Annotated in this window: 42 protein-coding genes and 1 riboswitch (1 of these 43 only partly in view); of the genes, 25 read left to right on the top strand and 17 right to left on the bottom strand. The window is 46.8% G+C overall.

Going from position 1 to position 57671, the window contains the following annotated elements; translation table 11 throughout:
• Positions 1-284 precede the first annotated feature (284 nt).
• The 3 genes from LTAR_RS14970 to trmFO form a co-directional block, all read right to left on the bottom strand.
• Entirely contained in the window at positions 285-494 is a 210-nt protein-coding gene (locus LTAR_RS14970) for a cold-shock protein (RefSeq protein ID WP_062423085.1), read from the bottom strand.
• A 207-nt stretch (positions 495-701) separates the two neighbouring features.
• Positions 702-1589, bottom strand: coding sequence for a M28 family peptidase (locus tag LTAR_RS14965; protein WP_062423084.1), 888 nt, complete (start codon positions 1587-1589; stop codon positions 702-704).
• 3 nt (positions 1590-1592) lie between these two features.
• Entirely contained in the window at positions 1593-2948 is a 1356-nt protein-coding gene (trmFO, locus tag LTAR_RS14960) for a methylenetetrahydrofolate--tRNA-(uracil(54)-C(5))-methyltransferase (FADH(2)-oxidizing) TrmFO (protein WP_062423083.1), read from the bottom strand.
• Between the two features lie 106 nt (positions 2949-3054).
• Between trmFO and LTAR_RS14955 the strand changes: the two genes are divergently transcribed.
• The 7 genes from LTAR_RS14955 (at position 3055) to alaS (ending at position 19084) form a co-directional block, all read left to right on the top strand.
• Complete coding sequence (locus LTAR_RS14955; protein ID WP_062423082.1) at positions 3055-4461, top strand: RNA polymerase factor sigma-54; 1407 nt, start codon at positions 3055-3057, stop codon at positions 4459-4461.
• Complete coding sequence (locus LTAR_RS14950; protein ID WP_062423081.1) at positions 4461-6407, top strand: ATP-binding protein; 1947 nt, start codon at positions 4461-4463, stop codon at positions 6405-6407. Before LTAR_RS14955 ends, LTAR_RS14950 begins: the two co-directional genes overlap by 1 nt.
• Before the next feature lies 1 nt (position 6408).
• Positions 6409-7578 (top strand): sigma-54-dependent transcriptional regulator, encoded by a 1170-nt coding sequence (locus LTAR_RS14945; protein WP_062423080.1) that lies wholly within the window; start codon positions 6409-6411, stop codon positions 7576-7578.
• A gap of 58 nt (positions 7579-7636) precedes the next feature.
• The gene (locus LTAR_RS14940; RefSeq protein WP_062423079.1) at positions 7637-7960 is read left to right on the top strand and encodes a hypothetical protein; all 324 of its coding nucleotides are present in this window, start codon (positions 7637-7639) and stop codon (positions 7958-7960) included.
• A gap of 20 nt (positions 7961-7980) precedes the next feature.
• The gene (locus LTAR_RS14935) at positions 7981-13404 is read left to right on the top strand and encodes a tetratricopeptide repeat protein (RefSeq protein ID WP_062423078.1); all 5424 of its coding nucleotides are present in this window, start codon (positions 7981-7983) and stop codon (positions 13402-13404) included.
• Positions 13401-16241, top strand: a complete 2841-nt coding sequence (locus LTAR_RS14930) for a C25 family cysteine peptidase (protein ID WP_062423077.1) — start codon at positions 13401-13403, stop codon at positions 16239-16241. Before LTAR_RS14935 ends, LTAR_RS14930 begins: the two co-directional genes overlap by 4 nt.
• 107 nt (positions 16242-16348) lie before the next feature.
• The gene (gene alaS, locus LTAR_RS14925; RefSeq protein WP_062423076.1) at positions 16349-19084 is read left to right on the top strand and encodes an alanine--tRNA ligase; all 2736 of its coding nucleotides are present in this window, start codon (positions 16349-16351) and stop codon (positions 19082-19084) included.
• 66 nt (positions 19085-19150) lie between these two features.
• Here the strand turns inward: alaS and LTAR_RS14920 are convergent, their stop codons facing one another.
• The 7 genes from LTAR_RS14920 to LTAR_RS14890 all read right to left on the bottom strand — a co-directional run bounded on the left by LTAR_RS14920 (position 19151) and on the right by LTAR_RS14890 (position 27059).
• On the bottom strand, positions 19151-20590 hold the full coding sequence (locus tag LTAR_RS14920; protein ID WP_062423075.1) for a leucyl aminopeptidase family protein: 1440 nt from the start codon (positions 20588-20590) through the stop codon (positions 19151-19153).
• Complete coding sequence (locus LTAR_RS14915) at positions 20587-21741, bottom strand: metallophosphoesterase (RefSeq protein WP_062423074.1); 1155 nt, start codon at positions 21739-21741, stop codon at positions 20587-20589. Before LTAR_RS14915 ends, LTAR_RS14920 begins: the two co-directional genes overlap by 4 nt.
• 6 nt (positions 21742-21747) lie before the next feature.
• The gene (locus LTAR_RS14910; protein WP_062423073.1) at positions 21748-22290 is read right to left on the bottom strand and encodes a type 1 glutamine amidotransferase domain-containing protein; all 543 of its coding nucleotides are present in this window, start codon (positions 22288-22290) and stop codon (positions 21748-21750) included.
• 54 nt (positions 22291-22344) lie between these two features.
• Positions 22345-23811 carry an aminomethyl-transferring glycine dehydrogenase subunit GcvPB gene (gene gcvPB, locus LTAR_RS14905; protein ID WP_062423072.1) on the bottom strand — a complete coding sequence of 489 codons (1467 nt, stop codon included), beginning with the start codon at positions 23809-23811 and terminating at the stop codon, positions 22345-22347.
• Complete coding sequence (gene gcvPA, locus LTAR_RS14900) at positions 23804-25153, bottom strand: aminomethyl-transferring glycine dehydrogenase subunit GcvPA (RefSeq protein ID WP_062423071.1); 1350 nt, start codon at positions 25151-25153, stop codon at positions 23804-23806. Before gcvPA ends, gcvPB begins: the two co-directional genes overlap by 8 nt.
• Positions 25153-25545 (bottom strand): glycine cleavage system protein GcvH, encoded by a 393-nt coding sequence (gene gcvH, locus LTAR_RS14895; protein ID WP_062423070.1) that lies wholly within the window; start codon positions 25543-25545, stop codon positions 25153-25155. The genes gcvPA and gcvH overlap by 1 nt, the downstream gene beginning before the upstream one ends.
• A 132-nt stretch (positions 25546-25677) precedes the next feature.
• Positions 25678-25781, bottom strand: a riboswitch (glycine riboswitch).
• A 138-nt stretch (positions 25782-25919) separates the two neighbouring features.
• A complete protein-coding gene (locus LTAR_RS14890; RefSeq protein ID WP_081419793.1) occupies positions 25920-27059 on the bottom strand; it encodes an integrase catalytic domain-containing protein in 1140 nt (379 codons plus the stop codon).
• A gap of 109 nt (positions 27060-27168) precedes the next feature.
• Between LTAR_RS14890 and LTAR_RS14885 the strand changes: the two genes are divergently transcribed.
• The 6 genes from LTAR_RS14885 to LTAR_RS14860 all read left to right on the top strand — a co-directional run bounded on the left by LTAR_RS14885 (position 27169) and on the right by LTAR_RS14860 (position 38176).
• Positions 27169-29412: an SGNH/GDSL hydrolase family protein gene (locus LTAR_RS14885; protein WP_139044590.1), complete on the top strand. Its 2244-nt coding sequence runs from the start codon at positions 27169-27171 to the stop codon at positions 29410-29412.
• Positions 29413-29457: 45 nt separating this feature from the next.
• Positions 29458-29703 (top strand): acyl carrier protein, encoded by a 246-nt coding sequence (locus tag LTAR_RS14880; protein ID WP_062423068.1) that lies wholly within the window; start codon positions 29458-29460, stop codon positions 29701-29703.
• A gap of 182 nt (positions 29704-29885) precedes the next feature.
• On the top strand, positions 29886-30824 hold the full coding sequence (locus LTAR_RS14875) for a lysylphosphatidylglycerol synthase transmembrane domain-containing protein (RefSeq protein ID WP_062423067.1): 939 nt from the start codon (positions 29886-29888) through the stop codon (positions 30822-30824).
• A 5-nt stretch (positions 30825-30829) separates the two neighbouring features.
• Positions 30830-32797, top strand: coding sequence for a hypothetical protein (locus tag LTAR_RS14870; protein ID WP_139044588.1), 1968 nt, complete (start codon positions 30830-30832; stop codon positions 32795-32797).
• A 35-nt stretch (positions 32798-32832) separates the two neighbouring features.
• Positions 32833-34512: an AMP-binding protein gene (locus LTAR_RS14865; protein ID WP_158423454.1), complete on the top strand. Its 1680-nt coding sequence runs from the start codon at positions 32833-32835 to the stop codon at positions 34510-34512.
• A gap of 226 nt (positions 34513-34738) precedes the next feature.
• A complete protein-coding gene (locus LTAR_RS14860) occupies positions 34739-38176 on the top strand; it encodes an ABC transporter substrate-binding protein (RefSeq protein ID WP_062423064.1) in 3438 nt (1145 codons plus the stop codon).
• Between the two features lie 44 nt (positions 38177-38220).
• Here the strand turns inward: LTAR_RS14860 and LTAR_RS14855 are convergent, their stop codons facing one another.
• The gene (locus LTAR_RS14855) at positions 38221-38883 is read right to left on the bottom strand and encodes an LON peptidase substrate-binding domain-containing protein (protein ID WP_062423063.1); all 663 of its coding nucleotides are present in this window, start codon (positions 38881-38883) and stop codon (positions 38221-38223) included.
• A 73-nt stretch (positions 38884-38956) separates the two neighbouring features.
• Positions 38957-39490, bottom strand: coding sequence for a P-loop nucleotide/nucleoside kinase family protein (locus LTAR_RS14850; RefSeq protein WP_081420016.1), 534 nt, complete (start codon positions 39488-39490; stop codon positions 38957-38959).
• A gap of 155 nt (positions 39491-39645) precedes the next feature.
• On the opposite strand from LTAR_RS14850, the gene LTAR_RS14845 reads away from it, so the two are divergent.
• From LTAR_RS14845 to LTAR_RS14805, 9 genes are all read left to right on the top strand, one after another.
• Positions 39646-40932, top strand: a complete 1287-nt coding sequence (locus LTAR_RS14845; protein WP_062423061.1) for a UTRA domain-containing protein — start codon at positions 39646-39648, stop codon at positions 40930-40932.
• Positions 40933-40951: 19 nt separating this feature from the next.
• Positions 40952-41410 carry a PTS sugar transporter subunit IIA gene (locus tag LTAR_RS14840; RefSeq protein WP_062423060.1) on the top strand — a complete coding sequence of 153 codons (459 nt, stop codon included), beginning with the start codon at positions 40952-40954 and terminating at the stop codon, positions 41408-41410.
• A gap of 95 nt (positions 41411-41505) precedes the next feature.
• Positions 41506-42099, top strand: coding sequence for a D-sedoheptulose-7-phosphate isomerase (locus LTAR_RS14835; RefSeq protein WP_062423059.1), 594 nt, complete (start codon positions 41506-41508; stop codon positions 42097-42099).
• Between the two features lie 58 nt (positions 42100-42157).
• Positions 42158-42751 carry a D-sedoheptulose-7-phosphate isomerase gene (locus tag LTAR_RS14830; RefSeq protein WP_062423058.1) on the top strand — a complete coding sequence of 198 codons (594 nt, stop codon included), beginning with the start codon at positions 42158-42160 and terminating at the stop codon, positions 42749-42751.
• A 160-nt stretch (positions 42752-42911) separates the two neighbouring features.
• Positions 42912-43217 (top strand): PTS sugar transporter subunit IIB, encoded by a 306-nt coding sequence (locus LTAR_RS14825; protein WP_062423057.1) that lies wholly within the window; start codon positions 42912-42914, stop codon positions 43215-43217.
• A gap of 15 nt (positions 43218-43232) precedes the next feature.
• Complete coding sequence (ulaA, locus tag LTAR_RS14820; protein WP_062423056.1) at positions 43233-44558, top strand: PTS ascorbate transporter subunit IIC; 1326 nt, start codon at positions 43233-43235, stop codon at positions 44556-44558.
• Positions 44559-44751: 193 nt separating this feature from the next.
• On the top strand, positions 44752-45048 hold the full coding sequence (locus tag LTAR_RS14815; protein WP_062423055.1) for a type II toxin-antitoxin system Phd/YefM family antitoxin: 297 nt from the start codon (positions 44752-44754) through the stop codon (positions 45046-45048).
• Entirely contained in the window at positions 45023-45478 is a 456-nt protein-coding gene (locus LTAR_RS14810) for a type II toxin-antitoxin system VapC family toxin (RefSeq protein ID WP_062423054.1), read from the top strand. The genes LTAR_RS14815 and LTAR_RS14810 overlap by 26 nt, the downstream gene beginning before the upstream one ends.
• Positions 45479-45667: 189 nt before the next feature.
• A complete protein-coding gene (locus LTAR_RS14805; RefSeq protein ID WP_062423053.1) occupies positions 45668-46447 on the top strand; it encodes a response regulator transcription factor in 780 nt (259 codons plus the stop codon).
• 126 nt (positions 46448-46573) lie between these two features.
• On the opposite strand, the gene LTAR_RS14800 is transcribed toward LTAR_RS14805, so the two are convergent.
• From LTAR_RS14800 to LTAR_RS14780, 5 genes are all read right to left on the bottom strand, one after another.
• Complete coding sequence (locus LTAR_RS14800; RefSeq protein ID WP_062423052.1) at positions 46574-47194, bottom strand: zinc ribbon domain-containing protein; 621 nt, start codon at positions 47192-47194, stop codon at positions 46574-46576.
• Between the two features lie 199 nt (positions 47195-47393).
• Positions 47394-49787 (bottom strand): glycoside hydrolase family 94 protein, encoded by a 2394-nt coding sequence (locus LTAR_RS14795; RefSeq protein ID WP_062423051.1) that lies wholly within the window; start codon positions 49785-49787, stop codon positions 47394-47396.
• Positions 49788-50769: 982 nt separating this feature from the next.
• Positions 50770-52503, bottom strand: a complete 1734-nt coding sequence (gene ptsP / locus LTAR_RS14790; protein WP_062423050.1) for a phosphoenolpyruvate--protein phosphotransferase — start codon at positions 52501-52503, stop codon at positions 50770-50772.
• Positions 52500-52769, bottom strand: a complete 270-nt coding sequence (locus LTAR_RS14785) for a hypothetical protein (RefSeq protein WP_062423049.1) — start codon at positions 52767-52769, stop codon at positions 52500-52502. Before LTAR_RS14785 ends, ptsP begins: the two co-directional genes overlap by 4 nt.
• 53 nt (positions 52770-52822) lie before the next feature.
• On the bottom strand, positions 52823-53983 hold the full coding sequence (locus tag LTAR_RS14780; RefSeq protein ID WP_062423048.1) for a 6-phosphofructokinase: 1161 nt from the start codon (positions 53981-53983) through the stop codon (positions 52823-52825).
• Between the two features lie 387 nt (positions 53984-54370).
• Here LTAR_RS14780 and LTAR_RS14775 point away from each other — a divergent pair, with 387 nt between their 5' ends.
• From LTAR_RS14775 to LTAR_RS14765, 3 genes are all read left to right on the top strand, one after another.
• Positions 54371-55636, top strand: a complete 1266-nt coding sequence (locus LTAR_RS14775; RefSeq protein ID WP_062423047.1) for a malic enzyme-like NAD(P)-binding protein — start codon at positions 54371-54373, stop codon at positions 55634-55636.
• A gap of 29 nt (positions 55637-55665) precedes the next feature.
• Positions 55666-57450: a hypothetical protein gene (locus tag LTAR_RS14770; protein WP_062423046.1), complete on the top strand. Its 1785-nt coding sequence runs from the start codon at positions 55666-55668 to the stop codon at positions 57448-57450.
• A gap of 146 nt (positions 57451-57596) precedes the next feature.
• A protein-coding gene (locus LTAR_RS14765) for an SH3 domain-containing protein (RefSeq protein ID WP_062423045.1) crosses the window boundary here: on the top strand, positions 57597-57671 show its beginning. It continues 771 nt past the right edge of the window; only the first 75 of its 846 coding nucleotides appear in the window; its start codon is at positions 57597-57599; its stop codon lies beyond the right edge, outside the window.

Below are 57671 nucleotides of genomic sequence, written 5' to 3'. Positions count from 1 at the left end.
GTTCTGGTATCGACATGCCTTGGGGCAGTTTTCCATCTATGGAAAGGTGGTAGTTTCACTACTCTTTTACTTGATCTGTTGGTGAGCTGGTTGGGTTTCTGGTTGGGGCATTTTGCCGGTGTATCCGCTGGATTAGCTATTGGGACTGTTGGGCCATTGCGCTTAGGATCAGCTATCGTGGGAGGGATAATATTTCTTTCCCTCGGTTATTGGCTTTTTCAAGAGGAACCTGCCAAAAAATAAAAAAACCTCCCTGAAAGGGAGGTTTCGCCAATTTCATTTGATTAAATCAGTTTGACGTGTACAGCCTGCAAACCTTTCGGGCTTTTCTCGATGGAGAATTCCACTTTCTGGCCTTCTTCAAGGTTCTTGAATCCCTCGGCGTCGATCGCCGAGTAGTGGACAAACACATCGGGAGCTCCGTTACGCTGAATAAAGCCGTAACCTTTGCTCGTGTTGAACCACTTTACTGTGCCGGTTTCGCTATCGCTCATTGGAATACACTCCTGATACTAAAAACGGATGATGGATTGGCCTCTGTGCTTGAGAAAAGTCAAGGATGCCGGCAGGCTTAAAACAAAAACCCCGGCCTGCGGTTCGGTTTAACAGACCGGTCCCCTTTTCTTTGATCCAAATACACAATCGCCATACTTCAAATATTCTATAAAATTGAATCCAATCTGTCAATAGCCACTTTCTTATTATTGACAGAGCAGCCAATCATAGAGAGTATCACCTATCCTCTGAAGGCTGATCAGGTTTACATTTTCTAGATCGTCATGAGCGGTATGCCAGCCTGGATCAATAATATCAATTAAATCAACTGATGGTATACCTGCATCTAAAAATGGGACATGATCATCAAGGATGCCACCTGTTCCCTGTGTCAGAAAGAAATTCTCGTAGCCGAGATTTTTGGCAGAGTTGAATATAGATTCGTATATTTCCTCATCAGAATTTGACGGTGGTTGAATAGTTTGGTTGTAACCTCCCACCATATCCAATAAAATCATCTTTTCAGGTCTGAATCTATTGTTCTTAATAAATTCACGGCTTCCAAGAATCCATTCATAACCATTCAAATCGCCCTGATCTTCCAGATCAAAGAAAACAAATCCAATATTCTTCGTTGATTTTTCAGGAAGAATTCGGGAAAGCTCCAGTAAAACAGCCGTACTTGATCCTCCATCGTTTGAACCTGGAACCGGGAAGTCCTGAAAATCTTCGTCTTTGTCATGATCTGCTTTCATGCGCGAATCATAGTGAGAACCCAGGAGAATGGAAATTTGTTTTTTCCCTTTCCATGCCAGTATGTTGTGATACGGTAAACCAGACATCTGACCAGACTGAAGTTCCACTGTCCAACCGTTTTGTCGAAGGGTATTTATTATGTAATTCTGTGCATTTTCATGGGCGGTTGAACCAGGAATACGCGGACCAAAGCCTTGCATTTTGGTGAGATAAGAAAATGCCTGGAAAGATTGGAATGAAGTTCTCCCAAACGGATTAAAAATAATGGCTACGAAAACAAGTAAACATGTGGAAAGAAGGAGAACCGATTTTAATACTGTATGAATTGATTTTTCCATAATCTATCGTAATTGATCTCCAACTTCTTGAAGATAAGTATCCATCGCTAATGAAGCATTTTCAACATACTGGGTGGTTCTTTCAAGGCGGCCAACATATCTGTTTTTTATTTCTGGAAGAAGGCCGAAATTTGCTTTTATCGGTTGAAAATGATCTGGTGAACTTTCTGTAATATATCGGCAAAGTGCACCTATCATGGTAGTTGGAGGAAATACAAGCAGATCAGAATTCCTTAAAAAATTGACGGCATTGATTCCTGCCAGCAATCCGGAGGAAATATTGCCCAGATAACCTTCAATACCAGTTATTTGCCCGGCAAAAAAAACATCAGGGCGTATTTTGGATTGCATGGTTGGGAATAAAACTGTAGGTGATGCAATGAATGTATTCCGATGCATTTGCCCCAATCGAATAAATTCTGCATGTTTTAATCCGGGAATCATGCGAAAAACACGTTTTTGTTCTGGATAGGTAAGATTGGTTTGAAACCCTACCATGTTGTATAGCGATCCAGATAAATCATCCTGGCGTAACTGCGCCACAGCGTAAGGTCTCTGGTTTGTACGTGGGTCCATCAATCCAATAGGGCGCATTGGTCCAAAGGTCAGGGCTTTTTGGCCCCGTTCAGCCATTATTTCAATAGGAAGGCAGCCTTCAAAAAACTTGCTTTTCCCGGCATTCACTCCGTCAACTATATTTTTCTCATCGATTTTTAGAGGTATCCGATCTGCGGTCACCAGGGCTGAAACAAATGCATCAAATTCGTCTCTGGACATAGGACAATTGATATAGTCTGCCGTCTGACCTTTTTCAGCTGCAAATCGTGATGCTGAAAAGGCGATGGAAAAATCTATGGAATCTCGAAAAATGATGGGCGCAACTGCATCATAAAAAAACAGGTTATTTTGACCGGTAAATTTTGCGACAGCTTCTGCCAATGAAGGAGAAGTAAGGGGACCAGAAGCAAGAATTGTCGGACTATCAGGCAGGGTTTTTATCTCATACCGGATAAGGTGAAAGTTTGGAAATTTACCAAGCTCTTGTTCCACCTTGTGTGAAAAAGTATTCCGGTCTACTGATAATGAACTTCCAGACGGAACCGCTGTAGCTCTGGAAATTCGAAGTAATAGTGAGTCCAATTTTTCCAATTCATGCATCAATAATCCTGACGCACGGTCTGGAAGCAGGGAACCCAGGGAATTTGAGCATACCAGTTCTGCAAGATTCCCTGTTATGTGGGCTGACGTGGATGTCAAAGGCCGCATTTCGTATAGTTTGACAGAGACTCCTCGTTTTAAGGCCTGATATGCCGCTTCGCAACCAGCCAAACCACCGCCAACAATGATCAGTTCATTCATTGATATATATTCAATCCTATATTTATGATTGTACCTGAAAGTTACTGGCACAAAACTTGCATATATAACAATATAAGGATATACTGATCGGAAGGTTAGGGATGCTATGTTTCAAACTCACCAACAATCTCTTCGACCATTAACGACCGCTCATCTGGCTCAAACAATGACATTATTGAGCCTGACGGCAGATGAACTTCGCGAACAAATTGAATCTGAACTTGCTTCAAATCCTGCGCTTGAATTAATTGAAGAACGCCGGTGCCCTACATGTCATAGACTTTTGCCGCCTCAGGGAGCATGCCCGACTTGCAGCTCTCCGAAATCAGATGCGGTAGAAGAACCCATTGTATTCGTTTCTCCCAGAGAAGATTTTAATTTTAGCTCGGGAACCAGCACTGAAGATATGCCGGAAGACAATTATTCATCCACAGTAGAAGATCTTCCTACGTTTGTTCTCCGTCAAATTGCTTCAGAATTGGATCCGTCTGAACGGGCAATAGCGGCTTATTTCTTAACCCATCTGGATGATGATGGACTTATATCAATAGAACTACTTGAAATTGCTCGATACTTTCATGTTCCCCTGGCGAAGGTGGAAGCCATTCAAAAGAAAATTCAACACGCAGAACCTTATGGAGTTGGTTCGCGTTCACCACAAGAAGCGCTTCTGGTTCAGCTGGATATGTTGGGTGAGGCCCATGATATTCCTGCGCTTGCCCGGCCAATGATTGAAAAAGAAATGAATCTCCTATCACGGCATCAATATGCCGAATTGGCGAGAGCGTTCAAGGTAAGTTTGCGGACAGTACATCAGACGGTGGCATTCATAAGTGAAAATCTGAATCCGTATCCAGCACGCTCTCACTGGGGTGATGTTCGGCAATCAACAGAAACACCTCCACAGGTTTATCATCGGCCAGATATATTAATCTCATACTTGAATGATGACCCGGCCAAACCGCTTGTTATCGAAATTATTATGCCGCTGAATGGAACGTTGCGTGTAAATCCGATGTTTCGTTCTGCCATTCATGAAGCCAATCAAGATAAAAAAGATGATTGGAAAAATGATCTGGAACGTGCCTCGTTATTTGTGAAATGCTTGCAGCAGAGAAACCATACCATAACACGATTGATGCAGCGAGTTGCTTCTCTACAGCGAACATTTATTTGCCGGGGAGAGAAATATTTGAAACCTGTTACACGGGCTCAACTATCTGTGGAATTAGGTGTGCATGAATCAACTATCTCTCGGGCTGTGGCAAATAAAGCTGTCCAATTACCGAACGGACGGATTGTTCCCCTGGCCATGTTCTTTGACCGATCGCTGAATGTCCGCAAAGTGCTTAAAGAGATCATTGAGAAAGAGGGACGGTCATTGAGCGATACCGAAATCGCCGGTTTGTTATCTGAACAGGGTTATCAAGTGGCTCGTCGTACAGTAGCCAAATATCGTGCCATGGAAGGGATTTTACCTGCGCATTTAAGGAGACCAACGCCCGGAGTTTGATGAGCGAAACCAGCACGAATAACCTTTCAACCCCACCAATAAATCGACCGAAAATTCCAGGTGTTCAAGAATTTTCATTCTTATTGAATGCTTTTACGGATGCGGCCGTAGTTTTGGATTTAAGAACCCTTTTTATCTATCAATCAAACCCGGCTTTCATTCAATTAACGGCTTATTCTCAAATCGAGTTGGCCGGATTATCTATTGTAGATGTACTGCCTGATTTTTCGCAGGAATTTTTCATTTCTGGGGAACCCTTAATCGCCAACCTGTCACGTCGAAAGCGTAATTCCATCCCAGTTATAGTCCAAGGTACCCTTTTGAATTCTGAACATACCTGGGGATTATTAACAATGGTACCTGAGGCCAAGCATGCAGAATCTCAAGGTGTTTGGCAAACAGATCTTTACACAGGATTGATGGATCTGGCAACGATTAGAGAGGAACCGAATCTCGAAAAATCCTTAATTAAAGGTTTTGAGATTGCCCGATTAATGACACGGGCAAAAAACATCTGTATTTATAAGGCAGACAGCCAACAACCGCGTTTAATCCGAATTTCTTTTAATAAACAATCAGAAGTTTTTCCAGAAATACTGCCGTCAAGCGATTTGGTGCAATTGGCATCACCAACAATGTGGATACCTGGCAAGAAAGTGATTGCTGAAGTACAGCGGGCTGCCCTGGTTGCCAACCTTAATTTTGTCTCTACCATTCCACTAGGTCAAAGAAATGCCATGTTTGGATTGTTAGTAGTTGGTGACCAGGATGGACAACCGGCAGAGCGATTGGAAAACATAATGCAGGTTCTTTCCGCCCATTTGACGGCAGCATTACAACATTTCATTTTGATTGATAACCTGAGAAAAGAAGTGCAAATACAGAAATTGACGTCAGATATTCGGGGAACTGTATTTGAGCATACTCAGGAAGGTATTTTATTCATATCACCTGATTTACATATTGTTGAAATTAATCCAGCAGCAGAATGGATGCTTCAGTATGCTGCATGGGAAGTAAAAAACCAACCTGTTTCCAATGTTGTAATTGGACCTGACAGAATGATGACGGTATTGGAATCTTGCTGTCAGGGTATTCCCACACATAATATGGGAAATGTGTACGTTCATCGCCGTAATGGACAGTCTTTCCCAGCGCACATCCAGGTTGTTCCGGTTATGAAGGAAAAAGAGCTGTTGGGAATCGTTATGTTTATTCGGGATATCAGTGAACATGAACAGATTAGATTGCGGAGTCAACAATTGGAGCAGAGGGCATTGTTGGGAGAATTTACCGCCATTTTTGCCCACGAGGTTCGAAATCCAATTAATAATATCTCCACAGGTCTGCAATTGATTTCCGCCCGTTTGCCGAAAGAGGATGTCAATGTGGATGTGTTGGATCGGATGATGGGTGATTGCACACGTCTTGATCATCTAATGGAATCCATCCTGGCATTTTCCAAACCGCAAGAATTACGTCTTGAGAAAATTGATATCATCATGTTTCTTCAACGTATTCTTGATAGATGGCGTCCAAGATTGGCCCGTGTCAATGTACAACCGTTTTTTTCTGTGTCTCAATCTGTGCCACAGATAAATGGTGATCCAAGAGCTCTTGAACAGGTATTTACTAACCTGATTTCCAATGCTATTGATGCTATGAGTCAAAACGGTGGTACATTGGCTATTCATGTCAATCCAGACCACAGTCTGCCCAACCGACCGCAGGTGGAGATTACTGTTTCTGATAACGGACCTGGAATTCCTGATGAAATTCGTGAACGGATTTTTGAACCATTTGTGACTACAAAATCTCATGGTACAGGTTTAGGATTGGCGATAACAAAACGAATTGTCACTGCCCATCAGGGCAATATCACGGTAAAATCGTTCCCGGGGGGAACCATCTTCCACGTTTATTTACCAGCGTGCAGCGGAGACTGATATGGGTACAAATGTTTTGATCGTTGATGATGAAGAAAACGCGAGAAGGAATATTGGCGAATATCTTTCAGCCAAAGGTTATGAGGTCACCGGTGCTGGAACTTTGAAGGAAGCTCGCGAATTGATCATGAATGGTGTGGGTGATGTCATCCTTCTTGATGTTCAATTGCCCGATGGTTATGGCCCAAATCTTTTATATGAAGTGGATTCATTGCCAGCCAGACCACCTATCATAGTAATAACAGGCTATGGAGACATTGAAACGGCTGTAGATGCCATGAAAAATGGCGCACATGATTTTCTTACAAAACCTGTGAAAATGCAGCAATTAGAGCAATCGATTGAACGGGCGCAGGAAATCGTTTCCATGCGCCGTGAGCTGGCATATTTGCGGCAGAAACAAAAAAATATTGACTTTATTGTTGGAAAAAGTGAAAAAATGAAGACTGTCATTGAGCATGCTCAAAGGGCAGCTCAGGCATCAGTATCCGTGCTCATCACAGGCGAAACAGGAACAGGAAAAGAAGTTCTTGCTCAGTTTATTCATAAATCCGGACCACGGGCAAATAAGCAATTTGTTGCCATTAATTGTGCGGCCATCCAACCAACTGTTCTGGAATCTGAACTATTTGGTTATGAAAAAGGTGCTTTTACAGGCGCAGATACACGCAAACATGGTCTGATGGAAATAGCCGATGGGGGTGTTCTATTTCTGGATGAGATATCCAAGATGCCGCTGGAAATCCAATCAAAACTGTTGCGCGCCGTGGAAGAAAAAGCGATCCGCCGGGTAGGTGGAACTACCACTAACAAAGTGGATATCCAGGTAATATCTGCATCCAACCGCGATCTGGTCAAAATGATGAAAGACGGAGAGTTCCGCGAAGACTTGTATTACCGCCTGAAAGTGGTTGATCTTGACCTTCCACCTTTAAGAGAACGCAAGGAAGATATACCAGAATTGGTGGGATTTTTTATGCGTGAGCAGAATGCCCGTCAGGGATTAAATATCACCGATATTACTCCAAAAGCAATGCAGGCATTGATTGCTTACGATTGGCCGGGGAATATTCGTGAGTTGAATCATGATATTGAACGTGCCATGCTGTTCTGTGATGATCCGGTTTTGGATATCAATCACCTTCCTATGGATATACGGAAAAGCTTATAGAAAGCTGTGGCACAATAATTGCATCATCCTCCTGAGAAAGCAATTCAGGAGGTTTTTTATGTCAATCTTCTCTGTCGCAGACATTTTTATGGGAATGGCGGTTTTTCTTTTCATAATTGGAATCTTCGCCATTGCATCTGGTATTTTTGTATTAGTTGCCAAAGTGGCTGGCGGAGATTTGCGAACAATTGCCCGGCAGACAACAGCACTGGCTCAGAAAGGTCTGACAGAGGAGATCAGTGGTCTGGTCGGTAATGCAACGGCTTTGATTGGTGCTGTGAACGATCTTGTGAAAACTACCTCTGGGATTGGCATTTTTCTCATTATTGTAGGGATAGTTGCCATCGGATGTGCCATGGGTATCTTGACCCTGGTTGATTAATTATTTCCGCGGAGAAAAATATGCAACCTGCTGATATGGTTTCCACAATCAACCGGTTATTTGGCGAAAAAGATGCTGCCGTGGTTACAGCCGCTCTCCGGCAGGATGAATTGGTTTGGAATGCAGTTCAGGAAGCCAGCCTGGCTGTTAAATTAAAAGCATCGGAAAAGCAAAATCTTTCTGATTGGACTCCGGCCTCCATTTTTTGCATATCTGAGGCTTTACCAAGACCAGAAGATCTGAAAAACCTGAGCGTTGGACTTGATGGAAATACTCGCCAAACATCTATCCAGACATACGAAATTGTGTGCCGGGCTGGGAAAAAACCTGCGACATTGCAACAGGCAGGGTATTGTGCCCTGGCTTTAAGAGAACGCCGGAAATTGATTAAAAGCTGGGATAATCTCTCAAATGAAATCATGCAAAATCCATCGCAATCAGATGTTGATTTACTTTCACAATGGCAGACAATTATAGCTATCCTCGCCGGTCTGATCCCTGATGAAGAATCGTTATACGACGAATTGTTGAATCTACGGGGAAAACTTGGAAGAGATCTGGTAAGTCATTCCATATTATCTACACCTTCAACGTTGAAAGAAAAAATAAACCTTTTGTCAAGTTTGATGATCAGTCTTGATCTTTCAAACCAGATTGATTGGCTGCAATCGTTTGCCCTTCGTGGTGATATAAAACTAAGTGAACAGCTTGCGCGATTGATTATTGCCAATACTACATCAGGTTTTTTGAATGGCTTCGCGGCAACAGAGCTTTCAGAACTTGACCTTCCTCAAGTTGCCGCCAAAGTAGTAAGGCTTCAACAGGCGGCGACGCTCTATCAACTTGCAGGCAAACATATTGAAGCCAACAGATATTTGAATTCTGCGGCGGACACTCTTTCATATTTGAATACGGGCATACGCCTGCAACAGGCTGGTATTGAGTCAGTAATTCCAGAAAAAAATACCAGTCCCATTCCAGAAGAAACGAATTTGGACGATATAAGTCATTCTTCCGGAATACAGGGTGAATTATTATTGGCTGCAGCAGCCGGGATGAATAAATCAGGGGCAAAAGGATTTCCGGGCAAGTTCGGACAATCTTTTCAAACATTACGTGAGGCTGCACGAATGGCAGCTGTAGGTGAAATTGATCATGCCAGAGAATTGGCTGCCCCAGCTATTCAAGCTTTTATGCAATTTATCAGTAATTCCAAAGCTGACTACAGCCCGAAATTTCTTGTCAACTGGCAGCCGGAAGAATTTATTGATCTATTAATTACATTGAATTATCTAAAAGAAGCTGGTATGGCAGCTGAATGGTTCCTTCGGTTTCAGCCTACAAATGCTCGTCTGTTGGGTCTGATAGGTGATTTATTCAAACGAAATGATAAACCGGAACAGGCGGCTAAATCTCTTGCTCTTGCTGTATCGCTGAATCCAAATGATGTGACAAATCGGCGGTTATTGGCTCGACTGCATGAAACCAACGGGCAATATGAAAATGCGATGGGGGAATGGCAGAAAGTTCTCGCGTTATCGGAAGAACCTCAAACCGATGATCAAATTCATCTGGCAAAAGCTGCATTTCAAGCCGGTAAATACGCTGAATCATTGGAAATGTGCAAGACTGTGGTAGATAAAGATCCGTTCAATGGAATCGCCTGTTGCTATTTAGGTCAATCAGCGGCGGAATTGGGCGACAAAGAAACTGCATTTGAAAATTTGCAGAAATCTGTTCTTTTGAATCCTGATTTTAACGAGGGTTGGCTGGCTTTATCACGGTTCCAAAAGGCTAACGGTGATTTACAAAAGGCGTATGAAACACTAAGATCGGCATCATTTTCATTGCCTGATTCTTCTGAAATAAACCTTGAATTAGCCCTGTTGAGTATGGAAACCGGCCGACCTTCAGAAGCACTTCCTCATCTGCGCCTGGCGGCAAGTTTACAACCGGAAAACCTTGAAGTTGCCACGATGTTGGTCAATGCGTTATTAACACTCGGACATAAAGATGAGGCACTCGAATTACTTGGAAATATTCGAAAACGCTGGCCGGAAGAAACTTATCTCGCGCGAATACACGGTATTCTACTTAATGAAACCGGGGATTATCAAAAATCCATCGATGCGCTGAAAGTCGTAGTACGAAAAGATGCTTCTGATGAAGAAGCCGCAGTTAATCTTTGCCTTGCTCAAATGGAATCAAAACTGGATTCCCTGGTTGTTGAAGGAAAATCTCGTCCAAACATAAATCTTGCTGAGACGGCACAGATCATTTCTTCTTTATTGACTAAAAAACCAGATTCTGTACGCGGACACCTAATCCTTGGTGCTCTGCAATATGCTATGGGGAACCTGGATGATGCCTTCAATGAGTTCAAGACAGCTGTAGATATTTCTTCTTCAAAACAAGATGAAAACAAATGGATTGCACAAGGCGGGCTTGGTCGTACAGCGCTCGCGTTGAACAGACCGGAAGTAGCTCTGGCAGTTCTGGATGAAGCTTCGATGTCAAATCCGAAGAATCTAACATTACAGCATCTACTTGTTCCCGCTTATATGAAAGCCAATCTGCCTCAAGAAGCCTTAATAACAGCACAACACGCAGTGGAAATGGCTCCGGATGATGTGGATAATCTGGTGTGGTATGCCCAGGTCATGCTGGAGACAGGGAACAAAGAAGACGCCATTAAGACAATCCGGAGAGCATCAGATGGCTTAAGCGGAAATGCACTGAGCATTATCAGTCTGGCATCGCTGGCAATGGAAGTCGGTGAACCACCTGTTGTTCGAAAAGCATTACTTGAATTAAATTCGCTCCCGAATGTAAGTTCAATGGATTTATCACAAGCGGCGAATATCCAGATAAACCTCGGTGATTATTCTGCTGCTAGTGAAAATCTTATCCGTGCGATTCAACAATCTGATGTGATAAATCCCAAATGGCTATTTGAATTAGCCTGCCTGCAAAAGGCAATGGGTGATTCTGTTTCTGCTCAGGAATCCATCAAAAAAGCGATTAATTCAGACCCACTTTCTGTAGAAAATTGGCTTTTGCAGGCAGATCTGTTTGAAGAACAGGGACGTCATCAATCATCTTTAGAAAGCCTTGAAAAAGCCATCGCGTTGTCAAATGAAAACGGCCTAAATGGCACAGATGAAACGAATACTGTTAATCAAATCTACAAAAAATACCGTGGAATTTCTGTGGCAGACATCCATGCCCGATTCTCGCATCTTATGTATCAAATTGGGAATTTAACTGGTGCACTTGTTCATGCTGAACAGGCATTAGAAATCGATCCTCAAAATCTTGATTTCCGTTTGCAGGCGGCACGATTGGCGGAAGCTTTGTTATTGTCTGATCGGGCAGAGACTCTGTCCGAAATTCCTGGCGAGCAACAACAGCTTCTTGATGCGGAGGAAGTTGATACTCAGGATCAAGAAAATGCGGCTGAACTTCTATCAATAAAGGCTGGAAAGCTGATATCGGAAAAAAAGATCGAAGAGGCCGAAGCAATATACCAACAAATAAAAAGATTATCTCCATTAGGATTTGTAAGTGAAAACCTTGAAATCCAACTGTCTGCTGCTCATGGATCACAAAGTGACATGGCAGACAAGATTGATAGTCATGTAGTCCAGCATCTATTGAATAATAAAAAAAGCAAACCAAACTTATCTTTAAGTGGCATATCAATTATGGCTTTAGAGGCTGCTCTTTCTGTAGAGAGATGGGATCTGGCACTCAAGCTTGCTTCACAGATAGTAGCCAGTCATCCATTAGAACCGGCTTCCCATCTGGCTTATGCCAGAACTTTAGTGCGTTGTGGTGAAGAACTTCTACTACGGAAAGAACTTGGATTACAAAAACATCTTCCATCTAGCGATGTTCTGGAAACAGTATCTCAGGAGAAATTCGAAACAGAAATTTCTGCAGCCGCCAAACAATCTACGGCTTCTGATATCAGTCGGTGGCAAAAGCGTGGATTGTTGCTCTATGGTGGAAAAGCTGGCCTGGAAAAGGTAAACATGGCAGATCTGAAAGATAGTGATGACCATGCTGCCTACCTGCAGGCTTTACGCTACGCAGGCCGCGGTGAGGATGCAATTGCTTTCGGAGAAAAGGTATCAGAAACACCGAATATCATGCTGCAAATGGCTTTGGCTTATGCCAATATAAATCCTCGGCTCGGATTGGACATTTGTCAGCATATGATTGAAACCACCCAACCTTCGCCAATTTATTATGTAGTATCGGCAAGACTGGCCGAGCTTAGTGCAGAATTGGGTTTGGCAGTAGATTATCTAAATGAAGCTATGCAATTTTATGGAGACGAACCTGCCTGGAGAGCCTGGTTGTCTAATTTATTAGCAGCCCAAAAAGATTATGACAATGCTGCCTACCAAATGGAAGAAGCGCTTACTCTTGCTCCCGAATCATCTAAAAATTGGGAAGCATTAGGAAAACTTTACATTCACACAAAACAGAACCATCAAGCTATACATGCTTTCTCTAAAGCTGTTGAGTTAGATCCGTTAAATCCCGATTCATTACTCTCTCTGGCGTCTTCTTACCGGGCAGCCGGAGAAATTCAGGATGCGCTTGATTGCATTGAAAAAGCTATTGAATTAAATGTGAAGCCAGAAAAAGCACTGTTACTTCGTGGTGAAATTTCTCGTGATCTTGGAAACTTGAATGATTCCATAGATTACTCAAAACGTGCTCTGAAGGCTAATCCTCAGAGTCTTGATGCTTATCTGTTCCTTGCGCAGACACAAAGAATTGCCGGGAAAGCCAATGAGGCGATCGCAACAATTGAACAGGCGATCTCATCCATCGGCGCCAATGTTGATTTACTCGTAGAAAAGGCCAAGATTGTACATTCCTTCAGAGGTGCACGAGAGGTATTGCCCCTTTTACAAGGGTTGGCTTCTCAATATCCACGCAATGGTGAAATTTTAGGAATGTTGGCTAAAGTCCAGGCAGAATTGGGTGACCTGCAAAATGCCGAACATACGGCCCTCGAAAGCTTAAAAATTCTGCCACACCAACCTGACCTTAATCTCTTTGTCGGAAAAATATTACGCAAATCTGGTCAATTGGATAAGGCAGCCCATCATTTCAGTCAGGCTGTGGAACAATCTCATATGGATATCGAAGCCGTAATTGAATTGGCTCAAACCCATCAAGACCAGCGTGAATATGAAAAAGCCCTCGAAGCATTCCAGATGGCCATACAAGTCTCTCCTCGTGATATTCGTGCCTATACAGGGGCAGCGGCAATCTATAGGGAAGTAAAAGATTACACAAGAGCAGAAGATATGCTGCGTAGAGCTGTAGAAATTGATCCTTCAAACCTCGCAATCCGCCGTCAGTTAGGTGCTGTAGTGGCACTAAATTTGGTTCATACCTCTCAGGAGGCTAAGACTATCGCATGAATCCCAAATCGGAATTGTCATCAGCAACAAAAACTCTATCAAGAGAACAATTTTGCCAATTACTGGATAAAGCAATAAAGATACCGCAGCCGCGTTTTGTCCGGCAGGCAGCTGCGGCCTGGTTGGGGTTATATCCAGGAGATTTGCAGATCCAAGGATACATGGCTGCTGCACAGGTTTATGAAGGAAAGAAGGATCAGGCAGCAGAGATCATTCAAAAAGTGATCAAGATAGATCCCGAGTATCGTGAGGGATATGAAATTCTTTTAAAGTGTCTTCCAGAAGGTTCTCCAGAAAGAGAACCTTTGCTCACAAATATCTACCTTCTTGGTGGAAAGATTCCTTTGGCAGCTCAGCAACCAGAATGGGTTCAAAACTTACGTGCAGCTAGACTTTCATTCATTAATCAACAGGTTAGCACGGCTGAAAAATACCTTCAAAAAGTGCTGGGAATAGCCAGTGATAATGTTCTATGCGCCATTCTTCACCTTGAAATAACCAGAGCTACGTCAGATACACAGGCTGTTCACAATCTCTCCAGTCTTTATTCACAGCGTTGGCCTGATTGTGTTTTATTTTCTTTATATCTGGCGGAAGCACAGATGGAACTGGGAAGTGAAGTATTAGCAGTCAATCTATTGCACGATTGCGCTGCTAAAGATGCCGGTGGCATGGTACCGACTCGTATCTGGGGGAAACAGTCACCGTATAAATCTCTTTGGCCAGAGATTTCTGATTTTGAATTCAATCTTCCAATACCTTCCTCTGTTGCTGCGGCTATGGGATGGAATCAACTTGGTACAGGGGAAACGACTCAGGCACCGCGGCCCGTCGCAGATATAAGACGGCCTGCCAGGCCAGTTCCTCCTCCAACAGAATATCCAGCCAATAATGTCAATGCACAAAAACAAGCTGGTCCATCAATAAAACCTCAAAGCAAACCAACACCACAAAAACTGCATTCTCAACTATATGAAAATGCATTGAAAAATGGTATTCCTGCGGTAGAAAAACCGGAAAAGAAACCAGAAGATCAAATTTTTAAACCGGTAAAAATAAACCTTAATACCTCGGTTGTGCTGGATGCTGCCCAGAAGGCAGTCTCGACTGTATCTTCATTAATCAAAAGAGAAAAAACTTCAGAATCTGTTGAAGACGTTCCCATTTCAAAAGTCAAGGAAGAGCTGGCCCAGGTTGCCATAAACCTGGATCAAGCCAGAAAGTATTCATCCGATGATCGTTTTCCAGTAATGGTGATTTTATCCATACGTGCAGGATTGGAAAAACAATTCGGAAAACAGACGATGGCAGTCATTGATACGGAGTTAAAGAGTCTTTCAGTTTCCATAGGACGATTACCTGAATGGAGTGCCCGTGTATTTTATGTAGATGATGCTGAAAGTACTGGTAAAGCCGGGTTGGCTCCAATAGGATCTGCCGATCCATGGAAAATCAAACTTTTTCTAACCGACCTTGATAAAGTATTTGCCAAAAAAGGCGAAATGATCGGATCATTGCTCATTGTAGGTGGACCTGAAGTGGTTCCATTCCATAGACTTCCAAATCCGACAGACGATCTGGATGATGAAGTCCTATCTGATAGTCCATATTCCACACGAGATTCTAATTATTTTGTTCCTGAATGGCCGGTATCACGTATACCTGGAGGAAAAGGTCCCGATGCTGGATTGTTGCTGGAGCAGATTCGTCGGATTGCCCAGTCAATTGTCAATCGAAAAACAAAATGGAACCTGAATATGTGGCTTCCACAAATCCCATTTCTCAATGGTTTCCGCAGCCTGTTAGGACAATATCAGGTATTTGGCAATGGACGCATGTTTGGATATACGGCTGAAATTTGGAAACGATCATCGCAAGAAGTTTTTGTGCAAATAAATAAATCTACATCCATTCTTTCATCCCCTCCATTAGATGCTGATACCGTTCCGGCTATGCAGGCTGTTATGGCACCTGTAAGTTATTTCAATCTGCATGGACTTGTTGATTCAGGAGAATGGTATGGACAGCGTGATATGGCCATTACCACAACAGGGCCTGATTATCCTGTTGCGCTAAAACCTGAAGATCTGGCTCGGTCTACCCAGGAAAATGGGATTGTTTACAGTGAGGCCTGTTACGGCGGTCATATTTCTGGAAAAGGGGAGGAAAATTCCATAGCATTAAAATTCCTGGCTACCGGGTCCGCCTGTGTGATTGCCTCCACGTGCACATCGTATGGATCAGTTACCACCCCATTAATTGGCGCAGATCTTCTGGGTTATTATTTCTTGAAACACCTTGATGCTGGAATGGCTGCCGCTGAAGCTCTCTATCAAGCACGCCTTGATTTTATTCAGGAGATGCAAAGACGTCAGGGTTACCTGGATGGGGAAGATCAAAAAACCCTGATTTCATTTGTAATGTACGGAAATCCATTTGCCATTGTACGCAACGTTTCCAGTAGAATAAAAACAATCCATCGTTCAATACTCACTTCAGAAGTTTGCCCTGTTTGTACGAAAGATTTTGAAGATGAATTACCAAAACGTATGGGTGATGAGACAATGGCAAAGATAAAACAAGTTGTGGAGCCTTACCTTCCAGGTTTGAACAGCGCTCAAATGCACTACAGTCGTATTCATACCGAATGTAACGGGAAGAACCATTCCTGCCCGACCTCTGAAATTCATCTAAAAGGAAAACCTCAGGCACGTTCAGGAAAGATGGTTGTGTCTATCAGTAAAGCCATAAATAGTGATAATCGAATACATCCACATTTTGCCCGAGTCACTTTGGATGGAAAAGGAAAAATGGTAAAACTGGCAGTTTCTCGATAAATTTCGATAGAGATATCCGACGCCCCCGATTGATAATTGAAACCGGGGGCGTCATCGCGTATAATCACTGCACGGAAAAACCAATTTGAAAATAGAGGTAAATATACATGGCAAAAAAGATGACCGGCGCGGAAATTCGCCAATCTTTTATAGAATTTTTTGAAGAAAAAGGCCATACCTTTGTTCCCTCCGCGTCTCTTGTTCCCGGTGGAGACCAAACACTTCTTTTTACTAATGCCGGTATGGTGCAATTTAAAGATGTTTTTCTTGGAACTGACAAACGACCTTACACCCGGGCCACAAATTCACAAAAATGCATGCGCGTGGCTGGAAAACACAATGACCTGGATGATGTGGGTCGTGATGATTCCCATCATACATTTTTTGAAATGCTCGGTAACTGGTCATTTGGTGATTATTACAAAGCTGAAGCAATCAGTTGGGCCTGGGAACTTTTAACGGAAAAGTGGGGACTCGATAAATCTGTACTTTGGACAACGTACTTTAAAGATGAAAAAGGTGAAGTAGCCACCGATGAAGAAGCTGCGGAAAACTGGCGAAAACAGCCAGGGATCAACCCGAATCACATTCTGCCATTCGGACGAAAAGAAAATTTTTGGGAAATGGCTGAGACTGGTCCCTGCGGACCTTGTAGCGAAATTCACATTGATCTTGGACCAAAGTTTTGTGATAAGAAAGATGTTCCAGGTCATGTTTGTAGAGTTAACGGTGATTGTAAACGTTTCATGGAGTTATGGAATCTGGTTTTTATTCAATACAACCGGATAAATGCCAGACAACTTGATTCTCTTCCGGCAAAACATGTAGATACTGGAATGGGATTCGAAAGAATTGTCTCTGTGATTCAAGGTGTGGATTCCAACTATAAAACAGACCTGCTTTCTCCTATGATGGATGAAGTGTTACGGCTTTCAGGCGAAACAGAAGAACAACGTGCTGCCAATATGACGCCATACCGCGTTGTTGCAGATCATGCGAGAGCTGCCACATTCTTAATTTCTGATGGAGTGGTTCCAGGAAACACAGGCAGAAACTATGTATGCCGTATGATCATTCGCCGGGCAGCGCGATTCGGCAGTAAGATTGGTCTCAATGAACCATTTCTGGCAAAAGTCGCGGAAAAAGTTATTGATAATTACGAATCAGCCTACCCGGATCTGGCCAAGAATCGGCAAACAATACTGACTAATATCACAAGAGAAGAAGAGCGTTTTCAAAAAACCGTAGAATCCGGATTAAGTGTTCTGGAAGAGCAGATAACCAATCTTCAGGCGGCCGGTGGCAAAGACTTGGACGGTGCTTTTGCATTCGATCTCTATGCTACTCACGGTGTCCCATTGGAAATTACACGCGATATTGTTCGTGAACAGGGATTTGGTGTAGATGAAGATGGTTTTCGAAAGGCGATGGAAGAGCATAGACTGGCTTCAGGTGCCGGAAAAGCTTTTGGAAAAATGGGCGGCGAAGACGTGGACGTGTATCGCGAAATCCTGGAATCGTTGCAAGCCGACAAACAACTTGGCCCTCAGGGAGTTGCCTATGACCCATATTCAACATTTGATGTTGAAGGCAAGATATTGGCTATCATTCACAATGGAGAATCTGTCACGTCAGCTGTTGTAGGTGATGATGTTGAAGTTATCCTTCCTAGAACCTGTTTCTATGTTGAATCTGGTGGACAGGTTTCTGATACAGGAGTTATTCGGTCAACAAGCGATACCTCATGGGAAATTGAAATCACAGATACTCGAAAACCGGCTGCCGGAGTCATTGTTCATATTGGCAAGGTTAAGAGTGGAAAACCCCAGGTGGGGGATGCCATTGTAGCCGAAGTGGATATCGAACGCCGATGGGATATCATGCGCAACCATACGGCAACACATCTGTTGCATTCGAAATTACACAAGGTTCTGGGTGATCATGCCCGTCAGGCAGGTTCGTTAGTAGCACCTGACAGGTTGCGGTTTGACTTCACACATCCAGAAGCACTAACACCTACCCAATTGGAAACCATTGAACGGCTGGTTAATGATGAAATCCTGGAAAATTACCGGCTGAAAATTACCACAAAAACTCTGAATGAAGCGATATCTGAAGGGGCTACGGCTCTATTTGGCGAGAAATATGGTGAAATAGTTCGGACCATAGCCATTGGATATGATAAACCATTTTCATATGAGCTTTGTGGTGGTACACATGTGACAGAAACTGGAGACCTGGGTACCTTTCTGATTGTAAGTGAAGGAAGTGCGGCAGCTGGAATTCGTAGAATTGAAGCTGTTACTGGCCGAAAAGCCTACGATCTGATCCAGAAAAGATTTCGAGATATTAAGAATTCTGCTGCTATCCTTAATACAAATGTAGAAGAACTTCCAGCCCGTATCAAATCATTGATCGAGGAATTGGAAGAAAGCAAGAAGGAAATCGCCGGTATCCGGCAGGAAATGGTTGCTGGTGCTTTTTCCAGTCAGATTGATGCGGCCGAAAAAATCGGTTCCACTGCCGTATTAGCGGTTGAATTGCCATCGGCTGATGCCGATACACTTCGATCAATGACAGACCAGTTTAGACAAAAACATGGAAGCGGAGTGATTGTTGTTGGCAGTGTATTCGATGGCCGTCCGTTGATTATTGCATCAGTCACCGATGATCTTGTAAAAAAAGGTATTAATGCCGGAGAAATTGTCCGCACTATAAGCATAGAAATTGATGGAAGTGGTGGCGGTCGCCCTAATTTAGCACAGGCAGGTGGTAAAAATCCAGCAGGTATGAAAAAAGCGCTGGATATGGTAATGCCTTTAATCAAAGGTAAATTGGAATAGTAATAAACTCATAGAATAAGAAAAGAGGCTGTCAATCAGATTTTGATTGGCAGCCTCTTTCTTATATCAAGATAATTTTTCCAAAGCTTCAAACATCAACCGTACACCAAAACCGGTTGGTCCTTTCCCACACCAGGGTTTTTCTGAATCAACATCTCCCGTCGCAGCAATATCTACATGCGCCCAGGGGATATCATCAGAAACAGCCTGCTTGAGGAAAATACCTCCAATAATGGTTGAAGCCTCACGAGGTCCAGAGTTTTTCATATCCGCATCATCGCTTTTTAGAAGTTCAAAGTATTCTTCATCCATCGGTAGCCGCCAGAGTTTTTCTCCGGTAGTCTCACCGGCTTTGAACACTAAATCTGCCATGTTATCCGAATTGGACAATAATCCGGCACGAAAAGTACCCAGAGCAACTTTTACACCGCCAGTTAAAGTTGCGATATCAATGATAGCTTTGGGATGATATTCACGTTGGGTATATGTTAATGCATCAGCAAGAATAAGTCTTCCTTCAGCATCAGTCGATACAATTTCAACGGTAAGTCCGGATAGAAGTTTTAGAATATCATCAGGCCGGTATGCTTCAGCCGAAATCATATTTTCTGCTGCAGGAATCACGGCAACAACATTGGTTTTTAATTTCAAACGAGCGGCTGCTATTACAGTTGCCAAAACTGAAACGCCGCCGGCTTTGTCATATTTCATACCCTGAATAAAATCGCTTGGTTTAAGGCTGTAACCGCCTGTATCAAACGTAATGGCTTTGCCAACAAGCACAACTGGTGATGCATTGCCATTGCCTTTATATCCAATTGAAATCAGGCGGGGTTTGGTTTGACTGCCACGGCCAACTGCGGTCAGTCCACCAGCACCCATGGATACCAATTCATCAAATTGCACTACTTTATATTCAAGGCCGAATTGTTTTGCGATAATTTCACAACGTTCTGCAAGAGTTTGAGGATTGATATTATTGGCTGGTTCGTGTATCCAATCGCGAGCCATATCAACCGATTCACCTAAAATAGATGCTCGTAGTACTTCCTGTTCCAGGTGGAGTTCCTTCTTGCCATAAGCCAGAATGGATGTTTGAGTTCTTTTTGTTATATCGCGGGTTTTATATCGATTAAATTCAAAACCGCCAATAGCCAGACCTTCCAGAATTGCTCGTGTGGTAGATAAATCGGAGTCCACAGATGGTTGATCTGGATCAAAACTAACTTCTTCCACTGAATGGGAGTTGCACCAACGTGAGAAAGCTGCTGCTGCAAGACGAAACTTATTGATGTCAACTTTCTTTTTCTCTCCCAGTGATACGATGAATGTTGCCTTCTTCGTATCAGCAGGGATTACTGTAACCGCTCCCAATTTCTTACCGGTAGGGTAGGCAACTTTTAAATTATCACTAAACTCAAAAACCAATTCTGATAGATCATCTGTGGATTTTTCCACCGCTTTAAGTTTGATATTTGGAACAGGAAAGATTTCGTCAAATTTCATAGCATTGCCTCTTCGTTTTTTCCTAGGATTTCCCACATCACAATTTCTGGTGGGCAAAGAAAACGCACCCGCGGGGCTGATAGTCCTTCTAATCCAAGTCCGCGTGTGATATACAAGATTGTATTATTTAGTACATATTTGCCAGATTTGAAAACCAATCCATATAGTGATCCTGTGAAAATCGGACCAATAAAAGGCAGACAAACTTGTCCACCATGCGTATGACCGGCCAGATGTAGATCAATACCATCATTTTGGATTTGAGGAGCCAGGTCAGGTGAATGATGGATTAATATCTTATATCCATTCGGAAGTTCTCTCAAAATTTTCCTTAAACGAGGAGCATCTTCATGGGGTTTATGAGTACATTCCAATCCAATTATTTGAATAGAGGCACTTCCTTTTTGAAGAATGGCAGTCTCATCTACCAGTAATGTGACTGGCGTACCTTCCAATAATTCTGGAAAATTTTCGGGCAGATCCACAGCCGGACTACCCGTAACACCAAAAGTTCCTAATGGGACTTCCCATTCATTAAGGACCTTCTTCAGATCTGACCAGGCATTTCGATCTCGAATGGAAGAAAGGCACAGATAATCGCCAGAAAAGAAAATTGCGTCAGGAGATAATTCTCGAATGAGTTGATTTAATCGTTCTTCACGAACAGAAGATCGTTCTAGATGCAGATCACCAATATGTAAAATTCGAAATTTTTCTCCTGCCGGGATTTTTCCTGTCTCTACCGTTTGATGGCTGACTTTTATATGAAATGGCTCTATCCAGAATGCATAGACTTGTAAAATGCAACCCAAAATTTGAAGCGGAAACCAGATCATAATGGGTGTGAAAAACACAGGAAGCAAGCGGGAAAATGCCAATATCATCACTTGCGGTTTGATTGGCCCAAAAGACCTTCGATATCGAGGAAGTAAACTTATTGATATCCAATCAAAGATAAAAAAAGCTACCATGACCAGGCTTAGTAATTCATTACGCCAGAACCCAAGGAATGAAAGAACAATGAGAAGGAGGAAGAAGATTCCATCTGGGATCTTTTCAACATTCATGGCTTTATGAAGTGCAATATCAAAAAAGTTCCCGGTTAAACCGGGAAACCTCTCTCGATTTGAAAAATCTCTGGCTTCGATCACAAGTGTTCACTTTCCCTGGTTTTGTTTGAATTCATACAGTGCTGAAACGAGTTCGCGGCAAAAATCAGGAATATCCGCCACAACACGTCCCCATACAATATTCCGACAACGGAAGGCAGGAAGGTTTTTCCAAATGGCACCGGCATTTTCCATATCATCCTTGATTCCTTCGCTGCCAGTTGCTTGTAATCCGCTGATAATTCCGGCACTGATGCCAACAAGCCCGGCATGACAGATCATTCCAATGATTTTATCCTGATGATAAAAATCAGCCACAAAACGTTTCACCGATGCATATCGCCTGATTTTATCGGGCGCCCAACCACCGGGAATAACCAGACCGTCATATTCAGATGAATCTACGTCGTCAAAGCCGATATCTGCAGTGGCGGATAAGTTATTTTTACCACGGTAAGTTTCTCCACCAACAATTCCGGCAACAACTACATCAGCCCCGGCTTCTTGTAGACGCATGAGCGGAACCCAAAATTCCAGATCTTCAAATCCGGGACCAACAAGAAAAAGGATATGCAAACCGTCCAGTTCCATGATGTTCTCCTGATCAAAGAGTAAAGGGAGGCTTTTGAAAGCCTCCCTTTGATTTTACTCTGAATTTTCAGGCAACCAGCAGCATAAAACCAGATCTTTTGCTGCTTTAACCTCATCCAATCTTCGTACAGGGGTTTTATGTGGCGCTTCGTGCAGCAATTCTGGCGATTCATGCGCTTCTCGGGCGATATTCAACATTGCCTCAGCAAATGAATCGATAACCTGTTTATTTTCTGTCTCTGTCGGTTCTATCATGAGAGCTTCATGAACGATCAATGGAAAATAATTCGTTGGCGGGTGGAAATCATAATCCATCAGACGTTTGGCAATATCGAGTGCATGCACATCTGGAACGTCGTCAAACATACCTTCGAGAACAAACTCATGCATGCATACTCTGTCATAAGGTAATTTGTAAGCTCCACGGACTTTAGAAAGCAAATAATTGGCATTCAAGACTGCCAATTCAGCTACCTGCCGCAACCCTTCGGCACCATGCATGGAGATGTAGGTATAGGCTCGTACATGCATTCCAAAATGCCCATTAAATGATTTGACACGTCCGATGGAATTTTTGGGTTGGTAGTATCCAAAGAGTGGTGGCATTTCATCGTCACCTTCTTCGATAATGCTGATAATTGGACCCGGCAAAAATTCCTTCAATTTGTCGCTTACACCAACCGGACCTGAACCAGGGCCACCGCCGCCATGCGGGGTAGAAAAAGTTTTATGTAAGTTGAAATGCATCACATCAATACCCAGATCGCCTGGTCGAACAATGCCAAGCAGGGCATTTAAGTTGGCTCCGTCTCCATAGACCAATCCACCGGCTTTATGCACAATATCAATCACTTCAAGGATGTTTTCATCAAACAGGCCCAGTGTATTCGGATTGGTGATCATGATGCCGGCAACTGTTTCATCGCAGGCAGCCCGTAAAGCTGCCAGATCTACATTGCCCCGTGCATCTGTTGCAATGGGAGCTACTTCAAAACCGGTCATAGCTGAGCTTGCCGGATTGGTTCCGTGAGCTGAGTCAGGGATGAGCATTTTGGTGCGCTTGGTTTCACCCTTTGACTGATGATATGCTCGCATGATCATGACGCCGGTAAACTCACCGTGAGCACCTGCCGCCGGCTGAAGGGAGACTTCAGCAAAGCCGGCAATTTCTTTTAACATTTCTTGAAGGTTATACATTAATGCCAGACTGCCCTGAATAGATTCAACTGGCTGTAAAGGATGGCAGTAGGCAAACCCCGGAAGCCGTGCCATGGCTTCATTAACCCGAGGATTGTATTTCATGGTGCACGATCCAAGCGGATAAAAACCTTCATCGACACAGTAATTCAAATGGGAAAGGTGTGTGTAATGACGGATGACATCCACTTCAGCCAATTCAGGCAGTGGTAGGTCTTCGCGAAGGAATTCTGCCGGAAGGTCGGTGGTTGGAACGTCAACCGCAGGGAACTCTACACCTTTACGACCAGGAGATGACAGTTCAAAAATCGTCTTCTCAGTCATGTGACATCTCCTTCAGAACTTCAACAAAGATATCAATGTCATCTTTGGTATTCATTTCAGTTACAGCTATAAGACAACTTTTCTTTAATGAAGGAAATACAGTTCCGAGTTCGAAACCACCCAAAATTCCGTGCTCTAAAAGATGAGCATTCAATTCTGCTACCGGAACAGGGCAATCAACAATAAACTCATGGAAGAATGGAGTCTTCGTCCGAACCGAGAAACCAGGGACAGTAGAAATTTGTCCGGCTGCATAATGGGCTTTCTGGTAGCATAATTCCGCAACCTGACGCAAGCCCTGTTTACCCAGAAGAGAAAGATAAACAGAGGAAGCCAATGCCATCAAACCCTGGTTAGAACAAATATTTGACGTAGCTTTTTCACGACGAATGTGCTGTTCACGAGCAGTCAGGGTTAATACATACCCTCGTTTGCCATCCTGATCGACAGTCTCTCCGACAAGACGTCCGGAAATCTTGCGAACCAGTTCCTTTTTAGTGGCAAATAGTCCGAGATAGGGGCCTCCCAAAGATAGAGGAATACCGAGCGGTTGACCCTCTCCCACCACAATATCAGCGCCAAATTCTGACGGTGGTTTTAACAAACCAAGAGCAATTGGATTGATAGACACGGCGAAAAGTGCTCCATTTTGGTGGGCAACTTCTGCAACCTTCGCGTAGTCATATATCCGCCCGAAGAAATCAGGATATTGAACCACCACAAGAGCAGTTTGCATGTCAATCAGTTTAATCAATGAATCAGGAGATTCCAGAGGATCTTTTACAAGATCACCCGTGATTTCAATATCAGCAAACCCCTGTGTGTATGTGCGCACAGTCTCGCGATATTGGGGATTGAGAGAAGGGGAAAGGATCATTTTAGGGCGTTTGCCCCGATAATGAGCATGTGCTAGAATAACAGCTTCTGCTACGGCAGTTGCACCGTCATAATGAGATGCATTGCAGGCGTCCATCCCTGTTAGATTGGCGATAAGTGATTGATATTCAAAAATCGCCTGTAGAGTACCCTGAGAGATTTCCGGTTGGTAGGGAGTGTAGGCTGTGAAAAATTCACCGCGGCTGATAATGGAATCAACAGCCGCAGGGATAAAGTGATGGTATGCCCCGGCACCAAGGAAACACATCAAGTCCTTTACCGACCCGTTTCCATTGGAAAGGTCAGAGAGTTCATTCGTGATTTCCAGTTCGGATTTCTTCGGAGGTAAATCGAGAGAAGGGAACCGGTATTTCTTGGGAACTGCTTTGAACAGATCTTCAATTGATGAAACACCAACTGCCCGAAGCATTTCCTCGCGTTCGGCATTGGTATGAGGTGTGAACATCAATGACTCCGATCCTGAAGGAATTTTTCGTAGTCTGCCGATGACATGAGTCCATTGATCTCGGAAGGATCAGAGATCTCAACTTTAAGCATCCAGGCTTTGCCATAAGGGTCTGTATTTACCAACTCAGGTGTCTTTGACAGGTCTTCATTAACCTGAATAACTTTCCCTGAAACAGGCAGGTTAACATCAGCAGCTGCTTTTACAGACTCAATCGTAGCGCAGGTAGTACCTTTTTTTGCTGAGTCTCCTTCACCAAGTACTACTTCCACAAACACGACATCCGAAAGTTGTTCCTGGGCATAATCTGAAACACCAATTGTGGCAATCTTTCCATCCAGTTTGACCCATTCGTCAGAGGCAGTGTATTTGTAATCAGCAGGGACGTTCATGGTAATTCTCCTTTAAGTAGTTAGGTTTAAAACACAAACTCAGGTAAGCCAGTCAACTCTGTCTTAAACCTGAGAGATTCATTGATTAAATCTACAATTTGCCCCTTCGGTGGGAAAACCCTTTCCAGAGGAGATCGCAGCAGGGTCCTTTTTACCTGAGAGATTCGCAAACGTTTCTGAAGCGTTTGTTTGCCCCTTCGGTGCCGTTTTCAAACAGTCTCTTCCCCGTTGCATCCATTATTCAATTGTCATCCCCCTCTACCGATTTTTCATTACATTCATTATAACAAAGTTGATTATGTGAACCAGAATTGATTACGTAATGCCTCACGGGAAAATGTAACCAAAGGGTAATCGTTGCCTCATAATAGATGTTACCGAGATAAAGTACATAATTGGTGAACCTTCTGATCTATGGACTTACGAAGAGTAACTGGATTCAGCTGAACATACAAATTGGTGAGGTTGGCTTTGATCTGGAAGGGGATCAGATCAGAACCGAGAACTCGTTGGTAGGGAGTAGCCGCTTTGTCATAGAGTTTGATAATTCGACCATCAACATACTCCTTGGAGATAAGCTTAAGCACTGGTTGAAAGAAATTGAAATAGAGACTGAGATCAGAGTAAATACTCTGCAGAAGATTATATCCAGAGAGAGTATCAAAGCGGTCATAACCGACCAGATGACGTACCACAGACCAATTCTTCTGTTCGACATGAGCCTGATCATTCTTGCGATAAGGGCGAGAGCGTGTAAAAGTGATCTTTTCAAATTGGCAGTATTGGAACAACATCTCATTGATGAATTCGCTGCCATTATCTGAATCAAGCCCCAATAGATCAAACGGGAGGCGTTCTTGCATGGCCACAATAGCCTCCAGAACCGTCTGTCGGCTACGCGGGAAGACTGCCTGGCACTCGGTCCACCCCGTGCAAATATCCACGCAGGTCAATGTATTTACGAATTGACCTGCGGCTGTATCTCCACAGTGAGCTACAAGGTCAATTTCCATGAACCCCGGTCTTTCCTCATTCCAGGGGGTATAGGTACGTACCGGAATTGATTTTTTAAGGAGTGTACCTGGTTTTGTGGTGCTTAGCCCATGAGGACGCACGTCATATCTTGAACTCAAACACCGGTCTATGCTGGACCGGCTCATTTGCAGCAGTAACTTTTTTGTCTCTGGCGATATGTGGATTTCGTTATTCCGTTCAAGTACCTTTACGATTTCTGGCAAAAATGGCTTTAGACGCTTCGAACAAATCTGACCACATATTTCCCAGATATACTCCAGGGCCGTGACCACCTCGCCTTGATAGATTCTCCGTGGCCCCGGTTTCTTTTTGGCTCTTGGTTTTCCCGTCCTACCCAATACTCGTATCGCATACTTACGATGATATCCCGTGATGGCGACTAATTCATCCAGTATTCTTGCTTTTTCTGTTTTGTTCCCTTTTTGATAGCGGGGTCGGATGGTTTCTACTAATTCTCGCTTGCTTTGTTGACTCATCATAGCTCCCTCGGCAGCTCTCTATTCTCTGCCCAAGGTAACATCTATTGTGAGGCAACGTTTCTCCTAAAGTTACTTTTAATTTGAGGCAATGCGGTTGGCATCTTCTTTGATGATTACTGCCCTTTTCATTTATAATCGCTGCCATATGGCATGTTATTGGAAAAATTATCAACACAATACAATCACACTGGTTGCAGGCCTGACTATGTTACTGGCTGCCTGCAGTCCGGCAGCACCAACCGTATCTGCGCAGACAGAACCCACAGGTCAACCGACTTTCACTCAGGCGGTTGCCACCCAAACTCTGACGGCAGTGGAGATTACCTCCACCGGTCAGCCAGTTCCGACGATTGGTTCACAGACAACACCGACAATTGTTCCCCCGGCAGCCGATCGTCAACCTCCGGAAGACTGGCAGAACTGGCCAGTCATCCCGGTGGTCTCTGCCCGGTCACGCCAGATTTACGAAGCAGGGCTGGCAGCCGGCACGGATCCCACCCGATTCTCCAAAGTGGGGGACTGCCAGGCGATTAAGAATGTACTTCTGGGGATGTATGACAAACCTTCCGGGTATACCCTGCGGGAAAATGCCGATGCGTTGAATGAAACGATCCGGCAATTTGCCGGTTCTTTTGATCGTGATGGCGAAGCTGTGCAGGGCGGTTTCAATGCCGCCTCAGAGCTCACTCCCCTGATGTCTAACCCGGAAGTTTGTGAACCGGGTGAGACACCACTGGAATGCGAAATCCGCGTTCACAATCCGTCCATCCTGATCGTCAGCCTTGAAGTATGGTGGAACGGCCGTAGCCCGGATGTGTATGAAAAGAATATGCGGCAGATTATCGAATATGCCATTTCCAAAGGGATTCTGCCGATTCTCTCGACCAAAGCCGATAACGTGGAAGGTGACAACAGCATCAACCTGGTGACGGCAAAACTGGCCTATGAGTATGACATTCCATTGTGGAACTGGTGGAAAGCCGCACAGGCTTTACCCAACCATGGGCTGGATCCCAATCGGCCGGATGGTTTTCACATCAGCCAGGAGTTTGCCTGGCCGGAACGCAGTTTTACGGCCCTGCAAGCCCTGGATGCCGTTTGGCGGGGCGTACGTGGAGAAGCCACGGCGGCCGCCAAGCCCACTGAAACACCGGAGACACCAAAGGAGTTCAATCCACTCCAATCAACAGCTGCCTCCACGGAAATCACACCGGTTGAGACCACACCCGCTTGTTCAGACCAACCTGCCGGTGACGGTGTCTGCCCCATGCCATCGGAAAAATCCACACAATCTTCCACCGGAATTCTGACAATTAAACCGGTTGAGGCGCAAATTCTATCTGATCCATCCGGTTTTGTGCTGCTTTCAACCGCCCGCCGGGGAAGTAAAGGCATTACCCCTCTGGGTGTTTACCTGATAAATCCGGTCAACGGAACATCTTTTCAGATTCTGCCGGAAGGAGTTTCCCTTCAGGCGGTATCACCAGATGCCCGGCAAATCCTCTTTAGCCGGGGGCAAAACCTTTTTACAGCTTCACTGGATGGTTCAGACCAGCCTGTTTTGATATCCAACCGTTTCTCTGATCGCGGAGGAACATCGGCTGCCTGGATGGCGGATGGAAAATCCGTCACCTTCCTGGCGGAACAGGACGGCGATCGTCTGCTTGTGCTGTATGCTATGGATGGCAGCGCCGCCTGGAAGCGGCTCTCGCCAATCGGGGTCACCCCGGTGGCGATCTACCCCTTCCGTGAAACCGGCCGGATATACTGGTCAGCTGGAACCTGCCCGGCATCTGGTTCGTGTACCTCCACAAATGTAATGGTTTCAGGTCTGGATGGATCAAGCGCGGAATACCTGCCGAAAGCGGTCAAAGCCGGCTTCTCTTCGGATGGCCGTTGGATGGCGTATGAAGACCAGGCTGGCAGTGAAAAGAGTCAGCTTACTCTGGCCACAGTGGATCTGTCTGCAAAGCGGCCTCAGGAAAACATCGGTGACCAGATACTGGATTTTTCCTGGTCGCCGGATGGCACCAGGCTTTCGCTGCTCTCCCTGCAGCGCAGCGACTATTCCGGCCAGTGGCTGGACATCCGTAATTTGGTTATTTCCACACAGGATATGGGAACCAAGATTCTTCCCACTACATCAGGCATGAATCCTCGTGCCATCTGGTCGGCGGATGGACGCAGCTTGCTGCTGACCGGCACGCAGCAATCTGACACCGGTTTTTCCATTCACCTGAATGTGATGGATACGACCTCAGGAACTGTGCGCGACCTGACGCCAGCCGCCGCCCTGGCGGATAAAGAATTTATCTACACCACCCGTATTGACTGGGTGAAACCCGCTCCATAAAATCAAACCACCTCTGCGCAGGCAGAGAACAGCAGGAGAAAAACCATGAGTGATTCCATCGCCGATGTCTTATCAACCAAAATTGCCGAACGCATTCTCAAACAACCCAATCGGGTGATCAAACCGGAAGAACCGCTGATCAGCAGCGGATTGATTGACTCCTTCAGCCTGGTCGATCTGGCGCTGATTGTGGAAGATGAATTTGGTGTGCGCATTGATGACTCTGAATTGAATGCCGACACGTTTGATACCCTGGATGCGCTGGTCAAATTGATCGAATCACGGAAATAATTGACCAGATTTCTTTTTATTTACGTAGATCTTTGTTGAAACTCATGTAGACCATGGGAATATTTTCAATAAATTGGTCATAAAATTGGTCTTGGTATAATCAGACGGAAATAAACATGTATCTTTCGTTAATTTCTCGAATTTTGCTGTCCAATAGACCCTGAACAGGCACACTCTATAAAATGAATTTTTTTGATAAACCTATTGTAAAAAAGACCATATTCTTTCTACGTCTTACTGTTCCTATTGTATTGGTAGGTGTGTTATTTGCTCAAATAGATTATCAGACTTTCTTTGGCCATCTGAGAACTTACCCTATCGGATCTCTTCTTCTGGCTGTTCTTTTAATATTTTTCGCCAACATTATTTTTGGATTTCGCTGGTGGTATATTCTCAAGAGCGTCAATATAAATTTGACTCTTTATCAGGTATTTCGCCTCACCTTCTTTAGTCTTTTCCTTTCGAATTTCCTTCCTTCTTCTGTAGGGGGAGATTTGGTTAAATTAGTTGGAATTATCGATCTTGTTGATAAAGAAAAGAATGACATAAAAATCAGTTCAGTGATCGTCGATCGGCTTTTCAGTATGCTTTCAAAAGTATTGCTCTTGCCTTTTGCTTTATCTTTCTTGGGAACATTAAAAATTCAGGTGGAAGGTATTGCAACCCAACTATTCTTCCCCTTTACGCTAATTCCACAAGGAATCCGAGACAAAATCAGTAGTTATCTTAATGCCATTAAACCATGGTATTCGTGGCGTATATTTATCAATATTCTATTAATCTCGTGGTTATCACTGACATTCACAACTGCCGGCTATTGGGTTATAGCTCAACCACTTAATCCATCAGTCTCCCCGATAAATATTCTATATATTGCGATTATTACATATTTTGCCATCATTCTCCCCATATCCATAAATGGAATCGGTGTTCAGGAGATGAGTTATGTGTATTTGCTAGGTCTATTACAGTTTACACAGGAACAGGCATGGACTGTTGCTTTAATTATCCGGCTGACTACGATCATCATCAGCTTGATGGGCGGGTTGTGGATGGTGTTTGATGGTAGAGAGCTTTTTTCCTCACTCATGAGAAATAAGCTTTCGATAAAACGAGAATGATAAAAATGAACAAGTATCGATTAAATTCAGGATTAATAATAAAAACATTACTCCAATTTCTGATATTACTTCTTGCCTTTTTGGCTTTACAAGACCTTTATTATCACTTTCCATTATTCTCAGTTAAATGGCGAATTGTTTTTGTGGTGATTTCTTTTACTTATATTGCAGGAATTCTTTTATTTTTCTTAGCTATGTTCACTCAGAAACTGGATCGATATTTAGGATGGATTAAACAAAAGATCATTTTAGGTGTCCGTTGGACTATCTTACTAACAGCCTGTTGTAGCGTCATTATTTTTCTACTTTATACAGATTTCGGTTCATACTTTCAGGGTCAATTTTTCCGATTATCCGTTTATCTTTTTCTCAGCACATTGTTTTCTCTTCTATTGAGTCCGAATAAAACGCAGAAATTTGATTTCTTATTTTTCTTTTTTTCTGCGGGATTGATCGGATATATTTTTTCATTAGCTAATTATGCTACGGAGATTTCAACTTATCCATTTTCCCATTCGTGGTCAGAGGGAAATCGGTTCTATGATTACTCGTTGATCTTTGGACAACATATCTATAAATACAATGGACAGTTAGTTCCCAACTATGAAAGTCCTGGGCGTTATGGTCTGTGGGGTTTCTGGTTCATTTTCCCATCCATACCCATTTGGGCTCATAGATTGTGGAATGCTATTTTATGGACGATCACACCATTTATTCTAAGTATATCTATAACAAGGAAAATCAATCACCCATTTTTACGTTGGACTATTGTTTTTTGGTTTTCCCTTTTTATTATGCAAGGGCCAGTATACCCGACATTATTGCTTGCACTTATTTTCCTGACATCAGGGATTTGGTCAAATAATAGATGGGTCAAAGGTGGATTTGCGATATTGTCTTCAATTTTCGCGGGAATGAGCAGATACTTTTGGATAATCGTACCCGGCGTCTGGCTTGTTCTGGTTGATCTTTTCTTTGTTTATCCAGAACGAAAAGGAACAAAAATCCAAAAACTGATTCCCACGATTGTTTGGGGATTAGTAGGTGTCTTGCCGGGGACATATTTTGGATTAAAGCAATTATTTTCTCCAAAAGCACCTTTTGAAATACATCAACCACTTCTATTTTATCGACTGCTACCTAATTCTACTTATCCTTTGGGTATCATTATTAACTTTTTTATCGATTTTTCACCCACTCTAGTTCTTCTAATCTGGATTTTATACAAAAGTAAACAAAAATTTGATGTCATAACAAAATTAGGAATTGCCTTTGCTTTATCCGGTTTTGCTCTTATGGGTTTTATAGCCAGTACCAAAATTGGCGGTGGGTCCAACCTGCACAACCTTGATATGTTTATCGTAACAATTGGACTGATCATGATCATACTGGTAATCCTGATGCAGGAGAATATGGCTTCTGTGATTACAAAATGGCCTTTGCTTATAAAAATCTTTTTGTTTATTGTTGTTCTTACCCCTGGTTGGATGGCAATGCGAACAGGGTCTAAACTGGTTAACCCACCGGATAAATTGGTACAGGAATCACTTGAGACCATTCGATATCAGGTTAATAAAGCAAAATTACATGGGGAAGTCCTATTTATTGACCAACGGCAACTCCTTACCTTCGAATATATTAAAGATGTGAAACTGGTCCCGGAGTATGAAAAGAAGTATATGATGGATCAAGCGATGGGTGAAAACACTTCTTATTTTGAAAAATTTTATAAAGATCTTCAAAATTCCCGATTTGCGATGATAATCAGCGATCCTTTGACAACGAATCTGCAAGGTAGAGACCAGGGATTTAGTGAAGAGAATAATGCTTATGTCACCCTGGTTTCCAAACCGATTCTTGCCTATTATCAGCCATTGATTACATTAAAAGGTGTCGAGGTACAGCTTCTTGTGCCAAAAACAAATTGCAGAATAATACCAGGTGCAATGTTGATATTTGACTGTAATTACTAAATATGCCATTTCCTGAACGGCAAGGACTGATCTTTATGCGAAATTTCACAACCACTTTGAAGAATCATTACGATACCCATCCTGACCGGACCAGCCTGGTGGTGCAACTGGCTGGCAAAGAGGATCAATCTATATCCTACCGCGACCTGCTGCGCGGTTCAGCCGGGTGGGCGTCATTGTACCGGGAACATAACATCCAGCCCGGTGAAGTGGTTATCTTGATCATGCAGCATTCGGTGGAACTGGTGTATGCCTACTGGGGTGCGGTTCTACATGGAGCCATCCCGTCCATTTTGCCGTATCTTACCGAAAAACTCTCTCCGGAGCGCTATCGCGAAGACCTGGCTTCGCTGGTGGACATCTCGCAGCCGGCGGCCATCGTCACCTTCCCGGAGTTCGAGGCAGAAGTACGCAGTGCCCTGCATAAAGGTGACTCGGTACGCGCCGTCATCCTCACCGGGCAGGACATACCCGTTGACCCCGATTTCTCCACCCTGGGCGGAATGCAGCGCCAGCCGGAAGAAATCGTACTTCTGCAGCATTCCTCCGGCACAACCGGCCTGCAAAAGGGGATTGCCCTTTCTCACAAAAGTGTTTTCAACCAGTTGGATACCTATTCTGCACGCCTGAAAGTCAATCCGGAAGACGATGTTATTGTCTCCTGGCTGCCGCTTTACCATGACATGGGGCTGATTGCCTGTTATCTCATGCCTATTCTTTACGGCATCAAACTGGTGATCATGTCTCCCTTTGACTGGGTGCGCGCTCCATATCGGCTGCTGCAATCTGTCACGCGCTACAGGGGCACCCTGAGCTGGCTGCCGAATTTCGCCTATGTTTTCTGCGCCGAAAAAATCCGAGACCGCGACCTGGAGGGGGTCGACTTGAGTTCCTGGCGGGCGGTGACGAACTGTTCTGAACCGGTGCGTATTCTGGCACATGAAAAATTCGCCGAGCGTTTCGCTGCCTTTGGTCTGAAAAAAGATGCCCTGGTGACCAGTTACGCCATGGCCGAAAACACATTCGCCGTTACACAATCGGGCGTTGGTGTTCCTGTCACCGTGGATCTTGTAGACCGGGAAGCGGTGCAGACTGAATGGGAAGCCCGCCCGGCTTCGGATGGACGCGATGCTTTACGCATGCTTTCCAGCGGCCGCCCGATCAGCAACACGCAGGTGCGCATCTTTGATAAAAACGGCAAGCCCATGCCGGAACGTAAAATAGGCGAGGTGGGCATTCAATCAGACTGCATGCTAACCGGTTTCTATCACCGCGACGACCTGACAAAGAAAGCCTTTATTGACGGCTGGTATTTAACCGGGGATTACGGCTATGTGGCAGATGGTGAACTCTATGTGACCGGGCGCAAGAAAGACCTGATCATTGTTGGCGGTAAAAATATCTACCCGGCGGACCTCGAACACCTGGCCATGGAAGTGAAAGGGGTCCATCCGGGGCGTGTGGTGGCCTTTGGCGTATTCAATGAAGAGAGCGGAACCGAAGAAGTGGTGATTGTTTCCGAGGTCGATGTGGATGATCCGGCTGAAAAAGAAGCAATTGCCAACGAAATCCGCAGGGTAGTCACCAGGGGCTCGGCGGTGGCACTGCGCCATGTATACCTTGTTCCGGCAAAATGGATCATCAAGACCAGCAGCGGCAAGACAGCCCGGCCGGCCAACAGGGAAAAATACCTGAAAGAGATGGCGTCAAAATAAAACGGCAGGTGAACTGGCCTGCACCCGGCATACCTCCTCTGTATAGATGATTCCATCCGGTCTGAAATTCGGTATGTTCATCCTGATACAGAGGGATACTTCACGGCTGACCTTCTGGTCAAATTTTGCTATTATTGAGACTACAGGCGCAATCAGCCTGAGATAAGACAGTACGGTTAATATTGATTAAGTCCGGCGGCACCGGCTGTTGGACCGGGGAGGTTTCATGCGGATTCTTCTGATTCTATCTGCCATTCTGCAGATATTAAACCCATCACCATTGCCCGATACGGCAGAGGTGCTCTTTACCGGAAACAAAACCAACGCAGATTTTCCCAATTCTATTACATTCACCACCTCAATATCCAGTCCGGCAATGATAACAAATGTCGAACTGATCTACGGCACAGATGAACGTACCTGCGGTGATGTGCAAGCTCTGGTCATTCCAACGTTTAAACCCGGAAAACAGGTGGATGCTTCGTGGGAATGGGACATGCGCAATAGCGGCGCGCTTCCACCCGGAGCTGAAATCTGGTGGCAGTGGAAAATAAAAGACGAAAATGGAAAAGAAACCTCCAGCGAGAAACAGACAGTCACCTGGCTGGATGCTGTTCATCCCTGGCAAATAAAACAGGAAGACCCCATTCGGCTGCATTACTACAACATTACGGAAGATCAGGCCAGGGATTTCCTCAACACTGCCACTGATGCGGTAGACCGTCTGGAAAAAGACACCGGCATGCAGCCCACCAATCTGGTTGACCTGTTCATGTACCCCAATACAAATGATATGCGTGATGCCCTCCTCTACGAACCCGGTTGGACGGGAGGCATGGCTTTCTCGGCGTATAACAAGATTGTCATTGGAATGGAGAGTCAGGACCTGAATTGGACCAGACGAACCGAAGCACATGAATTGACCCATGTACTTGTGGGAGATTACACTTTCACCTGTTTCTGGACGACTCCCACCTGGTTGGAGGAGGGACTGGCTGTCTATGGGGAAGGCAGCCCCGATGCCAATACAGTCAGTCAGTTTGAACAGGCTAAAGAAGAAGACAACCTGCTTTCCTTCCATGTGCTCTCTGCCAGCTTTTCAGAAGATTCTGAAAAAGCCGATATATCCTACAGCCAGTCTTACTACATGGTGAATTACCTGCTAGAAACATACGGTCGGGAGAAAATTAATCGACTGTTGAAAACCCTGGCAAAAGGGGAAACGATTGATGATTCTCTTAAGGAAGTATATGGATTTGACCTGACCGGTTTTGAAAATGAATGGCGTAAGGCAAACAACCTGCCGCCCAGAGAGGAGACGGAAAACTCAGGCACATCCGGCACGCCGACGGAAATCCCCACCATGCATCCTGTCGGTGGCAAGGTCGAACCCGCTGCCACGACCACTTCAATCCCCATTACACCTATTCCACTCGAAACACCGGCGGGTAAAAATCAGAGTTCAAACGTCATCTGGTTTATTCTGGCAGGTGCACTCGTTGCCGGATTGGTGACCTTTTTCCTTGTCCGTTCTACGAATAGAAAAAAGAATCTGATCTCATCCTTTGTTATTCTGATCCTTATATCCTCGATTGTTTCCGTCCGACCGGTGCAGGCGGCCAATCCGTCGGAAGACTATCCACCTGTTCCCACAGCCACACCGTATTCGCCACCCGTACAGACTGATATCAATGTATATACTGACCCTTCGATTGGAGTCAGCCTGGATATTCCGTCAAATGCGAAAATTGATACCTCAAAGGTCAGCGCGGTGTATCATTTCAAACTGGTCATCGGTGATAACGAAGTGATCGGGCATCTGTTTTCCAATCCATTGCGCGAAGGGGAATCGCTGAAAGAGATTGCCCACAAAGTGCGCAGCACCGAAATGGAAGGGCTTAAAGATATTGCTCATATTACGGATTCCATGATTCGTATGGATAACGGCCGGCCGGCCTGGTTGACTGTTTCTGAAGCCAAAACCCCGGAAGATCAGATGCCGCTGCGCATTCGGATTGTGACTGTGAAAGGATACACTTCGGTGATCTCTTTCCTGCTTTATTCTTCCACCGGCAATTATGACTATTACGAAGAAGAAATCAATGACCTGAGTACATCCTTGAATGTGACCGCACCGGTTATCAGTGGATACAGTCGGGATGAATTGCTGGTTCTGGATGGCGGTGAAACCGACAACCCGGCGGAGAACGACCCGGCCACAGCCCGTAGTTCGGGTGGTTTTTACCTGGTTTTCTCAGGCCTGGTTAATTACGATGCCAGCATGAATCTGACGCCCGACCTGGCGGAAAGCTGGGATGTTTCGGATGACGGTCTGGTATACACATTCCACCTGTCGCCAAAAGCCGTTTTTCATAATATGCGACCGGTCACGGCGGCTGATGTAGTGTATTCCTGGGAGCGGGCGGCAGACCCGGCTACGGCTTCTGATACAGTGATGACGTATATGGGCGATATTCTTGGCATGCGTGAAAGGCATACCGGCAAAGCAGATCATATCAGCGGGCTGAAAATCATCGATGCACATACTCTGCAGGTAACGCTGGAAAAACCTGTTCCATATTTTCTGCTCAAGCTGACGTATCCCACCAGTTACATAGTGGATAAAGAAAACGTAGAAAAAGGCGGCAAATGGTACATGACGCCCAACGGTACCGGACCTTTCCGCCTGGCGAGATGGCTCTCTCGATCTGAAATCCTCTATGAACGTTTTGACCCCTTCTATGGCAAAAAGCCGGGGATAAAAGCCATTCTGGTGAGGCTCTACCAGGGCACCAGCCTTCAACTTTATGAACAGGGACAGATCGATGTAGCCGGTGTTTCATATAATGATCTGATGCGCTTTACTGACCCCACTGAGCCATTAAGCAAACAATTGAAGAGCAATGTCAATATGTGCACCGGGTATATCACAGTGGATGTGAACCAGCCGCCATTTGATGATGTGAAAGTGCGTCAGGCTTTTGCCATGTCGCTGGACAAAGACCGCTATGTAAAGGTAATTGATGATGGTGGTTCACTCAAAGCCAACGGCCTGTATCCACCAGCTCTGCCAGGTTTTGATAAAAACTTTAAGGGTCTCGAATTCAACCCGGCGAAAGCCCGTGAATTAATTAAGTCCTCCAAATACGGCCAGGGTGATTTCCCTGATGTTATCCTATCTCGTTCTGATTACGGCAATTCCGTTTCAGAAGGGGTAGCTGCCATGGTGCAAATGTGGGAAGAGAATCTGGGAGTCCATATTACTGTGCAGAATATTGATCCTGATTACTATCAGGAAGTACTCGATTCGGGCAATCATGGCCAGTTGATCACTGAAAGCTGGTGCGCCGATTACCCCGATCCCGAGAATTTTGCTGATGTCCTCTTCCATTCAGGGAATGAAATGAACCGCAGTCATTATGCCAACCCCAAGCTCGACAGCCTGTTAGAAGAAGCCCGGTTAGAAAAAGATGTGACAAAACGGATAGACCTTTACAGTGAGGCTGAAAAGATCATCGTCAATGATGTACCGGCGATATTCCTGACACACAGCAAGTCATACATACTGGTTAAACCGTATGTTTCCGGCTATTTCGTGGCACCCATGTCCATACCGGTGGAACGATTTGTTCACATCGATGCCAGCCAGTTTAAAGAAGAATAATGGATCCGGTCTGCGGGACAGATCCGCTTTAATCGGCGTTGCGGTCAATTCAACCAGGCTGCCCGGCGGGCGGGCAGGTCGCCGGCAGCGTTAATCGTGCGCATCAGTCCATTTTCCCGCCGGTACAAACGTTCCACCATAACCATCATCTCACTGATAGATTCGGCCTCAAGGATGGGTTGTTTTTCATGTGGAGGAATCTGCAGCAATGCAGCTGCCAGAAAAACGAGACTCATCGGATCTTCCGGTGGATTAAGCTCTTTCAGGTTGGCGGCATAGAATTCTTTCGGATTAATTTCCTTCAGATAATGTAATAAATTAACCGCCAGTTGGCGCGCCTGACGATGCACCTGCAACAGGTGCGGAGTGCCAAAAGGATAGGTTTCCACGATGGCGGTTAGATAGGGCAGGGTATCAGTTGTTATGGATAGAATGCGAAAACGGTCCAGACCGACTACGGTGACGTTCATGCATCCATCCGGCAGAATTTCCTGTTCTGTAATACGGGCCAGGGTACCCACCCGGTACGGTTCTGGCAGGGGGCCGAGGGCTTCGAGCCCCTGATGGATGAGGACAATACCCAGCAGGCCGTCGTCCGTCAGTGCATTCCGCAGCATGAGTTTATAACGGTCTTCAAAAATGAATAAATGCAGCGGTACACCGGGGAAAAGAACGGTATTGAGGGGGAATAACGGAATCTCTCGCATGTATCGTCATTGTAAAGGGAGACCCCGTGTAAAGGAATGAGAAGTATAAGGTTAAAAGCTATGCGTATAGGCGTTATATTTTGATGTTCAACCAGTCCAGCACCTGGTGGGTCAATGTATCCAGACTGTCATTTGTGTCCAATTCGAGGTGGGGCTCTTCATCAAATGGCTCCATCTCGGCTTTCTTTCGTAAGTAGAGGTTGAAATCCCTGTCAGCGGCCGGGTGCGTGCCAGCCGCTGCATCTTTTTCAAGCCTCAGCCGAACGACGTCATCCGGGGCGGTGCACAGGATGATACGCAGGTCGGCTCCAGCAGTCGCAGCTGCCCGCATAAGCTCGATGCGTTGTTCTCTGCGAACAAAAGGGCGGCCGTCAATGATGACATGCCGGCCTTTATGGATTAAATAGGCGGCCGTCTGATAGATCAGTGAAAGCACAAAATCATCCTGAGCAGAAGAGTATTCGATTTCCTGCGGTGGGAACAGGGCGGCACGCACAGTATCTTTGTTCAAAATGACTGCCGGTAGAGCAACGGACAAACGGGCTGCCAGGGCACTTTTTCCTGAACCGGGGAGACCGGCCATAGCTATCAGACAGGGCTTATCCATGGGCAAATTTTAACATGATCGTTTGAATTTGTTCAAACATCACTAAAAATCAGTGTCCTTTATCACAATCACAGAAAAGTAGTTGACTTTGTATTAATTAAATGTTAATTTATATATGATCCTCTATATACCTCTCTATAAGGACAACGATTCACATGCATTTTGAAGTAGATCGGACAAGCAGTCAACCGATTTATAGTCAGCTCGCCAGTTGGATGGAAACCAAGATTAATTCCGGCGAATGGCAGACTGAATTCAAATTTCCCGGTGAAGTGGAACTGGCTCAATCGCTGGGGGTAAGTCGCGGCTCGCTGCGGAAAGCCATTTCCACCCTGATAGAAAAAGGGCTGGTTGTGCAAATTCACGGGAAGGGTACCTTTGTCGGTCGCCCTGAACCAGACCAGGCTTTTGCCGGCCGGTTAAGTGTTTATCAGGATCTCATGCTGCTGGGTATTCCCTTCACCACCGAAGTTCTGGAACAACGTATTATGCCTGCCCCAGATAAACAGGCTCAGTTGCTTGACCTGTCACCGGCGGAAGCCGTGTTCTACCTTAAGCGGCTGCGTTCTGTGAGGGGCGAACCACTGGTAGTTCAAGAATCTTTCTTCCCAGCTTCCCGCTTTGGTGGGCTGGTTGGTGAAGATTTCACTCATGTCGGCATGGTGGAAACTGTGGAACGGCGTTACGGCATCATACTGGAATGGACCAACAATACCATTTCTGTTGCCCGGGCCACTACCTCGGTGGCTTCACTTTTAGGATTGAAAATTGGCGATCCGGTATTATTCACCGAGTCAATCCTGTATGATGATTCTGGAAATAAAGTGGAAACCGGTTTGGCCTGGTTCCGACCTGACCGATTCCGGCTGAAAACCACCACACGGCGCGCACAAAATGAGTCCTTCTATTCCATGCTTGGACGTACCGCCAACCTGAATGCCCGGCAAGCCTCTTCTGAAGCCCCCACAAGGCCAGTTTCCCGAATGCAGGGTACAAGCCGGCTGGCAGAATTTCTACCGGTTGAACGCATCTGCGTCAACTATCACACCACCAGTTGGAGTGAGGCTGTTTTGCAGGCCGGGCGGTTGCTGCAAGCCAGTGGAGCAACAGAGGAACGCTACGGGCAGGCGATGGTGAATACAGCCCGGCAGCTTGGCCCGTATTTTGTGGTTTCACCTGGAATTGCCGTCGCTCATGCGCTTCCATCTGAGGGTGTAATCAAACCGGCGCTTGCCCTGGTCACCCTGCAACCGCCGCTTCCATTTGGTAATTCCGAAAATGATCCCGTCCGTCTGCTGATTGCCATTGCAGCGGTTGATACCAATCAACATGTAGAGGCATTGAAAGATATCGCCGATGTGCTTTCCGATCCTTTGCGCAGAAATGCCCTGATGCAAGCGTCAACGGTTTCGGAAGCATTTGAAATACTTACAAGAAGGTAGGAGGTTTTTACAGGTTTCCATGAATCTCAAAGAGTTATTACGCCCCCCGCTGGCAGCGGTGAATGTGGAAGCAAAAGACTGGCAGGATGCCATTCGCGCCTGCGGCAAACTTTTTATTGCCGATGGTGCCACAGAAGAACGCTTCTCAGATGCCATGATCCGGGTGGCTAAAGAATTTGGCCCGTACATTGTGGTGGCGCCGGGGATCGCCCTACCCCACGCCCGCCCAGAAGACGGTGTAATCAAAGCCAGTATGGCGGTGGTTAAGCTAAAAACTCCGGTAAATTTTGGAAATAAAGACAATGACCCCGTCTGGCTGCTGGTAGCCCTGGCCGCCATTGATCATCAGGGGCATATCCAGGGTCTGGCAGACCTGGCTTCTGTTCTGGGTGACAGTGCGAATGTTGAAAAGTTAAAAAAATGCCAGACAGCCGCTGAATTGCTCGATGTATTTTATTCCGCACCACCGCGTGACTGACTTCGTGGGAAAAGCAGCCTTTTTTTATTTGTAGCAACAAGTTAAAAAGTACCGACTCGGCACGTCAATAGAAGCAAGTTGGAGGACCTTTATCAATGGACACGTATGAAAGCCGAATGGACCAAAAGATCGCCCAGGTAAGGGAATACCTTACCTATATGAAAGAAATGCCCGAGATCGAACAGGCGGCAGATGCCATTGCCACTGCTTTTGAAACCGGTCATCTTCTGGCTTCTGCCGGAAATGGCGGCAGCGCCAGCAATGCCGATCAGTTGATCGGGGAATTCATCGGCCGGTTGAACTACAACCGCGGACCGTACGGCGCCATCTCCTTCCCCGGCCCGGCTGGCATGACAGCCGTGGGCAATGATTTCGGATATGACCAGGTGTTTGCCCGTCAGGCAAAAGCCCTGTTGAAAAAAGGTGATGTATTTGTGGGATACAGCACCAGTGGAAATTCACCCAATGTGATCGAAGCTGTTCGAGCGGCGAAATCGAACGGGGCCACCACCGTAGGTTTGTGTGGAACTGACGGCCAGTTGCGCCATGAAGTGGATATTGCCATTGCCTTCCCGATGACCGATCCGCAGATGATGGAAGAAGCTCACCTCTTTGTCACCCATATCATCTGCGAGCTGGTGGAAAAACGGGTTACAGCCAATGATCCCACAGCCTATCGGGTTCATTAGAAAACAACTATCGGTATAAGAAATAAGTATCGGAAAGAGTGTTGGAGGGTTAATTATTATGGGTAACCTGGATGCCAGGCTTGATTTCAAGATACGAGAAATGACCGAGGTTCTGGAATATGCCAAACATATGCCAGAAATTTCACAGGCTGTTGATGTGATTGCCACGGCATTTGAAACCGGCCACAAATTGTTTGCAGCCGGAAACGGCGGCGGTGCCTGTAACGCCGACCAGATGATCGGGGAATTTGTTGGCCGATTCCGTTATCAACGCGGGCCATTGGCCGCATTTTCCCTGCCCGGACTGGCCGGTTTGACCGCCACCGGCAATGATTTTGGTTTTGACCAGATTTACAAACGGCAGGTGGTGGGTTGCCTGAAACCCGGAGATGTATTTGTCGGGTACTCATGCAGCGGAAATTCACCAAACATTATCGAAGCGATTCGCGCCGCAAATAGCGCAGGTGTCACCACGATCGGGTTTAGCGGTTGGACGGGCAAACTATACAAAGAGGCCAATATCGGCATTGCCCTTCCTCCGTGTAACTGGCAGTCGCTGGAAGAGGTGCAATTGATCCTCACCCATCTGATTTGCGAGTTGGTTGAAGCACGTATCTGTGCCAATGATCCAACCGCGTATCGCGTTCATTGATCAAGTAATTCTCAAAGAAAGGAGGCATTTATTATGGATGACAAAGCTCGCCGTGATCGCAGTGGCTGGATAGCTTTGGGACTGGCTGTAGTAGCCCTTGTTCTCGGCATCCTGGCAAAATAATTTGCATTAAAGTCATCTAGAAAGGAGTTACACCCACGTGATTAAGATTGCTGCCATTTGTGGGATGGGCCTGGGAAGTGGATTGCTGGTCAAAATGGGCGTTGAACGTGTGCTGAAACGCAATGGTATCGATGAACGTGAATTTAGCGTTGAAGTTGGCGATATCAGTACCGCAAAATCCCTCTGGCCAGACCTGTTTGTAACCTCCACCGAATTTGGTCCCCGTCTCAAGGAATCACAGGATATTCCGGTCATTGAGGTTCACAACCTGTTTGACGAGAAGGAAATTGAAGCCGCCCTTGTACCGGTCTTCAAAGAACTTCTGGCAAAGAAAAATAAATAAGGAGGATTTTGAATCATGGATTTCCTGAAAGCAATTCTTGATGTTCTTGTTCAAATCATGAGCAAACCGTCCATTCTGGTCGGTCTCATTGCCATGATCGGTTTGATTTCATTAAAGAAACCCTTCGAAATTGTTGTCTCCGGGACCGTCAAAACCATTATTGGTTTCCTGATCCTGAGCGGCGGTGCAAATATTGTTATTGGTGCTATTACTCCTCTTGGTTCATTGATGCAGCAAGGTTTCGGCCTGCAGGGCGCCCTTCCTGTGAATGAAGTCTTCACAGCCAAAGCCCAGGAACTGTATGGAACCCAGATCTCCCTGGTGTTCTTCTTCGCGTTCCTCATCAACCTGCTGCTGGCCCGCATCACCCCTATGAAGTACGTATTCCTCACCGGCCATCACACGCTGTTTGCCTCTGTACTTGTGACCGGTATTCTGGGACTCACCATTTTCAAAGGTGGCTCTGAAGTTGCCCTCATCGCTGTAGCCGCCATTATCGTTGGCTTCATGATGGTCTTCTTCCCCTGGCTCTCTGCTCCCTTTATGGAAAAAGTCATTGGATCAAAAGACTTCGTCATGGGTCACTTTGGCACAACCAACTATGTTCTCTCCGGCTGGTTGGGTGAAAAAATTGGCGATCCCAAAGAATCCACCGAAAACATCAAGTTCCCGAGCTGGATTGGTTTCATGCGCGAACCCTTGATTGCCATGGGCTCCGTCATGTTCATTATCTACCTCATCTCCACCATCGCTGCCCTGGGTGCTGTTGGTGTTGAAGGTGTTGGGAAAGATTTCGGTAACACGGATGCCTGGTGGTTGAACGCTTTCATTCAAGGCTTGACCTTCGCCGGTGGTGTTGGTGTCATCTTGCTCGGCGTTCGCATGATCCTGGCCGACATCGTTCCCGCTTTCCGCGGTTTCGCCGAAAAGATTGTCCCCAATGCGACCCCTGCTCTGGACTGCCCGGTTGTCTTCCCCTACGGCCAGAATGCCGTTTTGGTTGGCTACCTGACCTCCATTGTTGGTGGTATCGTTGCCCTGGGTCTGCAGCTTGCCACCCTGCCCGCTGGTTCCTCTATGGGCTTGCTCGGCGGCGTCATCCTGCCTTCCATGATCATCCACTTCTTCGTGGGTGGCACCTCTGGTGTGTACGGTAACGCTACCGGCGGTTGGAAGGGTGCCGTTCTGGGTGGATTCTTGACCGGTTTGCTCTTTACCCTGCTGGCCGGTACTTCCCTGCGCGCCATCAGCGCCATCGGAATCCCGAACAGCTGCTTCGGCGACACCGATTTCGGTGTAGTCGGCTCCATCCTGGCCTTCGTCTCCGGCCTGTTCAAATAAACGAATTAGATACACATTACTGGTTGAAAGGTCTCAGAGTCTATGGCTCTGAGACCTTTGATTTAAATCAAGAGCGAACTGGCACGAATAGTGCAACGGTGTGGATAAAATTTTCTGACTTGCCAGAGCTTCTCCCGGAAGATATAATGATGATTAATGGTTTAATTAATTAACCTGTGGAGAAGATTTCGCCATGCCTGTAAAGGTCACCGCCACCTATGCCCGTATTCATCTGGGCGAATTGTTTTCCGCTGCCCGCCGTGAACCGGTCTTCATCGAACGCGACGGACAACCCCTGGCTGTTCTTCTTTCGCAAGAACAATATGACCACCTGAATGCTCTTGAAAAACCGCCCGAATGGCGCACCCTGGTGGCACAATCGCGCGAAAATGTAAAAGAAGATCTGGCAGGCCGGTTGCTGCGGCTGCCGGAAGATGTCTTGACAGAAATCCGGGAGGATCAAATTGAGCAGTCAGATCATCTGTATTGATCCGGGACCCGTCGTCCAACTAACCACATTCCCGCGCAACAATGCCATTAAAACACTGTGGGACCGCTGGGAAAAGGAAGACCGCCGGATTCTGGCTCCCTCAAATTTGTTTTATGATGTAACCAACATTCTTTCCACCTACCTGCGGCAGGGGATTTTAAGTCCGCGTACGGTGCAGTCGATTCTACAGGCCTGCCGGGCTCTACCCATCCATCTTGTGGATGAAACCGAATTGCATGTGCGGGCACTTCAACTATCAGAACGATATAACCTGCCTTTGGGATGCGATCCCCATTACCTGGCATTGGCTGAAAAGTTGGATAAAGAATTATGGACGTATGACCGCCGTTTGGCTGTAGCTGTCAATCAAGTTGGAATGGCTCCCCGGGTTCGTTGGATTGGTAAGAAACAGGAATTGGTATCGGTTTAATCTGATAAAAACCTCCGATTTTCTTAAAACCAGCCTTTTCTACTTGAAATTGGTAGATGAATAGAATAAACTTAGGTTGATATTACAGCCGTGTAACCAATAAGTCGTGCTGTGGTTGGAGAGCCCCGACCAATTAAGGGAAACGTAAAAGACCGTCGCTTTCTCCCCAACCATGAAAGGAGAATACAGATGAGCGTTGCGCCATCTTACTCAGATAAGTCAGCCCTGCCCACTGGACTTGACCTGGATCGATTGGATCCGGCCACTCCCCGCAGGAGGGTTATGATTGTTGACGATGAACCCGAGACAGTTGGTTTATTGAAATATATCCTGTCCAACGCCGGGATTGACGTCTCAGGTGCAGATAGCGGTCAGGCGGCCATTGACAAGATTTCACGCATCTGGCCTGACCTGATCCTTCTGGATCTGATGATGCCGGATATGGATGGGATGGAAACCTTTGCCAATATTCGAAAAATAACCCCGGCGCCTGTGGTTATTGTTTCGGCAAAAAACCAGAAAGAAGATATTGTCAAAGGTCTTCAGATGGGCGCGGATGATTACATCACCAAGCCGTTCCATCCGGCAGAGCTGGTGGCCAGGGTGAACACCGTTGTCAACCGTTCGCGGCAGATTTCTGCACCATCCGGGTTGATGGAATTCCCTAATCTGGAAATGAGCCTGGATCCCGATACCCGCGAAGTCAAGATTCGAGATGAATCGATAGCGCTGGCCCGCCGCGAGTTCGATGTATTGTATTGCCTTGGGCGGCACACTCCCCGTTGGGTTGACCATGCCACTATTGCGGAAGAGGTCTGGGGACAAAACGATCCCAAGGCAGTAAACCGGATCAAGTATGTGATCTATTTATTGCGACGCAAGTTGGAAGTGAATCCATCACGGCCGCAATTGATCCTGGCGCGTGAAGGGTTGGGATATAAACTGGCGACAGATCGCACGAAATCATAAAAACGTTACCCGTGAGGTCCCTCATTTAAAAGCAAAAAGGGCATTGGCGGCTGCCCTTTTTGCGTATTACATGCTGGGCAATCGTGTGTTCGGTTGCTTGCCCAACTTGAGGGAGGGGAGGATTATCTAAATTATTTCACCGCATTCAGGGCAGTGTTTCCACCCGACCTGGATGCTGTTTCCGCATTTTGAACATTTAGCTGTGCTGGTGACAACCGGTGCTGTTTGAGGATGGCGCACCATACGGAATAGTATGATGATACCAAGAACCATCAAAATTGCAAATCCAAGCGGAAACAACAGACCGAAGAACATCAGACCGCCGCTCAAAATATGGCCGCCAAAGGTCATTCCGCGATCGTTATTTTCAAAGGGCTGGTTCATCATCATGCCGGGAGCCTGCGGCCGAAACGAGGGGGGATTTCCGAAGAAATCACGGTTTTCCATTCTGTTGTGATTTGAAAAGCCTTTTGCCATTCTTCCAGAGTCAAACGATCGTTCAGGGGAATTCTCGTCTGATTTGTTCTGTGATTCTTGTGAAGAATCACCGGCAGAGGGTGCTTCTGGACGGTTCCGCGATGACCGGTCACCCGGGGTAATACCATTTGCTGTATCTGTAGTGATGGCGGCTGGTCCTGGCAATGAGACTGCCTGTCGCCGGCTAAACTGCATTCCACTCCAGAAACCACCGGCTGCCACGATCAGGGCGGCCAAAATTACCAGTAGTATTCTTACGAATTTATTCATACATCTCCTCAAAAACCAACTGTTTACTCATTTATGATGAATACACTATACAGGCAATATGTATAGAAATTGTGAAGGTGATGTAAATAGATTTTGATTGTTTTCACAGGATATTCATATTATTTAGAATCAAACAAAGAAAAAACCATCCCCATGCAGGTGAAGCCGGGGATGGTTTGAAGGCGATTAAAATTGGATTTCAACCCAGAGTGACGGTAACCCTGTTTTCATTTTTCAACAATTGGATGGGAAGCAATGACCCTTCCATCGTTTCACCATTCAATACAAGCGACGTGACTCCCCGGCAGACATGGTTCGGGTTCGATACCACAATTTCAAGACGTTTACCGCGGAACTGGCGGATGACTTTGAAACCCGGCCAGGTGGATGGGATGCAGGGATCAATGCGCAGCCCATCGATTTCAGGGCGGATGCCCAACAGGTAATGGGTGGCAGAAAAATACGCCCAGGCGGCAGCACCGGTCAACCAGGTGGTGCGGGCATTGCCAGGGCGGGGAGAAATACCCGCATAGGTGGTTTGTGCCTGCACATATGGTTCGCATTGACGAACTTCTGCGCGGTCGTTATAGGCAGCCGGCATGAAAGCCCGGTAGTACTCATAAGCGCGGTCACCATGACCCAGCAGGCATTCCGCCATTACGCCCCATCCCTGGGTATGGTTGAAGATGCCGGCGTTTTCTTTAATGCCCGGGTTGAACAGGACAGCCCGCATTACATCGATGGAGGTTTTTATAAAGGGAGGAGCGGAAAGCATCAGGCCGTAGGGGGTAGCCAGGCGGTCTTTGACGGTCTGCATGGCTTTCTCAGCCTGTTCGGGAGTGGCCGCCCCGCTGATAACAGACCAGACCTGTGTGTTCAGATAGACCTGCCCTTCGGCGAAATCTTTCGTCCCATAAACCGTGCCGTCTTCACCGATGGCCCAGATGAACCATTCTCCATCCCAGCAGTGTTTTTGAATGCTGGTGTTTAGCACTTCACGCTGCTTCCGGGCCCATTCGGCTTCTGCCGGGAGACCCAGCCGCCCGGCCACTTCGGCATAGACGGCCAACCCCATGGAGAGTTGGAAAGCGACAAACAGACTTTCACCGTGGTATCCCAGTTTAAGGCAGTCATTCCAATCAGCCTCGAGACCGCAGGGCAGACCGTGTCTGCCGGTGCGTTCGAGATTGAATTCCAGCGCCCGCCGCAGGTGACCGAGCACGGTGGCTTCTCCGTGATCGGCATACGGCAGGATTTTACGGTAGAACGCCTCATCCCCGGTTTCAGCCACATACACCGGAATGGCGTTAAAAAACCAGAGGCAGTCATCTGACCGGAAATGTTCATCGGCGGGGGCAGGCTCGGAGCCGGGATGATGGTCAAACGGTTTGATGACCGGTATGGCTCCACCGCAGGCAACCTGACCGGTGAGCATCAATTCCAGGCGCGAGCGGGCCGCTTCGGGGTCGGCTGCCAGAATGCCCAGCACATCCTGAACTGAATCCCGGAAACCGAGTCCGTTGCGTTCACCGTTATACACCAGCGAGGCTGACCGCGACCAGTTGAAACTGACCTGACTGTTGTAGGGCGCCCAGACGTTCATCATGGAGTTGAATTCTGGATCGGGGGTCTCCACCTTCAGCGATTCCAACCGGGAATGAAGCGTGCTTTTTAACGTTTGAAGCTCTTTCTCCGCCCGGCTGACAGAGCCAAATTCTTCGACAGTGCATTTGCCGAAACTGCCGCTTTCGCCGATGCCCAGCATCACCAGCAGGTCACGTGATTCACCGGGCGCCAGGTCAAGGTCAGCCTGGAACGAACCACAGGCATTATCACCATACGCCTTGCTGTTGGAACACAACCCCCGCTCAACCGCCAACGGATTATGGTAGCTGCGGTAGGTCCCCAGGAAAGACGTTCGGTCGGTATCAAAACCCACAATGGGCGCACCGAGCAGTGCCATCCACGAGTGGCGGCTTTGATCGTTGTTGATGAAATTGGAGGCATCCACCGTCAGGTTATCGTTAATGGCAATGCGCAGGAGGTTGTCGCGCATCTCGCCTTTGACGATAAAGAGAGAATATTGCAGGTTGACCAGGTCTTGACTGGTATCCCAGTTGTTGGAGAATTCGCAGTAGGTGAAAGCCGAGAGTTTGCGCGGCCGGTCAGAGGTATTGGTGATACGCACCCACCAGTATTCAAATAATTGCCCGAGTGGAACAAAATACGTGGTCTGACTATTGATGCCGGCATAGTCTGATTCGATCACGGTATAGGCTGTTCCGTGCCGGCAGGTGGATTTGTATTCCTTCAGCGGTTTGCCAACCGGCTGCCATGAGGTTGACCAGTAATCGCCGGAGTCGCGGTCGCGCAGGTAGATGTAACGGCCCGGTTGATCCATGGGAATGCTGTTGAAACGCAGGCGCAGGAAGCGTCCCTGTGCGGCAGATTGGTAAAAACTGTAGCCTCCGGCGTTGTTGGTGATGATGGCGCCGTATTCGGTGCTGCCGAGATAGTTACTCCAGGACGCCGGTGTATCCGGCCGGGTGATAACATATTCTCTGGCTTTATCGTCAAAATAACCGTATTGCATATGCGTCTCCCTCTGAAATTGGAAGTATCAGAGGTCAATTGTATTGCATTTGTGTCTTAAGCAGAAACCAGAATCTGATATGGTTCCTATCACCCGCGTGTAGGGGCGGACGGCCGTCCGCCCCTACGCGGGAGCATGACAAAAGAGATGCAGGGTTGACATCCAAACCTGCCAAGAATAAACACCCCCTATATGGATCTTCGAAGACTTTTGGGGTTAGGGCTTCGGTTGGACATGTGATTGTGATTCGCACATAAATGTAGGGGCGGACGGCCGTGCGCCCCTACGCGGGAACATGATAAAAGAGGGAGGGATAAAACCCAAACCTGCCAAGAATAAACACCCCCTATATGGATCTTCGAAGACTTTTGGGGTTAGGGCTTCGGTTGGACATGTGATTGTGATTCGCACATAAATGTAGGGGCGGACGGCCGTGCGCCCCTACGCGGGAACATGATAAAAGAGGGAGGGATAAAACCCAAACCTGCCAAGAATAAACACCCCCTATATGGATCTTCGAAGACTTTTGGGGTTAGGGCTTCGGTTGGACATGTGATTGTGATTCGCACATAAATGTAGGGGCGGACGGCCGTGCGCCCCTACATGGGAACGAGATAGAATAGGGAGCGATAGAACCCAAACTTGACGCACCCGAAAATGACATCCTCCCGCGAATTCAGGGGATCACGCATAAAAAATTCTGATAACACCGATCATATCTACTGTCACTAAAATCACAGGCAGCCATCTGATTCGTCAAAAGCGGTTTGGGGAAAAACAAAGATAGTATTCACTATACAAATCGAAAACATGGATTATTTGGAGCACATCATTGAGAAAACAATTCTCCATTGCCTGCCTGGTGATCTGCCTTGCTCCAGTAATATCTTCATTTTTCCAACTACATTACTGGTATGAAGATATAACGCCATAAAAAACCCTCAGGGTTTTTATGACCCTGAGGGTTTGGATTTCGTTTTTTCTAACCTTCCAACGCAGCAGCGGCGGGAACACGCTTGCGTACCAGTTCGCGTACCTCTTCCACGGTTTCCTTATCAAGCGCCTCTTCTGCCAGCTTCTTCATTTCATTTGAATCCAGCGTGCGGATGAGCGCTTTGATGACCGGTACCATGGGTGGCGACATGGAGAATTCATCCAGGCCAAGCCCGATGAGCAGGGGAGCAGCCAGCGGTTCACCGGCCAGTTCGCCGCACATACCGGTCCATTTGCCATATTTGTGGGAGGCATTGATCACATCGCGGATCAACCGCAGAACGGACGGTTGGAAGGCGTCACTCAGGTGCGCCACACCGGGGTTGCCGCGGTCGGCGGCCATGGTGTATTGACTCAGGTCGTTGGTGCCAATGGAGAAGAAGTCTACCTCGCGGGCCAGCATATCTGCGCAGACGGCAGCAGCTGGAATTTCCACCATAATACCCACTTCAATATCTTCGGCAAAGGGTTTCCCTTCCGCCTTCAATTCGTCACGGCAGATGTTGACCCACTTCTTGGCTTCGCGTACCTCGCTTAATGTAGCCACCATGGGGAACATGATTTTCAGATTGTGCCCCACACTGGCACGCAGGGCGGCGCGTAACTGTGCCTTGAAGATTTCAGGGTGCTTGAAGCACAGCCGCAGGGCGCGGACTCCCAGGAAGGGGTTCATTTCAGGATCCATCTTCAGATAAGACAATTCCTTGTCACCGCCGATATCCAGCGTGCGCAAGACCACCGGCATATGGCCGAACTCTTCAAGGATGGCTTTATACGCCTGGTATTGTTCCTCTTCTGTGGGCATGGAAGGCCGGTCCATATACAGGAACTCGGTGCGCAGCAGCCCCACACCTTCGGCCCCGTAGGAGACTGCCTTCTTAGCACCCGCCACATCACCAATATTGGAGGAGACTTCGGGTTTGAATCCATCCAGGGTGACGGCCGGTTCGTGGGCATGTTTCTGGGCTTCCCCGCGCAACTGTTCAACCTGCTCGGCGCGCCGTTTATAGGCGGTAATGGTGGCTTCATCAGGATCAACAATCACCGTACCGGTGCCGCCATCCAGCAGGATGGTGGAGCCATCTGGCAGCCAGAGGACTTCATTTCCGGCACCACCCACCGCCGCCAGACCCAATCCTCTAGCCAGAATCGCGGCATGACTGGTGGTCGAACCCTGGGCCGTCAAGAAACCAAGCACCAGTGTTTTATCCAGCAAAATTGTGTCAGATGGAGTCAGGTCGTCAGCCACGATCAGACTGGGGACCTTAAGACCGGCGGTCGGACTTTCGGCCACGCCCATCAAAATGCGTTCAACCCGGTTGGCCACATCCAGTACATCGGCGGAGCGGGCGGCGAAATATTCGTTGTCCATGGCAGCCAGCTCTTTGGCATACCCTTCACTGACTTCCATGTAGATCGGTTCGACATTGGTTCGCCGTTCTTCCAGCATTTTCTTGACCCGATCCAGCAGGTCGGCGTCTTCCGTCATCATCAGATGGAACTGGAAGATTTCAGCCTGTGCCTGGTCAGTCTCTTTCTGGGCTTTCTCGTACACCTGAGTGAGTTGGCCGCGGGCGGTTTCAAGAGCCTGTTCAAACCGCTTCCATTCCCTGGCCGGATCCTGATTCTGACACGTTTCGATTTTTAACTCGGCCCGGCGGAATTGAAAAACCGGACCAATGGCAATCCCCCTGGAACTGGCAACTCCTTGAATTTTTCTCATTGTGCCTCTCCAAATATGGAATCAATCAAGGCCTGCAGGCAGGGCGCCGGAATTTTCATGCTGTCACCCTGTGCATGGATTGTTCGAAAACTACGAATAAAAATACCAGGAGCAGGCCGCACAGGTATGCTCCCGGTAGAAAACTCACGATGAATATTCATAGGGGAATCAGCGCCGGCATTAAAGCTCTTAACACGAATAAAACTTGCTGCCGGTTGAATGTTCAGACCTTCCCTGTTCAACATGGTGATGGTCAATTCGGGCATTTGGTTGTTTTCTTATCGATAAAAGATTTGCCCGGCCGGATGAACCTGCTGCTTTACCGCAGGAACATGGGCAGGTCGAGTGCCCGCTTCAAACGGGGCCTATACTCCATTTTATCATAGAGCGCTTCAACATCCACCTGACGCGGCCCGATGGCCGGTTCAGAGGCATCCACATGGGTGTAACGGCCGTCACGAACTGCCACCATGCGCCCGAACGTGCGGCTTTCGAGCAGATCCATGGCGCAATGGGCAAACGTCCGGGCGACCATCTGGTCAAGGGTATCGGCCGGACCGGAACGCATTAAGAAGGAAAGAGCCACCGGCACTGTGGCCTGGCCGGTGATCCGTTCCAGATCGGCGGCGATCACCTGGCCGATACCGCCGAGTTTCTTATGCCCGTATGGATCGTAGCTCTGTTTTTCTCGCTCCACAATCTCCCCGGTGACAGATCGGGCTCCTTCAGACACTGTCAACATGGCGTAGTTGCGCGGATTGGCACGCTTATCCTTCATCAACAGCTCAGCCAGATGCTCTATCTCAAAGGGGACTTCTGAGATCAGACAGCGGTCTGCACTGGAAAGGTAGGCGGAGACCAGGGAGGTGTGACCGGCATTCCGCCCGAACAATTCAATAATCCCCAGACGTTCATGCGAGCCGGTGGTGGTGCGCAACTTATTGATAGCGCTGATCGATCGCGTGATGGCGGTGGAAAACCCGATGCAATAATCTGTTCCGGTTACATCGTTGTCCATAGTCTTCGGGATGAGGATTACAGGGAATCCCTCTTTATGAAGGCGGGCTCCATAGCTGAGGGTATCATCTCCGCCGATGGCGATCAACACATCGAGCTTCAAATAGGCCAGAACCGAAAGAACATGCGGTGTGAAGTCCAGCGTTTTGGCATTCGGGTCAAACCCGTTGCCGCGTAAAAACTCGGGGGCTTTTGCCGGGGCTGTCTTGGCCGGGTTAGTACGTGATGACCACAGGATGGTGCCTCCGGTGCGGTCAATGGTGCGGGTGTTAAGTTTATCGAGGGCTATTGTGTTGGCAGGCAGAGAGGCAGGATCGGACGGATTCAGATTTAATAAACCGCCCCAGCCGCGGAAAATCCCGGTGACGGAGTGCCCTTCATCCAATGCGCGATACGTCACCTGTTTGATACAGGGGTTCAGTCCAGGGACGTCACCCCCTCCGGTAAGGATACCAATATTCATAACAATAAGTCTCCAATAAAGTGGGATTTAACCATACTGTATCACAATTCAGCGTCGTATGAACTGGCGGATTGTCGTCGGACTATAAAAGGTGGTTGGGGTCATATGACTAACACTTGACGAATAAAATGGAAGGATATGACCTGGCCGGGTTTAATATCAAAACAGTCAAAGCGGGGCGGCTGGATAAGACAGGTGCTGTTTAGATCAAGTATCAGGTTGTATCTCTTTCAAACTACAAGATGGAAGTTAACCTCACCTTTGAGGAACAAAAAGTTTCAGCCTTTGCGATCTACGGAATTCAATCCCTCAGAATCACTGCGAGCTTGACATATTTGTAAACAAAAACGACTTCCAAATAAACGCATACAACATTAAAATTACATTATGAGCGAAGCGTTGGAATACCATCACAGCCCGGGCAGACCGGGAAAGCTGGCTGTTGCAGCCACAAAACCATTGAACACCCAGCATGACCTCAGCCTGGCTTACACGCCTGGTGTGGCAGAACCGGTATTAGAAATTGCGCGAGACCCGGCGCTGGCCTATGAGTATACCAACCGGGGCAACCTGGTGGCGGTCATCAGTAACGGGACAGCCATACTCGGTCTGGGAGAACGGGGAGCACTGGCCAGTAAACCGGTAATGGAAGGCAAGGCCGTACTTTTCAAGAAATTTGCCGGGGTGGATGCGATTGATATTGAGATTAACGCAAGAGATCCCGAAGAAATCATTCGCATAGTCACATCCATCTCTCCCAGCTTTGGCGGGATCAATCTGGAAGATATCAAAGCTCCCGAATGTTTCCAGATAGAACGCGCATTGATCAATGCACTGGACATACCCGTATTTCATGATGACCAGCACGGTACGGCGATCATCGTCTGTGCCGGACTGATCAATGCGCTGGAACTGGCCGGAAAGAAACAAGATGGTATCAAAGTTGTTTTCAGCGGGGCAGGGGCGGCAGCCGTAGCCACCGCCAACCTGCTGGTGGAATTTGGGGTTCCCCGCGAAAATATATATATGACAGATTTACACGGCCTGCTGTATCACGACCGGCCGCAGGGCATGTTCCCTGAACAGGCTGTTTTTGCCCACGGCGATGAACCAAAATCCCTGTCTGAACTCCTCGAAGGAGCAGATGTGTTTATTGGTCTTTCGGCGGCCAACCTGCTCACAGGAGAAATGATCAAGCGGATGGCCGCCAACCCGATCATTTTTGCCATGGCCAACCCGGTGCCCGAAATCGGCTGGGAAGAAGCCCGTGCCGCCCGGCCAGATGCCTTGCTGGCCAACGGCCGGTCAGACAGCCCCAACCAGGTCAACAATCTGCTGGCATTCCCGTATATCTTCAGGGCAGCGTTGGATTGCCGCGCCAGGCATATCAATTCTAAAATGAAACTGGCGGCGGCACATGCCCTGGCTGATCACTGCCGTCTTCCCGTCACACCGGATGTGTTATCGGCATATAATTTGCATCGACTTTCCTTTGGCCAGGATTGGTTCATACCCAAACCAATGGATCGAAGGTTGTATACGAGCCTGCCGCCTGTTATTGTTAAAGCAGCCCTGGAGAGCGGGGAAGCGCAAATTCAATTGGAAGATGCCGCTTACCGGCAGCGCCTGGCCAAAGAATTGGACAATCTGTAGTCCGAATACTTCAATTTTGGAATAGAACAATGGCCCAAACAGACAATCCAAATCCAAAAATGCAGCTACCTGAATCATGGGCAGAGAAGATGGCCTGCCCGATCTGTGGTTCGCGGCCGTTGGGAGTGTTTCACCCGAGCGGACATGCCGATCGGTTTGCCTGCCAGTCGTGTGAAACCTCTTTTGAATTGGAAGATGCGGGAAAACGCGTGAGATTTGTCACCCTGCCGCACGGGGTTACTCCCTGGATGCGCGGTCAGTGGGTTGTTCTGGAAGAAGCTCTGGCAGCTTTTGAATTGTTCCGCAGCGGTCAGGCTGAGCTGACAATGGAAGATACGGGAGCAACTGTTGAAGGGGCAGAGGGTCAACCACCGGAATCTATACCGGCAGCAGAAGCCGTCAAACCGGTAGAATTACAAACGCCTGCACCACAGGAATTACAGGAAACGAAAGTTGCTTCTGAGGAACCTGCAGCTGTTTCTGAAGTACCGGCTGTTGAAACGCCCGTACTTCCAGCGGCGCCGGCTGAACCTTCCATTGAGGAACTGGCAAAGGAAATTCCGGTAGAAAACAATTTCCTGTTTGCCGCTGATAAACCCCAGAAACACACCGGTGGAACCGCGCCCTTCTTCGATGAAGATTATCTGGAAAAAGAAACCCCTGCGGAACCTGCTGTTGAAGAAAAACCGGCGGTTGAAGAGAAAGAACCCTGGAAAGACCTGGAAGAAGAACGGGTTAAAACAGCTCTGGTGAACCCGCCAGACAGTGATTTTGCCGGGAGTCTCACATCGGAAATCCCCTGGCCTCCAGCCAAAACCGAAATTCCCGAACCTGAACCCGGTCTGCCAAAAGCATCTGAACCTACTCCGACCATTCCCCGGCAGCAGGAAAATGCCTGGGTTCCTCCTGTTCCCAAGGAAACGAAAACGGACATCCCAGCTTCAGTGGATTATTCCTCATTGGAATATGAACCCCCCATCCGCCCGATGGATGATACCCCGCCGTCCATTATCAAACCAGCCCCGGTATCTGAAGTTCCGTCTTATCCCGCATCACGGTTGGGGATCGGTTTTAATGGTTCAGAAGATAATCTTGAAGATCTTCGCACTCATATTGGCAGCAATATCAGCGCTACCGCCGTTAACGAAAAGATGGAAGATGCCATTGAACGAGCCCGGGAGCTGTACAAACTGGGCAACACAGATAGCGAAGTTCGGTCAATACTTCAGCGTTCCTCCGGGTTGACACCAGAACAGGTTTCTGAGGTGTTAAAGAACCTTGAAAGACCGGAAGAGCGTAAACGAAGCAACCGGATGTTGATCATTTTCTTTATTATAGCCATGGTGATTTTTGCCCTCCTGGCCATATTCTTTACAACCCAGTTTTTCTTGAACCGTTCAACGCCTACACCTCCGGCGGGCAGCCCCACACAGGAAACCAGCCTGCTTCCGGGGAAAATCCTGGATACAAAATCGCTCCCGGCGCCCATCCAAACCCTGGTGCCCAATGGGATCCATATCCTGAACGAAAGTCCAAAAGTAGAGGAATTACCCGCAGGCACTCTCGCCAATGCAAGCTGCCCCCGATCGAAAGCGGAGGCAGCTTCTCTTTTTGGGGGACCCGCCATGGATTGGAATCAGGAACCTCAGACCAATGGATGGACATTTATCACCAAAACGCAGGGGGTATCTATAAACATACCTGAAAATATGTCTGGCGGGTATCTGGTGTTTGAGCGTGGTCCCGAAATGCGCGGGGTAAGCGGACCGGCTATAGTTCATAATATTTACATGATTTCTATTTCCTGCCCGTAAATCTTTCTTCACTGACGTAAAAATCCGATTCTTTTTGTCCAAAAACTCGATTAAATAGAAAGTTGGCACGTGATTCCTGAAAACCAGCGTGCTATAATTTTTTTTACCGAGGGGAGTAATACACAAGTCATTTGGGGAGGGAAACCATGCAGAAATCCATGCGTTTTTACGTAATGGCTGCTATGATGCTCTCTTTGCTGACAGCCAGTTGTTCGGCAGTC

The sequence above is a fragment of the Leptolinea tardivitalis genome (assembly GCF_001050275.1).
GTDB lineage: Bacteria > Chloroflexota > Anaerolineae > Anaerolineales > Anaerolineaceae > Leptolinea > Leptolinea tardivitalis.
The sequence above is the reverse complement of the archived record's forward strand: the minus strand, read 5'-3'. Positions and strand labels throughout refer to the sequence as shown.

What these genes read in the sequence shown, in the direction of transcription:
- LTAR_RS14970 (WP_062423085.1), bottom strand. Translation starts at nt 494, where the DNA reads ATGAGCGATAGCGAAACCGGCACAGTAAAGTGGTTCAACACGAGCAAA.
- LTAR_RS14965 (WP_062423084.1), bottom strand. Translation starts at nt 1,589, where the DNA reads ATGGAAAAATCAATTCATACAGTATTAAAATCGGTTCTCCTTCTTTCC.
- trmFO (WP_062423083.1), bottom strand. Translation starts at nt 2,948, where the DNA reads ATGAATGAACTGATCATTGTTGGCGGTGGTTTGGCTGGTTGCGAAGCG.
- LTAR_RS14955 (WP_062423082.1), top strand. Translation starts at nt 3,055, where the DNA reads ATGTTTCAAACTCACCAACAATCTCTTCGACCATTAACGACCGCTCAT.
- LTAR_RS14950 (WP_062423081.1), top strand. Translation starts at nt 4,461, where the DNA reads ATGAGCGAAACCAGCACGAATAACCTTTCAACCCCACCAATAAATCGA.
- LTAR_RS14945 (WP_062423080.1), top strand. Translation starts at nt 6,409, where the DNA reads ATGGGTACAAATGTTTTGATCGTTGATGATGAAGAAAACGCGAGAAGG.
- LTAR_RS14940 (WP_062423079.1), top strand. Translation starts at nt 7,637, where the DNA reads ATGTCAATCTTCTCTGTCGCAGACATTTTTATGGGAATGGCGGTTTTT.
- LTAR_RS14935 (WP_062423078.1), top strand. Translation starts at nt 7,981, where the DNA reads ATGCAACCTGCTGATATGGTTTCCACAATCAACCGGTTATTTGGCGAA.
- LTAR_RS14930 (WP_062423077.1), top strand. Translation starts at nt 13,401, where the DNA reads ATGAATCCCAAATCGGAATTGTCATCAGCAACAAAAACTCTATCAAGA.
- alaS (WP_062423076.1), top strand. Translation starts at nt 16,349, where the DNA reads ATGGCAAAAAAGATGACCGGCGCGGAAATTCGCCAATCTTTTATAGAA.
- LTAR_RS14920 (WP_062423075.1), bottom strand. Translation starts at nt 20,590, where the DNA reads ATGAAATTTGACGAAATCTTTCCTGTTCCAAATATCAAACTTAAAGCG.
- LTAR_RS14910 (WP_062423073.1), bottom strand. Translation starts at nt 22,290, where the DNA reads ATGGAACTGGACGGTTTGCATATCCTTTTTCTTGTTGGTCCCGGATTT.
- gcvPB (WP_062423072.1), bottom strand. Translation starts at nt 23,811, where the DNA reads ATGACTGAGAAGACGATTTTTGAACTGTCATCTCCTGGTCGTAAAGGT.
- gcvPA (WP_062423071.1), bottom strand. Translation starts at nt 25,153, where the DNA reads ATGTTCACACCTCATACCAATGCCGAACGCGAGGAAATGCTTCGGGCA.
- gcvH (WP_062423070.1), bottom strand. Translation starts at nt 25,545, where the DNA reads ATGAACGTCCCTGCTGATTACAAATACACTGCCTCTGACGAATGGGTC.
- LTAR_RS14890 (WP_081419793.1), bottom strand. Translation starts at nt 27,059, where the DNA reads ATGATGAGTCAACAAAGCAAGCGAGAATTAGTAGAAACCATCCGACCC.
- LTAR_RS14885 (WP_139044590.1), top strand. Translation starts at nt 27,169, where the DNA reads ATGATTACTGCCCTTTTCATTTATAATCGCTGCCATATGGCATGTTAT.
- LTAR_RS14880 (WP_062423068.1), top strand. Translation starts at nt 29,458, where the DNA reads ATGAGTGATTCCATCGCCGATGTCTTATCAACCAAAATTGCCGAACGC.
- LTAR_RS14875 (WP_062423067.1), top strand. Translation starts at nt 29,886, where the DNA reads ATGAATTTTTTTGATAAACCTATTGTAAAAAAGACCATATTCTTTCTA.
- LTAR_RS14870 (WP_139044588.1), top strand. Translation starts at nt 30,830, where the DNA reads ATGAACAAGTATCGATTAAATTCAGGATTAATAATAAAAACATTACTC.
- LTAR_RS14865 (WP_158423454.1), top strand. Translation starts at nt 32,833, where the DNA reads ATGCGAAATTTCACAACCACTTTGAAGAATCATTACGATACCCATCCT.
- LTAR_RS14860 (WP_062423064.1), top strand. Translation starts at nt 34,739, where the DNA reads ATGCGGATTCTTCTGATTCTATCTGCCATTCTGCAGATATTAAACCCA.
- LTAR_RS14855 (WP_062423063.1), bottom strand. Translation starts at nt 38,883, where the DNA reads ATGCGAGAGATTCCGTTATTCCCCCTCAATACCGTTCTTTTCCCCGGT.
- LTAR_RS14850 (WP_081420016.1), bottom strand. Translation starts at nt 39,490, where the DNA reads ATGGATAAGCCCTGTCTGATAGCTATGGCCGGTCTCCCCGGTTCAGGA.
- LTAR_RS14845 (WP_062423061.1), top strand. Translation starts at nt 39,646, where the DNA reads ATGCATTTTGAAGTAGATCGGACAAGCAGTCAACCGATTTATAGTCAG.
- LTAR_RS14840 (WP_062423060.1), top strand. Translation starts at nt 40,952, where the DNA reads ATGAATCTCAAAGAGTTATTACGCCCCCCGCTGGCAGCGGTGAATGTG.
- LTAR_RS14835 (WP_062423059.1), top strand. Translation starts at nt 41,506, where the DNA reads ATGGACACGTATGAAAGCCGAATGGACCAAAAGATCGCCCAGGTAAGG.
- LTAR_RS14830 (WP_062423058.1), top strand. Translation starts at nt 42,158, where the DNA reads ATGGGTAACCTGGATGCCAGGCTTGATTTCAAGATACGAGAAATGACC.
- ulaA (WP_062423056.1), top strand. Translation starts at nt 43,233, where the DNA reads ATGGATTTCCTGAAAGCAATTCTTGATGTTCTTGTTCAAATCATGAGC.
- LTAR_RS14815 (WP_062423055.1), top strand. Translation starts at nt 44,752, where the DNA reads ATGCCTGTAAAGGTCACCGCCACCTATGCCCGTATTCATCTGGGCGAA.
- LTAR_RS14805 (WP_062423053.1), top strand. Translation starts at nt 45,668, where the DNA reads ATGAGCGTTGCGCCATCTTACTCAGATAAGTCAGCCCTGCCCACTGGA.
- LTAR_RS14800 (WP_062423052.1), bottom strand. Translation starts at nt 47,194, where the DNA reads ATGAATAAATTCGTAAGAATACTACTGGTAATTTTGGCCGCCCTGATC.
- LTAR_RS14795 (WP_062423051.1), bottom strand. Translation starts at nt 49,787, where the DNA reads ATGCAATACGGTTATTTTGACGATAAAGCCAGAGAATATGTTATCACC.
- ptsP (WP_062423050.1), bottom strand. Translation starts at nt 52,503, where the DNA reads ATGAGAAAAATTCAAGGAGTTGCCAGTTCCAGGGGGATTGCCATTGGT.
- LTAR_RS14785 (WP_062423049.1), bottom strand. Translation starts at nt 52,769, where the DNA reads ATGCCCGAATTGACCATCACCATGTTGAACAGGGAAGGTCTGAACATT.
- LTAR_RS14780 (WP_062423048.1), bottom strand. Translation starts at nt 53,983, where the DNA reads ATGAATATTGGTATCCTTACCGGAGGGGGTGACGTCCCTGGACTGAAC.
- LTAR_RS14775 (WP_062423047.1), top strand. Translation starts at nt 54,371, where the DNA reads ATGAGCGAAGCGTTGGAATACCATCACAGCCCGGGCAGACCGGGAAAG.
- LTAR_RS14770 (WP_062423046.1), top strand. Translation starts at nt 55,666, where the DNA reads ATGGCCCAAACAGACAATCCAAATCCAAAAATGCAGCTACCTGAATCA.